Source organism: Enterococcus sp. AZ071 (genome assembly GCF_050499065.1).
Classification (GTDB): Bacteria; Bacillota; Bacilli; order Lactobacillales; family Enterococcaceae; genus Enterococcus_A; species Enterococcus_A ferrettii.
Genome location: NZ_JBIPAS010000002.1, coordinates 865,071 through 922,741 on the forward strand (window position 1 = coordinate 865,071; position 57,671 = coordinate 922,741).

Annotated in this window: 55 protein-coding genes and 1 other annotated feature (1 of these 56 only partly in view); of the genes, 47 read left to right on the plus strand and 8 right to left on the minus strand. The window is 39.4% G+C overall.

What is annotated here, in order from left to right:
• Positions 1-71: 71 nt before the first annotated feature.
• Positions 72-1,001, minus strand: a complete 930-nt coding sequence (locus tag IGI49_RS22640; RefSeq protein WP_429965354.1) for a sugar-binding transcriptional regulator — start codon at positions 999-1,001, stop codon at positions 72-74.
• Positions 1,002-1,143: 142 nt separating this feature from the next.
• Between IGI49_RS22640 and IGI49_RS22645 the strand changes: the two genes are divergently transcribed.
• Genes IGI49_RS22645 through IGI49_RS22655 form a run of 3 tightly spaced genes read left to right on the plus strand, consistent with a single transcriptional unit; the run spans position 1,144 to position 3,213 of the window.
• Positions 1,144-1,977, plus strand: coding sequence for a class II fructose-bisphosphate aldolase (locus IGI49_RS22645; RefSeq protein WP_429965353.1), 834 nt, complete (start codon positions 1,144-1,146; stop codon positions 1,975-1,977).
• 18 nt (positions 1,978-1,995) lie between these two features.
• Entirely contained in the window at positions 1,996-2,694 is a 699-nt protein-coding gene (locus IGI49_RS22650) for a triose-phosphate isomerase (RefSeq protein WP_429965352.1), read from the plus strand.
• Positions 2,695-3,213, plus strand: a complete 519-nt coding sequence (locus IGI49_RS22655; RefSeq protein ID WP_207703848.1) for a YjbQ family protein — start codon at positions 2,695-2,697, stop codon at positions 3,211-3,213.
• Positions 3,214-3,259: 46 nt separating this feature from the next.
• Here the strand turns inward: IGI49_RS22655 and ndk are convergent, their stop codons facing one another.
• Positions 3,260-3,664, minus strand: a complete 405-nt coding sequence (gene ndk, locus IGI49_RS22660) for a nucleoside-diphosphate kinase (protein ID WP_207703847.1) — start codon at positions 3,662-3,664, stop codon at positions 3,260-3,262.
• 64 nt (positions 3,665-3,728) lie between these two features.
• Positions 3,729-6,110 carry a phosphoketolase family protein gene (locus IGI49_RS22665; protein ID WP_429965351.1) on the minus strand — a complete coding sequence of 794 codons (2,382 nt, stop codon included), beginning with the start codon at positions 6,108-6,110 and terminating at the stop codon, positions 3,729-3,731.
• A gap of 573 nt (positions 6,111-6,683) precedes the next feature.
• Here IGI49_RS22665 and IGI49_RS22670 point away from each other — a divergent pair.
• From IGI49_RS22670 to IGI49_RS22705, 8 genes are all read left to right on the plus strand, one after another.
• A complete protein-coding gene (locus tag IGI49_RS22670; RefSeq protein WP_429965350.1) occupies positions 6,684-7,358 on the plus strand; it encodes a hypothetical protein in 675 nt (224 codons plus the stop codon).
• A 299-nt stretch (positions 7,359-7,657) separates the two neighbouring features.
• Positions 7,658-8,902: an NAD(P)H-dependent oxidoreductase gene (locus IGI49_RS22675; RefSeq protein WP_429965349.1), complete on the plus strand. Its 1,245-nt coding sequence runs from the start codon at positions 7,658-7,660 to the stop codon at positions 8,900-8,902.
• Positions 8,903-8,957: 55 nt separating this feature from the next.
• On the plus strand, positions 8,958-9,362 hold the full coding sequence (locus IGI49_RS22680; RefSeq protein WP_429965348.1) for a transcriptional regulator GutM: 405 nt from the start codon (positions 8,958-8,960) through the stop codon (positions 9,360-9,362).
• A 2-nt stretch (positions 9,363-9,364) separates the two neighbouring features.
• Positions 9,365-9,898 (plus strand): PTS glucitol/sorbitol transporter subunit IIC, encoded by a 534-nt coding sequence (gene srlA / locus IGI49_RS22685; protein WP_207703842.1) that lies wholly within the window; start codon positions 9,365-9,367, stop codon positions 9,896-9,898.
• A 34-nt stretch (positions 9,899-9,932) separates the two neighbouring features.
• On the plus strand, positions 9,933-10,937 hold the full coding sequence (gene srlE, locus IGI49_RS22690; protein WP_207703841.1) for a PTS glucitol/sorbitol transporter subunit IIB: 1,005 nt from the start codon (positions 9,933-9,935) through the stop codon (positions 10,935-10,937).
• A 23-nt stretch (positions 10,938-10,960) separates the two neighbouring features.
• Positions 10,961-11,314 carry a PTS glucitol/sorbitol transporter subunit IIA gene (locus tag IGI49_RS22695; protein ID WP_207703840.1) on the plus strand — a complete coding sequence of 118 codons (354 nt, stop codon included), beginning with the start codon at positions 10,961-10,963 and terminating at the stop codon, positions 11,312-11,314.
• Between the two features lie 57 nt (positions 11,315-11,371).
• On the plus strand, positions 11,372-12,337 hold the full coding sequence (locus IGI49_RS22700) for a sugar-binding transcriptional regulator (RefSeq protein WP_207703839.1): 966 nt from the start codon (positions 11,372-11,374) through the stop codon (positions 12,335-12,337).
• A 26-nt stretch (positions 12,338-12,363) separates the two neighbouring features.
• Positions 12,364-13,311 carry a sugar-binding transcriptional regulator gene (locus IGI49_RS22705; protein ID WP_429965347.1) on the plus strand — a complete coding sequence of 316 codons (948 nt, stop codon included), beginning with the start codon at positions 12,364-12,366 and terminating at the stop codon, positions 13,309-13,311.
• A gap of 176 nt (positions 13,312-13,487) precedes the next feature.
• On the opposite strand, the gene IGI49_RS22710 is transcribed toward IGI49_RS22705, so the two are convergent.
• The gene (locus tag IGI49_RS22710) at positions 13,488-15,149 is read right to left on the minus strand and encodes a MutS-related protein (RefSeq protein ID WP_207703837.1); all 1,662 of its coding nucleotides are present in this window, start codon (positions 15,147-15,149) and stop codon (positions 13,488-13,490) included.
• A gap of 153 nt (positions 15,150-15,302) precedes the next feature.
• On the opposite strand from IGI49_RS22710, the gene IGI49_RS22715 reads away from it, so the two are divergent.
• The 15 genes from IGI49_RS22715 to IGI49_RS22785 all read left to right on the plus strand — a co-directional run bounded on the left by IGI49_RS22715 (position 15,303) and on the right by IGI49_RS22785 (position 30,910).
• The gene (locus tag IGI49_RS22715) at positions 15,303-16,004 is read left to right on the plus strand and encodes a gamma-glutamyl-gamma-aminobutyrate hydrolase family protein (protein WP_207703836.1); all 702 of its coding nucleotides are present in this window, start codon (positions 15,303-15,305) and stop codon (positions 16,002-16,004) included.
• Positions 16,005-16,396: 392 nt separating this feature from the next.
• The gene (locus IGI49_RS22720; RefSeq protein WP_429965346.1) at positions 16,397-17,641 is read left to right on the plus strand and encodes an MFS transporter; all 1,245 of its coding nucleotides are present in this window, start codon (positions 16,397-16,399) and stop codon (positions 17,639-17,641) included.
• Positions 17,642-17,901: 260 nt separating this feature from the next.
• Entirely contained in the window at positions 17,902-18,735 is an 834-nt protein-coding gene (gene licT, locus IGI49_RS22725; protein ID WP_429965345.1) for a BglG family transcription antiterminator LicT, read from the plus strand.
• 126 nt (positions 18,736-18,861) lie between these two features.
• Positions 18,862-20,706: a beta-glucoside-specific PTS transporter subunit IIABC gene (locus IGI49_RS22730; RefSeq protein WP_429965344.1), complete on the plus strand. Its 1,845-nt coding sequence runs from the start codon at positions 18,862-18,864 to the stop codon at positions 20,704-20,706.
• 28 nt (positions 20,707-20,734) lie between these two features.
• Entirely contained in the window at positions 20,735-22,144 is a 1,410-nt protein-coding gene (locus IGI49_RS22735) for a glycoside hydrolase family 1 protein (RefSeq protein ID WP_429965343.1), read from the plus strand.
• Positions 22,145-22,265: 121 nt separating this feature from the next.
• Positions 22,266-23,267, plus strand: a complete 1,002-nt coding sequence (gene rbsR, locus IGI49_RS22740) for a ribose utilization transcriptional repressor RbsR (RefSeq protein ID WP_207703831.1) — start codon at positions 22,266-22,268, stop codon at positions 23,265-23,267.
• Positions 23,268-23,377: 110 nt separating this feature from the next.
• Positions 23,378-24,283: a ribokinase gene (gene rbsK, locus IGI49_RS22745; protein WP_429965342.1), complete on the plus strand. Its 906-nt coding sequence runs from the start codon at positions 23,378-23,380 to the stop codon at positions 24,281-24,283.
• An 18-nt stretch (positions 24,284-24,301) separates the two neighbouring features.
• Positions 24,302-24,697: a D-ribose pyranase gene (gene rbsD / locus IGI49_RS22750; RefSeq protein WP_429965341.1), complete on the plus strand. Its 396-nt coding sequence runs from the start codon at positions 24,302-24,304 to the stop codon at positions 24,695-24,697.
• 104 nt (positions 24,698-24,801) lie between these two features.
• On the plus strand, positions 24,802-25,689 hold the full coding sequence (gene rbsU, locus IGI49_RS22755) for a ribose/proton symporter RbsU (RefSeq protein WP_207703828.1): 888 nt from the start codon (positions 24,802-24,804) through the stop codon (positions 25,687-25,689).
• A gap of 64 nt (positions 25,690-25,753) precedes the next feature.
• Entirely contained in the window at positions 25,754-26,176 is a 423-nt protein-coding gene (locus IGI49_RS22760; RefSeq protein ID WP_429965340.1) for a hypothetical protein, read from the plus strand.
• Positions 26,177-26,272: 96 nt separating this feature from the next.
• Positions 26,273-26,516: a binding site (T-box leader), on the plus strand.
• Between the two features lie 74 nt (positions 26,517-26,590).
• Positions 26,591-27,406 (plus strand): MetQ/NlpA family ABC transporter substrate-binding protein, encoded by an 816-nt coding sequence (locus IGI49_RS22765; protein WP_207703826.1) that lies wholly within the window; start codon positions 26,591-26,593, stop codon positions 27,404-27,406.
• A 41-nt stretch (positions 27,407-27,447) separates the two neighbouring features.
• Positions 27,448-27,963 carry a peptide-methionine (S)-S-oxide reductase MsrA gene (gene msrA / locus IGI49_RS22770; protein ID WP_429965339.1) on the plus strand — a complete coding sequence of 172 codons (516 nt, stop codon included), beginning with the start codon at positions 27,448-27,450 and terminating at the stop codon, positions 27,961-27,963.
• A 71-nt stretch (positions 27,964-28,034) separates the two neighbouring features.
• The gene (locus tag IGI49_RS22775; RefSeq protein ID WP_207703824.1) at positions 28,035-28,553 is read left to right on the plus strand and encodes a GNAT family N-acetyltransferase; all 519 of its coding nucleotides are present in this window, start codon (positions 28,035-28,037) and stop codon (positions 28,551-28,553) included.
• Between the two features lie 15 nt (positions 28,554-28,568).
• Positions 28,569-29,111, plus strand: a complete 543-nt coding sequence (locus IGI49_RS22780) for an N-acetyltransferase family protein (protein WP_429965338.1) — start codon at positions 28,569-28,571, stop codon at positions 29,109-29,111.
• Between the two features lie 50 nt (positions 29,112-29,161).
• Positions 29,162-30,910: a hypothetical protein gene (locus tag IGI49_RS22785; protein ID WP_429965337.1), complete on the plus strand. Its 1,749-nt coding sequence runs from the start codon at positions 29,162-29,164 to the stop codon at positions 30,908-30,910.
• Positions 30,911-30,936: 26 nt separating this feature from the next.
• Here the strand turns inward: IGI49_RS22785 and IGI49_RS22790 are convergent, their stop codons facing one another.
• Positions 30,937-31,653 (minus strand): DUF1361 domain-containing protein, encoded by a 717-nt coding sequence (locus IGI49_RS22790; RefSeq protein ID WP_429965336.1) that lies wholly within the window; start codon positions 31,651-31,653, stop codon positions 30,937-30,939.
• Between the two features lie 60 nt (positions 31,654-31,713).
• On the minus strand, positions 31,714-32,895 hold the full coding sequence (locus IGI49_RS22795) for an amino acid permease (protein ID WP_429966072.1): 1,182 nt from the start codon (positions 32,893-32,895) through the stop codon (positions 31,714-31,716).
• A 65-nt stretch (positions 32,896-32,960) separates the two neighbouring features.
• On the opposite strand from IGI49_RS22795, the gene IGI49_RS22800 reads away from it, so the two are divergent.
• Positions 32,961-33,086: a hypothetical protein gene (locus IGI49_RS22800; protein ID WP_429965335.1), complete on the plus strand. Its 126-nt coding sequence runs from the start codon at positions 32,961-32,963 to the stop codon at positions 33,084-33,086.
• Positions 33,087-33,210: 124 nt separating this feature from the next.
• Here IGI49_RS22800 and IGI49_RS22805 read toward each other — a convergent pair whose 3' ends face one another.
• A complete protein-coding gene (locus IGI49_RS22805; RefSeq protein ID WP_429965334.1) occupies positions 33,211-34,305 on the minus strand; it encodes an iron-containing alcohol dehydrogenase family protein in 1,095 nt (364 codons plus the stop codon).
• 203 nt (positions 34,306-34,508) lie between these two features.
• Here IGI49_RS22805 and IGI49_RS22810 point away from each other — a divergent pair, with 203 nt between their 5' ends.
• The 15 genes from IGI49_RS22810 to IGI49_RS22880 all read left to right on the plus strand — a co-directional run bounded on the left by IGI49_RS22810 (position 34,509) and on the right by IGI49_RS22880 (position 51,391).
• Positions 34,509-35,108 (plus strand): hypothetical protein, encoded by a 600-nt coding sequence (locus IGI49_RS22810; protein ID WP_429965333.1) that lies wholly within the window; start codon positions 34,509-34,511, stop codon positions 35,106-35,108.
• A gap of 201 nt (positions 35,109-35,309) precedes the next feature.
• Positions 35,310-36,764, plus strand: a complete 1,455-nt coding sequence (locus IGI49_RS22815) for an ABC transporter substrate-binding protein/permease (protein WP_429965332.1) — start codon at positions 35,310-35,312, stop codon at positions 36,762-36,764.
• Positions 36,757-37,479, plus strand: coding sequence for an amino acid ABC transporter ATP-binding protein (locus IGI49_RS22820; protein ID WP_207704945.1), 723 nt, complete (start codon positions 36,757-36,759; stop codon positions 37,477-37,479). Before IGI49_RS22815 ends, IGI49_RS22820 begins: the two co-directional genes overlap by 8 nt.
• Positions 37,480-37,496: 17 nt before the next feature.
• A complete protein-coding gene (locus tag IGI49_RS22825; RefSeq protein WP_429965331.1) occupies positions 37,497-38,648 on the plus strand; it encodes a pyridoxal phosphate-dependent aminotransferase in 1,152 nt (383 codons plus the stop codon).
• A gap of 86 nt (positions 38,649-38,734) precedes the next feature.
• Positions 38,735-39,592 carry an AraC family transcriptional regulator gene (locus IGI49_RS22830; protein WP_429965330.1) on the plus strand — a complete coding sequence of 286 codons (858 nt, stop codon included), beginning with the start codon at positions 38,735-38,737 and terminating at the stop codon, positions 39,590-39,592.
• A 254-nt stretch (positions 39,593-39,846) separates the two neighbouring features.
• Positions 39,847-40,425 carry a TetR/AcrR family transcriptional regulator gene (locus IGI49_RS22835; protein ID WP_207704942.1) on the plus strand — a complete coding sequence of 193 codons (579 nt, stop codon included), beginning with the start codon at positions 39,847-39,849 and terminating at the stop codon, positions 40,423-40,425.
• 145 nt (positions 40,426-40,570) lie between these two features.
• Positions 40,571-41,911 (plus strand): aldehyde dehydrogenase family protein, encoded by a 1,341-nt coding sequence (locus tag IGI49_RS22840; RefSeq protein WP_429965329.1) that lies wholly within the window; start codon positions 40,571-40,573, stop codon positions 41,909-41,911.
• Between the two features lie 10 nt (positions 41,912-41,921).
• Positions 41,922-42,812 carry a phosphate acyltransferase gene (locus IGI49_RS22845; protein WP_429965328.1) on the plus strand — a complete coding sequence of 297 codons (891 nt, stop codon included), beginning with the start codon at positions 41,922-41,924 and terminating at the stop codon, positions 42,810-42,812.
• A gap of 4 nt (positions 42,813-42,816) precedes the next feature.
• Positions 42,817-43,881 (plus strand): butyrate kinase, encoded by a 1,065-nt coding sequence (gene buk, locus IGI49_RS22850; RefSeq protein ID WP_429965327.1) that lies wholly within the window; start codon positions 42,817-42,819, stop codon positions 43,879-43,881.
• Between the two features lie 18 nt (positions 43,882-43,899).
• Positions 43,900-45,018, plus strand: a complete 1,119-nt coding sequence (locus IGI49_RS22855; protein ID WP_429965326.1) for an NAD(P)-dependent alcohol dehydrogenase — start codon at positions 43,900-43,902, stop codon at positions 45,016-45,018.
• A gap of 12 nt (positions 45,019-45,030) precedes the next feature.
• Positions 45,031-45,708: a hypothetical protein gene (locus tag IGI49_RS22860; RefSeq protein ID WP_429965325.1), complete on the plus strand. Its 678-nt coding sequence runs from the start codon at positions 45,031-45,033 to the stop codon at positions 45,706-45,708.
• Positions 45,709-45,906: 198 nt separating this feature from the next.
• The gene (locus IGI49_RS22865; protein WP_429965324.1) at positions 45,907-47,649 is read left to right on the plus strand and encodes a carbon starvation CstA family protein; all 1,743 of its coding nucleotides are present in this window, start codon (positions 45,907-45,909) and stop codon (positions 47,647-47,649) included.
• A 127-nt stretch (positions 47,650-47,776) separates the two neighbouring features.
• Positions 47,777-48,514: an ABC transporter ATP-binding protein gene (locus IGI49_RS22870; RefSeq protein ID WP_207704935.1), complete on the plus strand. Its 738-nt coding sequence runs from the start codon at positions 47,777-47,779 to the stop codon at positions 48,512-48,514.
• Positions 48,511-50,106, plus strand: a complete 1,596-nt coding sequence (locus tag IGI49_RS22875; protein ID WP_429965323.1) for an ABC transporter — start codon at positions 48,511-48,513, stop codon at positions 50,104-50,106. Before IGI49_RS22870 ends, IGI49_RS22875 begins: the two co-directional genes overlap by 4 nt.
• A 367-nt stretch (positions 50,107-50,473) precedes the next feature.
• Positions 50,474-51,391, plus strand: a complete 918-nt coding sequence (locus IGI49_RS22880) for a tyrosine-type recombinase/integrase (protein ID WP_429965322.1) — start codon at positions 50,474-50,476, stop codon at positions 51,389-51,391.
• Positions 51,392-51,549: 158 nt separating this feature from the next.
• Here the strand turns inward: IGI49_RS22880 and IGI49_RS22885 are convergent, their stop codons facing one another.
• Positions 51,550-51,765, minus strand: coding sequence for a hypothetical protein (locus IGI49_RS22885; RefSeq protein WP_207704932.1), 216 nt, complete (start codon positions 51,763-51,765; stop codon positions 51,550-51,552).
• A gap of 180 nt (positions 51,766-51,945) precedes the next feature.
• Here IGI49_RS22885 and IGI49_RS22890 point away from each other — a divergent pair, with 180 nt between their 5' ends.
• From IGI49_RS22890 to yjeM, 5 genes are all read left to right on the plus strand, one after another.
• Positions 51,946-52,620, plus strand: coding sequence for a response regulator transcription factor (locus tag IGI49_RS22890; protein WP_429965321.1), 675 nt, complete (start codon positions 51,946-51,948; stop codon positions 52,618-52,620).
• Positions 52,621-52,623: 3 nt separating this feature from the next.
• The gene (locus tag IGI49_RS22895) at positions 52,624-53,616 is read left to right on the plus strand and encodes a sensor histidine kinase (protein WP_207704930.1); all 993 of its coding nucleotides are present in this window, start codon (positions 52,624-52,626) and stop codon (positions 53,614-53,616) included.
• A gap of 91 nt (positions 53,617-53,707) precedes the next feature.
• Positions 53,708-54,469, plus strand: coding sequence for an ABC transporter ATP-binding protein (locus tag IGI49_RS22900; RefSeq protein ID WP_207704929.1), 762 nt, complete (start codon positions 53,708-53,710; stop codon positions 54,467-54,469).
• Position 54,470: 1 nt separating this feature from the next.
• Positions 54,471-56,456 (plus strand): ABC transporter permease, encoded by a 1,986-nt coding sequence (locus tag IGI49_RS22905; RefSeq protein WP_429965320.1) that lies wholly within the window; start codon positions 54,471-54,473, stop codon positions 56,454-56,456.
• Positions 56,457-57,167: 711 nt separating this feature from the next.
• On the plus strand, positions 57,168-57,671 hold the beginning of the coding sequence (gene yjeM, locus IGI49_RS22910; RefSeq protein WP_207704927.1) for a glutamate/gamma-aminobutyrate family transporter YjeM. 978 nt of this gene lie beyond the right edge of the window; the window shows 504 of its 1,482 coding nt (coding positions 1-504); the start codon lies at positions 57,168-57,170; its stop codon lies off the right edge, out of view.

Sequence of the window (57,671 nt, forward strand, 5' to 3'; positions counted from 1 at the left end):
ATTCATAATAAAAAATCCGAACCAGTTTTTCCTTCAATGTGAAGGAAGAGACTGATTCGGTTTTTTGATTTTTATAGTAATTGTGCAAGTTCCTCATCAACAATTAAATCGGTGATGACCGCCATATTCAGCAATGTCTGAATGCTTTTCGCTTTTTCTTTTCCAGTAGCTACAACGACTACTCGATTAATTTTTTTGATATCGGCTAGTTTAATTCCAAGCATCCGCTGAGCAATTCCTTTTTCCAGCACTGCCCCATTTGCCTTAAAAAAGGTACCTCCAATATCACCAATGATTCCTTCATTTATCAGCAAGGCAGTGTCCTCATCAGAAATATAGTCCAGTTTTTCGTAAGTAGAAGAATGAACGGGATCTCCGACACCTAAGACAGCCATATCCACTTGGCGGCCTTCCTCCATGACCTCTCTAATCAGATTTGTTTCCACCAACGTATCCCTCACTGCCTGTGTGTCAGCAATGGCTGGGGCATAAAAATAAGAAACCTCGCAATGATACTTCTGTGATAAAACAAAAGCCAAATGATTAGAATGAAAGCGGACAGTGGCCAGACCATTACCACCAATCAAGGGAATGATTTTTAGCGGCTCCAGGTGGAGATAGTTGGCTTGTTGGACGTATTCAAAAAGTGTGGTTCCCCAGCCAATTCCCAGTCTTTGGATGGACGGCAATAACGGTTCAATCAGCTCCATACATAATTTTCCCGCGGCCGCTTTCAGACTGCTTTCTGTCTCTTTAGTGGCTGAAGCAATTTTTACATTTGCCAGCTGATATTTTTTCACTAGTTTTTCCTGCAGCTTTAAGGAGCGTAAATGACTGTGTTGAATGGTAATTTTCACGATGCCTTTGTCTTTGGCCTCTTGCAGTAGCGCTGCAACGGTTGGTCGGGAGACTTTTAGTAACTGAGCGATCTCGCTCTGGGTAATCTCTTCTTCATAATAATATAAAGCTGCTTTTAGCATCATTTCTTCGCGTTCAATCATACATGTCCTCCTCGACAAATGTTACGTAGTTCGCTGATATATACCAAATGATAACGCTGGATTCAATTGACATTTCTCTATTATCATACTACACTTTTTACAAAAGTAAACATCATTTTACAAATGTAAAGGACGGGATAATATGTTAGTTAATTCGGAAGCAATGCTAAGTAAAGCAAAAATGGAGAACTATGCCATACCAGCAACGAATTTTATTGATTTAGATTCGGCACGAACCTTTGTAACTGTAGCTGAAAAGCTTAATAAGCCACTAATATTACCTTTTGCACAAGCACACAAAGACTTGATTTCTCTGGAAGAAGCAGCCTTGATTGGCAAATACTTAGCAAAGAAAGTGACTGTTCCAGTGGTCTTGCATTTGGATCATGGAGAGGATTTTGCCTTTATCAAGGAAGCGATTGATTTAGGTTTTACTTCAGTTATGATTGATGCCTCAAAAGAAAGCTTGGAGAACAATATCAAGTTAACCAAGGAAGTTGTCGCGTATGCTCATCAAAAAAAAGTATCAGTAGAAGCTGAACTGGGTCACGTTGGGGCTGGTACGAATTATGAGAATCATGAAACCACCGATTCTATCTACACCGAAGTAAAGGACGTTGAAATTTTCCTTAAAGAAACCCGAGTTGATTCACTAGCTGTTTCAATTGGAACGGCTCATGGTGCTTATAAAGGAACCCCCGTCTTGAACTTTGAACGACTGCAGGAAATCAGTAAAATTTGTGAGGTTCCTTTAGTCTTGCATGGAGGCTCTTCCTCGGGAACTGACAATTTGAATCGCTGTGCTACTAATGGCATTTCCAAGATTAATATTTTTACTGACTTTTTACAGGCAGCTTATCGTAAGAACAAAGATGGCAAGCCTAAGGATTATTTAGAAATGAAGCAGCTGGCCAATCAAGCGATGGCTGATGTATTGGAGAATTGCTATAAAGTATTTGCTACTAAAGACGTATAGAAGAGAGGTCTTTTGAAGATGACAGTAGAAATTAAGCAACCATTTTTTGTCTTTAACCCTAAATCTTACCTTTACGGTGAAGAGCTGTTAAAACTGGCACAGCGAGCAGATGAATTAGCCGCAAAATATCCGGAGTGCACCGTGTTAGTAACCGTACCTTTTGCGGACATTAGTGCAGTGAAACAAGCAACTAAGAAAATCGTAATCACTGCTCAGCACATGGATGGCATCATACCTGGCCGGGGAATTGGTCATGTCTTGCCTGAGTCGGTTTACTATGCTGGGGCAAGAGCGGTTTTCTTAAACCATGCTGAACGACCTTTGACTTTAGCAGGAATGACCCAAGCGATGAAGCGAGCTAAGGAATTAGGAATGAAAACAATTGTTTGTGCTGATTCTATTGATGAGGCAAGAGCAGTGGCAATTTTAGGAGCGGATATTATTTTGTGCGAACCGACTGAACTAATCGGTACCGGTCAAACTAGCGGAAGTGACTATATTGAACAAACCAATCAAGCCATTAAAGAAATTAATCCGAATATCTTAGTTATGCAGGCAGCTGGTATTAGCAGTGGCGAAGATGTTTATCGTACTATTAAGCTGGGAGCGGATGGAACAGGCTGCACTAGCGGCATTACTAACGCAGCTTCACCAACGGATATGTTAACCCAGATGGTTGAAGCAGTGGTGCAAGCATACAAAGAAAGAGGTAAATAAATGAAGGTCATCCACAAACAATTATCCATTAAAACACAAGCTGGTAAAGTCAGCTATATTGATATTACTGCTGATCTACGCAAACTGATTGAAGCAGCTGAAATAAAGGATGGCTTTTGTGCCATTACTACTCCACATACAACTTGTTCAGTCATTTTTGAAGAATATGTCCATGACAAAGACTGGAAGGGAGATGAATATCTGCAGGTAGATCAAAATCGGATTTTGGATAAATTAATTCCCCGTCAATTTACTGAATCAGATTATTTGTATCCTGGACCAGAGCATGTGGCGTTTTTAAAAGAGTTAGCAGCCGCTGATCCGAATTATTTACCGGATCCGGTATCTATTTTAAATGCAGATGCTCATATTAAAGGTTCTCTCTTTGGAGCAAGTGAAACAGTCATCATTAAAGACGAACAGCCTTTAATTGGTTCCGTGGGTTATCTATACTTTGTCGATTGGGATCAAAATCGCGAACGGACAAGAACCTGCAACCTAATGCTGATGGGAGAATAAAAAGACCAATCATTGCTTTTTCACAAGCGGTGATTGGTCTTTTATGTTACAAATGGCTGAAGAACCGCCGGATTTCAATTGCGGCATTTTCTGGTGAATCAGAAGCGTGAACAATATTTTCCGTAGTACTGCAGGCGAAATCGCCACGGATAGTTCCAGGTACCGCTTTCAATATATTGGTTGCTCCAAGCATCTGACGCACCAATGCAATGACATCATTTCCTTCTAATAGTAAACATACGACTGGGCCTGAAGTCATGTAAGCAATCAGTTCAGGGAAAAAGGACTTGTCCTTTAAATGAGCATAGTGACTTTCTGCAACGTCTTTAGAAATTACACCTTGATACATTTCCTTAATGGTTAAATTTTTGTCCTCAAAGCGTTGGATAATGCGACCAATCAGCTTGCGCTCTACTCCATCCGGTTTAATAATGACCAATGTTTGTTCCATATCTGTTCATCTCCTTTTTTTAATTAATAAAGGAGGTTTAGTCGAAACTAAACCTCCTGAGAACCTAACGTTTGGTAACTGCTACTTTCAGTGTTTCCCATTTCCAATTGGCAACTTCCGGAATATCCGTTCCTTCTGTGCGAATGTAGTCATGGTGAAATTGGAGTGTTTCATCCATTTTAGCAGAAAATTCGGCCGCTTGGGAACCATAAACTGCATTTGCTGCATCTTGTGCTAAGTGGAAGCGATCCATTTCACTAAAGACCCGCATATCAAATGGGGTAGTGATGTCCCCATTTTCTCGGTAACCATGAATATGAAGGTTGTGGTTGTTGCGATCAAAGAAAATATCTCTAACCATGCCCTCATAACCATGGAATGCAAAGACGATCGGTTTATCCGCTGTAAATAGCATATCAAACTCTTCGTTGCTTAAGCCGCGAGGATCAACATCAGGGTGACGTAATTTCAAAATGTCTACCACGTTGATGAAGCGGATTTTTAATTCTGGGAACTGCTTGTTTAAAATTGAAACTGCCGCTAATGCTTCTAAGTTTGGTTCCGTTCCGGCTGCTGCAATCACTAAGTCAGGTTCTTCATCATTTGCTGTACTTGCCCAGTCGATAATTTTCAAGCCATTTTCAACTAGTTCTTCGGCCTCAGCTGCTGAATAGAACTGTGGACGTGGGTGTTTGCTGGAAACGATCAAGTTAATCACTTGTTTGTCTTGCATTGCTTTGTCCATTACAGCCATTAAGCTATTGGCATCTGCTGGTAAATATTCTCGAATAAATTCCGGTTTCTTTTCCGCTAAATGAGTCAACACCCCTGGATCTTGATGAGTGTAGCCATTATGATCTTGCTGGAATACAGTGGAAGTTGCAATTACATTCAAGGCCGGGTACTGTTTCCGCCATGTATGAGCACTGGCTTTGCGCATCCACTTGAAGTGCTGAGTCAACATTGAGTCCACTACTCTTAAGAAAGATTCATAGCTGGCAAAGAAGCCATGACGACCGGTTAAAACATAGCCTTCTAAGAAACCTTCTGCTTGATGCTCTGATAACTGACCATCGATTACGCGGCCAGCTGAAGACTGCCATTCATCCGTACTGTCTTTTGGTTCCAACCATTGACGGTCAGTTACTTCGAAGACTTTGTTCAGGCGATTCGATTTTGTTTCATCTGGTCCAAAGATACGGAAATTGGTAGGATTTTCTGTAATCATGTCTCGAGCCTGTTGACCAAAAATGATCATGTCTTGGGCCATTACCGCACCTGGTCTAGTTGTATCGATGGCATACTGTTTCCAATCGGGCATTTTCATTGGTTTCGGATCGATACCGCCGTTAGTGATTGGGTTAGTGGACATACGGCTATCGCCTTTAGGTGAAATTGCCTTCAGTTCTTCAACAATTTTGCCATTTTCATCAAATAATTCTTCTGGACGATAAGACTTCAACCAGTCCACTAATTTATCAATATGGTCCATATGTTCAGAGTCCACTGGAATCGGCACTTGGTGAGCTCGGAAAGTGCCGGCAATTTGTTCACCATCCCAAGTTTCTGGTCCAGTCCAGCCTTTAGGTGTACGGAAAACAATTACTGGCCATTGCGGCATTTCAGCAGCTTTAGCCTTGCCTTTGCGGGCTTTAGTTTGAATTGCCTTTATTTCTTCTACAACTGCATCTAAAGTTTCAGCCATTAATGGATGAACTTGCTTTGGATCAGTTCCCTCAACGAAGTAAGGCTTCCAGCCCATGCCTTCAAAATACTTAGCTAAATCGGCATTACTCTTGCGAGAAAGAATAGTCGGGTTAGAAATTTTACCACCGTTTAAGTAAAGAATCGGTAAAACGGCTCCATCGTTAACAGGATTAATGAAGACGTTAGAGAACCAGCCGCTGGCTAATGGACCAGTTTCAGCTTCACCGTCGCCAACTACAGTGGCTGCAATGACTTCAGGATTATCCAAAATGGCTCCCGTAGCGTGAGATAAAGCATAACCTAACTCGCCGCCCTCATGAATGGAGCCAGGTGTTTCTGGTGCGGCATGAGAGGCGATACCGCCAGGGAAAGAAAAGACCTTGCACAGATGCTTTAATCCAGCTTCATCTTCGGTAATCTCAGGGTAAATTTCGCTATAGCTGCCGTCGATATAAGAGTTTGACACCATAACCTGACCACCGTGACCAGGACCTTCAACGTAAAACATATTCAGGTCATACTTGTTAATCGCTCGATTTAAGTGAGCATATAAAAAATTTTGGCCAGAAATGGTACCCCAATGACCTATTGGATGAGTCTTAACATCTTCTTTTTGGATTGGACGTCGCAATAGGGGATTGTCCTTCAGATACATTTGTGCTACAGAAATATAGTTTGCTGCCCGCCACCAGGCATCAACCTTTCCTAAATATTCTTGAGAATCAAAATTGACTGTCATGATAAAACTCCTTTGTAGTAAAATTTACTTTTATTATTTGAGTACAATATACCTTTAACTTGTGAATAAGTAAACTACTTTTTTATAAAAGAACAAATTAAGTAGTTTCAGATCAATGAGAAGACCTTAAAACTATCTGCAGTTGGAATAAATTTTTATCGCAAGGAAAGTATTTCTTGATAGAGAGAAAAGTTTAGAAAATTTAAAGAAAATAACAAAGGAAATTTTCAATGATATTCGTATAACCAGACAATAGGCTCTTGTTCTACAAAAAACATAATCCGGAAATAGTAAGAAAATCATCGTGGATTTTCATACAAAGACAAGGAGGTTCGAAAAAAATTGAGTATGTAATTTTCTAAATCAATTTATAGTAGATATAAAATTACCAGCAAAATATTGATCAATTATTCACAAACAAACAGTTGACCAGCCATTTTTCTTGTGCAATAATACAGAACTATCAGTAGGATACCTAAGGAAATCGTAGTTTGCCATTGAAAAGCACCTTAATTTTTTATCACTATTTGTGATTTAATTCACTAATAGAGAGGTCAGAAAGGAAGATAATCAATGCAGAAAAAACATTTAACGCTCCCATTTTATTGTGTCAATTCTCAAGTACTTTGGAAAGGAGAGGCAGCCGTTGAAAATGCTGTTCAAATGGATCAAAAGAGCATTGAATTAGGGTTAGATACCATTTTTACTGCAAGTGTTGATGACGTTGCTCAACTTAATGCAGCGACAAAGCGTCTCTGGATAGGAATCGTGTTTGAAGGTCAATCGTCTGAGAAACTTGAAGAGTTTCGAGAAGCAGGCGCTGCTGTTTTAATTTTTGATGAGGTGAAACAGCTAGACCAAGTAACCGCCATTTTGCAGGCGGCGAAAAAGATCGGCTATTTAATTCTGGTTCGTACGGAGGCTCCGTTTGAATTACCAGAGGAGGTACTAGCGTATTTGGATATTCTAAAATGGAAGTTTGACAGCAAACAGTCAGCTGATGCAGTCTTTAAAGAACAATGCAATGAGCAAAAGAGGTTAGTGGCTGGGCTAAAAGAAGAGTATCCACAGTTGGCGATTATTTACGGTGCGAATACAATTTCATCAAATAGGGTATTAAATAGTTTAATGATGGGGCTGGACGGAGTAGGCGAAGTTAGCTGTAACGAGAGTACTCAACAAAAGAGACAGGAAATGTTAAATGTCGTCAACGATTACAAAAAAGTTCAAACCTTTTTAAACGCATAAAAATAAATAAACTACACAGTCTGTTGCTGGTGAATCTTTCGCTAGCAGCAGATTTTTTTGTCTTTTTTTCAGGCTTAAACTAAATATGGAAGTAAATTCATTTGGATAATCGTTATTTTATATTCAATAAAATCCGTTTTCTTACATTAACAAATGTTCAACCGAACGTGACATAATTCATGTATTTTGAGAAAAAGTTGACAGAAAGCGTTGACAAACTAACTTTAGATGCTATACTAATCCTTGTAAGACATATGCCAACGATATTAGCATATGACAAAAAGCTTGGAGGGTTTCAAATGACGTTATATGGAAAATTATTAGAACGGGAAAAAAATGGTGCTCCAATCAAGGTTGGGGTAATCGGTGCTGGTCAAATGGGCTTTGGAATGATCTCTCAGATTTCGACAATTCCTGGGATGATCGTAGCCGGAATCAGTGATATCAACTTAGATGCAGCAACTCGTGCGGCAAAGGCCTACAATGCTAGCGCGGATAAGAAAGTGGATATTTTAATTAGCCAAAACTTTAAGGATATTATTCATTCAGACAAGGTGGAAATTATTGTAGATGCAACGGGTGTTCCAGAAGCAGGGGCTCAAATTTCTTTAGAATCCTTGATGGCTAAGAAACACTTAGTTTTACTAAATGTTGAAATTGATATTACGATTGGGCCATTAATGAAAAAATTATATGACTCAACAGATTTAATTTACACTGGTTCAGATGGTGATGAGCCAGCTGCAACGATGCAAATGTATGAATTTGCGAAAAGCATGGGAATGGAAGTGCTAGTTGCTGGTAAAGGAAAGAATAACAAATTAATGGTTCATGCCAATCCTGATACAGCTGCTGAAAAGGCGAAAGCACAAGTAATGAGTCCTAAGATTCTGGCTTCTTTCCAAGATGGAACCAAAACGATGGGTGAAATGAATCTATTGTCTAATGCGATGGGCTTTGTTCCTGACGTAGTGGGGATGCATGGGATTTCAGCTGATTTAGATGGTACTGTGAAGAACTTAGATTTGAAGGAAAATGGTGGCGTACTAAGTAAATTCGGCGTTGTAGAATATGTTGACGGTATCGCGCCAGGGATTTTCTGTATTGTTAAAGGTCAAAATGAAGGCGTAGCGCATGAGATGAACTACTTAATGAAGAAAGGAGATCGAGATCACCACATCTTATATCGTCCATTCCATTTATGTTCATTAGAAACACCAATTACCATTGCTCGTGCGGTGTTAGAGCAAGATACAGCGATTGTTCCAATGGGGGCACCAGTATCTGAAACGGTTTGTGTCGCGAAAAAGGATATTAAGGCTGGTGAGAAGATTGACGGAATCGGCGGCTTCTGTGTCCGTGGTGTGCTGGAAACGCATGAAGACATGAAGAATAATGCCAATATTCCAATTGGTTTAATTGCCGGAGCAGTCGCGAAAAAGGATATTACAGACGGAGCATTCTTAACGATGGATGATGTTGAATTAGATGAATCAACCACTGTTTACAAACTACGTAAATTGCAAGACGAAACATTTGCTTAAACAAAAATCCGCTGCAGGCAGAAAATACTGCCTGCAGTAGAAAAGAGGAAATTTAATGCATCAATTGCTGATTGTTCTGTTCGTTTTGATGATGATCCAAAGCTTAGGCAGCATTTTTCAAGTGAAGTATTATCAAGGTTTTATTAAGAAGATCACGGTTGCTTATCAGAATCATGCTTCTCATGAGCTGTATACCGATGTCTCAAAGGGTTCATTGTTTAAGACAATTGTTGCAGTAGTTGCAGATCAAAATAACGAAATTATCAGCTGTTATGTCTGTAAAGGCTTTACTATCTTTGCTCGCTTTAAACAGGAACCGTCTTACCAAGGAATCAATTTAGCAGAAATACACGACAAAAAAATGAAGCAGACACGCTTATCTCAAGTAGAGAGTGTACTTGAGAAGATTTACTTACGGAAGTTGGAAGCGGTTGCTCATATAATAGAAGGAGTTAATTAACTATGAAATATATTGAATGGTTTGGTAAAAACTTTATTGGCTTATTTGAAGCTGGCGGCGAACAGTTCATGGGATTTATGACCGGAATTATACCTTTGCTGATTGTCCTTTTGACTTTCACTTACTCAGTTATTGCATTTATTGGAGAAGAACGTGTTGACCGAGCTATCCGCTATTGTTCAAAATATATGATTTTACGCTATTCTATTATGCCAATGCTGTCAGTTATGATGTTGACTAACCCGATGGCTTATACTTTTGGGAAGTTTGTTAAGGAAGATGAAAAACCTGCATTTTATGATTCAGTGGTTTCTTTCCTGCATCCTGTAACTGGATTATTCCCATATGCGAATGCAGGTGAATTGTTTGTTTACTTAGGAATTGCCAATGGGGTAATGGAAGCTGGTTATAATCAGTCCAGTTTGGCTGTGCGCTATTTTCTAGTAGGGATTGTGGTTATCTTAATGCGGGGAATTGTCACTGAACGTTTAACTAAGTTTTTGATAGCCAAAGAAGCGAAGAAAGTAAACGTGTAAAAGTAAATTTCTTATTATAGGGGGCAAATAAATTATGTACAAATCAGTTTTCGTATCACCTGGAAACGGTGGTTGGGGTGTTGGTTTAACGTTAACGCCAACGGCAACAAAAAATAAAGTTGTATCAGTAACTGGTGGCGGGATTCATCCAGTAGCTCAGCAAATTGCAGATCTAACGGGAGCAGAGGCTTGGGATGGCTTTAAAAATCAAGTGCCCGAGGAAGAAACACTGTGTGCGGTCATTGATTGCGGCGGAACCGCACGTATTGGGGTCTACCCCATGAAACGTATTTCAACAGTGGATGTTTTACCGTCTTCACCATCTGGACCTTTAGCAAAGCATATCACAGAAGATATCTTTGTTTCAGGTGTCAAACCAGAAAATGTGAAGATAACTGATGCTCAGGGAGCAGCACCAGCTGCAACAGAAACAGCGACACCGCAGCAAGAAGAAAAGTTTGAGGAAAAATACGCAAAAGCCAAAGAAGAGCACGCAAAAGAAAATGCTAAAAAAGATGGTTTCTTAGTTCGTTTCTCTCGCGGAATTGGCGGTGTAATGGGTGTATTCTATCAATCGGGTCGCGATGCAGTAGATATGCTGTTGAAAAATATCATTCCTTTTATGGCTTTTATTAGTATGATGATTGGGATTATCAATTACACTGGGATTGGCGATTTAATTGCGGAGGTATTGTCGCCCCTTGCTGGTTCACTTCCTGGCATGATTGTGTTAGCATTGATCTGTAGTATTCCTATCTTATCTCCAATTTTAGGACCAGGTGCGGTAATTTCGCAGGTAATTGGTGTGTTAATTGGGACCCAAATCGCTAATGGATCCATTCCTGTTCAATACGCACTGCCTGCTTTATTTGCTATCAATGCCCACGTAGGGTGTGACTTTATCCCGGTTGGGTTATCATTAGGAGAAGCCAAACCTGAAACAGTTCAGGTTGGAGTGCCAGCTTTGCTTTACAGTCGAATGCTGACAGGTTTTACCGCAGTTATCTTGGCTTACGTTGCCAGCTTTGGCATGTATTAAACGATAGATTAGGAGAATAAATGATGGTAAATACAAAAATTGTTGAAGTCGGATCAATGGTCCCTGCTTTTGAAGAAGAACAGTTAGTCATTTTATTTGGCCCCAGTGCTACCACAGAATTACGAGATATTAGTGTTATTCATGAGGTGCAGGAACAGCCGGTCAATTCAATTCAAGTAGGTGGACAATTAAAAATTGGCGAAAAGGTTTATAAGATAGAAGCCGTTGGTTCACAAGCAAACCCGAACTTTGATGAATTGGGGCATGTTTCGATTTACTTTAGAAATGAAATCGGTGAAATTTTGCCAGGAGCGATTATTGTCAGCCCGGGAGAATTTCCAACTTTTGAAGTTGGCGATAATATAGAATTTAGTTAGCGAAAAAACCTCCCTTATTTTCAGGGGGGATTTTTCGGTTTAGCAGGAGGGGTATCAATGGTTATTCAGGATGATCGGGATTTAGTTAGAGTTGCCACCATGTATTACAAAGAAGAAATGAAGCAATCGGATATTGCTCAACAGTTAGGTATTTCAAGACAGTTAGTGTCTAAGTATTTGAACGATGCTAAAAATAATGGCATCGTGGATATTTACATTAACAGTCAAAGTGCATATTCGGTGGAGTTGGAGTTAAGGCTGCAGAAGGCTTTTGGTATCAAGCGAGCGGCAGTTCTTGACACCAGTCATCTGCAACCGCAAGAAATTGAGAAGCTGATCATTCAGACGGCTATCTCGACTTTTCGTAAAGATATTGCCAAGGCGAAAAAAATTGGTGTATCATGGGGACGGGTTTTGCGGCGCCTAGTCGATGAATATCCTTATGTGAATCAGTCAGATGCGACGATTATTCCGTTGATTGGCGGGATGGGCTCTGGTCAGGTGGAGGTCCATTCCAATCAGATTGCCCACGATCTGTCTCGCAAGCTGCGAGCGGACTGTAAGTATTTGTACGTGCCAGCTTTAGTGGATAGTCCTGTTATTAAGCAAAATTTGGTTGAAAATGTAACAGTGAAAGATGTGCTGGAGGATGGAAAAAAAGTCGATTTTGCTTTAGTTGGATTGGCAACACCTTTTTCTAAACGCAATACTATGACTGAAATCGGGTATATTGATCAGCAAGATATTGAAGATTTAGCACAAGCGCAGGTTATCGGGGATGTGAATTCACGTTTTTTTGACGAAAATGGGGAAGAAGTATCCTGCCGCATTAATGAAAATGTCATCGGAATCAATCTGACGGATATCCGTAACATCGATAAGGTTTGCGCGATCTGTTATGAAGAAGACAAAAAAGAAGCCCTATATACCGCTATTGATACGAAAATTATCAATTGTTTAGCAGTTACTGATGAACTAGCCGAATATTTACTTGCTAGAAAAGAAACGAAAAGTGCTACATAAAAAGCGGCAACGTTGGAGGAATGAAGATGAGCTTAGCAGATGACAAGCGGTTGCTGGTGGAAATCGCGTCGTTGTATTATGAACAAGGCTTGAAGCAAGAAGAAATTGCGAAACGGGTAAAGATCAGCCGGTCACTGGTTTCAAAATATTTGGTTCGTACCCGAGAAGAGGGCATCGTCGAAATCATTATTCATGATGATCTTGCCAGTCCTTTTCATGCTTTGGAGGAGAAATTGGCGGGCATCTATAATTTGGAAGAAGTTATTTGTATTGAATCAGCTGGTCGAGGACTGCAAAATAAATTATTAGGTATTGCTGCAGCAAAATATCTGTCTCGTGTCATTAAACCATGGGATACCATTAGTGTTTCAGCCGGAACAACTGTTCATGAAGCAGCTGCTAATTTCCCCAAACAAAGTCAAATGACAAATGTCCGTTTTGTTCCTTTAGTAGGAGGCATGGGTATGGAGCATATTACTATTCAGTCTAACAAAGTATGCGAATTATTTGCTTCCCGCTGTGGCGGACATGCGGTAGAATTACATGCACCGATTACTGTGGATAATCCAGAAGCCAAAAAAGTTTTTATGCAGCAGTCTTTTATTAAAAATGTTTTTGATGAAGGGGAAGCAGCAACGATGGCATTGGTGGGTATCGGTGGTATTCCAATCTATTCTACATTGACAGATGCCTACTTGTCAGATCAGGTAAATATCAATTCGGAATATTCTCAGGAGCGAATGGCTGGTGATATTTGCTACAATTTTATCGACCATTCTGGACAACTGGCAGACTGCTCTTGGAACAAAAGAGTGCTGGCAATTGATCTGGAGCGCTTGAAAAAAATTCCTCGACGAATTGCAGTCTCTGGCGGCAAAGAAAAAGTTGATGGAATCCGGGCAGCTCTCAAAGGCAACCTAGTAAATGTACTGATTACTGATGAAAAAACAGCACGGCAATTAGCAGATAAATAACAAGAATGGAAAAAGATGAACATAAAAGGGAAGATTACAAACTTCTCTGTTAGTTCATCTTTTTTATTTTGGAGGACGTGTTGGCAAGTGCTAATTTCAACTCTTGACGAAAAAGTTTTTTAGAAAACTATAAAAAGACTCTGTATTTTCGTGTAGTTTTTTAAAAGACTTTATCATTAGTCGTTTGGCATCGCGAATACATTCCAACTTCGATTCTTTTCAAAAGCAGCTAGTTCTTTTCGTGCTTGGATAGTAATGGAAGTAGGATAATCCATGATTTCTAATAAACGCAAAGCGTTTCTAGTTGTAGTCGGCCCTTCCTTAACTAAATAATCAAAGGCAATCCCTTCTTCTGAAGTAATCCTTTCTGAGAAGTGCAAGTTGCGGCATTCATTTTTCAACATCTCCGTTAGTTCGATATCATGGGTAGCAATAAAGGCCAAACTATTGTAATCCTGCAACCAATGGACAATACTGGCTGAAGCAGCGATTCGTTCCACTGTGTTGGTTCCTCGCAAAATCTCATCAATAAAACAATAGCAGCGCTCTTGGCTTGCAACTTTGTTTAACAGGCGCTTGATTGATTTTATCTCGGCAATAAAATAACTGTCACCTTCAATCACATTGTCCTCAACAGCCATGGAAGTCAGGACATGACCTGGTTCCATAATGAAGCTCTCGGCCAAGGCGGTGTGGATCGTTTGAGCCAAAATACAATTGATCGCAATGCTTTTAACATAGGTTGATTTTCCAGAAGCATTTGAACCAGATATCAAGGTATTTTTTTGCCAAGTCACTGGATTTGGAACAGGATCGCCAACTAAAGGATGGTAGCACTCTTCGGCGGTGAGACCGCCAGCTTTAAATTTCGGTAAACAGGTAGAACCAATTGCCATACGAAAATTCAACACTGCTAAGGCAGACTCCAAATCCCCCATCGCTTCCCATAAATGAAGTGCCTCTTTCTTATGATTCCTTAATTTGCGCTGAACAAAATGGTAAGAAATGAAGGGAATCATCAGGCACATCATTAGACTTTCCACAATCACATCTGCTTCATTAACTCCCTGCCCTTTAAAGGCGAAACCAACTCGGGTAATACTTTTTAAAGCAGTCAATGGTGCCACCAGCTGGGATTGATTGGGCAGCGGGAATTTTTGCAGCTTCTTGGCTGTATAAACAGAATTAACTAAATAGCGCATACTGGTCAGTTCACGTTCCAAGCTGTTCTTTTTAATCATCGAAAGAATAGTATTGAAACAAAGGGAACCGACTAAAAGTAACAGACCAATTGAAGGCGCTATGGCTGTCCAAAGAAGTCCTAACAACGGCAGCAGTCCAATCACTAAATAAAACCAAAAGCTGGCATTTGAGCTGTAAGTCTGCTCCTTTAGCAAATAATTTTTGATCAAGTTATTGTCCAGCTTACCTAAACGGGCAAATTGATACTGGATTTTTTCTCGCAGCTCCGGTTGATTCTCAAAAAAAGCGATCAATTCCTCTAACTCATCTTGAGCAAACTGAAAACTGCGCAGCCGCTGATACAAGCTTTCTGAGCCAATGCTGGAATAAGTCAGATTAATTTGCTGAAAAATTTCCTGCATATCCAAGTCATGCCAGGTAGCATCATCAATTTCGCTGTCCCAATCCTGCAGCTGCTTGGTAATTTCCCAGGCAGTAATCAAGCTTTCTTCACGGTCGTTTCGAGCAAACTCGGGTATTTTTCCCCAGGCATAGTGAATACGTTGCTTCAATTTGTGTTTCGACCAGAGATCGATGCAGAATAAAGCAAAAAATATAAGCAGAGCAAAACCAATAATAATTGTGATTTCCTTCATTGGGTAAGACTCCCATTTTTTATTGTTCTTTTAATAATAGAGCAACTTATCTTAATTGAAAAGTGCTGACACGGGAAACTGAAGGAAGGTTCTATACAAACTTTTGGGGATGAATTACAATGGGAGCTAGAGAAAAAAAGCTGGAGGTGCACCATGAAACCTGTTATTGGAATTATGCCATTATATGATCGACAAAAAGAGAGTCTTTGGATGCTGCCGGGATATGTGGAATTGATTGAGGAGAATGGCGGAATTCCAGTCATTTTACCTCTGACTGATAATTTTGAAACCTTGGATTATTTTTTAGAAACTTGTCAAGGCTTCCTATTCACTGGAGGGCAAGATGTTTCTCCTGAATTATACGATGCAGAAAAATTAGTCGTTTGCGGTGAGACGCATCAAGTTCGTGACACGATGGAAATTTATTGTATGGAAAAAGCGCTAGAGGAAGACATTCCTGTATTTGGTATTTGCCGCGGAGCGCAATTACTGAATGTAGTTGCTGGCGGAACCCTGTACCAGGATTTGCCGACGGAATATTCGTCAGAAATAGCGCATCAAATGAAGCGGCCTTATAATCGCGGCCAGCACAAGGTTCAGCTGCCAAAGGGAACTATGCTGGCTGATATTCTTGAGCGGGACAGCTTAATGGTCAATAGCTACCACCATCAAGGAATTAAGGATGTAGGAGAAAAGCTGACAATTACGGCAATTGCTGAGGATGGCTTAGTAGAAGGAATCTATTTGGATGAAAATCAATTTGCACTAGGTGTTCAATGGCACCCTGAATTTTTTGCAGCAGCTACTCAAGAAAATCAGCGGATGATCCAAATGTTTTTGGCGCACTGTTTTTAAACAAATGAAGCGATCGGCCCAGATGTTTGGGTTTGGTCGTTTTTTTTCTTTGCATCAAAAAATACGCACCGTTTTTCTGTTATAACGAGAATTATAGTATTCGACTCCATAAACCAGCTTTGTCACTAATGAGCGGAAATTTCTAGAAATATGGAAAGCACTGAATCAGTACCAATAAGCGTCGGCTCTTACTGACATTGTGATTCTTGGTAACTTATCAAAAAAAGTCTGATTGCTCTGTGAGCATCGAATCTTGTATAAGGCACGCCCTAACCGATAGCACAAAACGGAGTTCTCCACCAAAAGTTGGAAAAAGAATGCGACCTGAGGCGGATGGAGCTGTAGGTGTTATCCTTTACACTTGGGATAGAAAAGAAAAGGTGGGAGAAATTGTGAAGGGTAATCGAAAGAACATTGTGTACTTAATGTTGGGACAAATCATTTCTGTTTTTGGAGGAGCAATTCTGCGTTTTGCTTTGTCACTATTTGTATTGGATGCAACCGGCAGGGCGGATATTTTTGCAACGATGCTGGCAGTATCCAGCATCCCGGTGCTGTTTGCACCAATCGGAGGAGCAATCGCTGACCGGTTTGACCGAAAAATGTTAATGGTATTAATGGATATTTCCAATGCTGTTTTGGCCTTATTCTTGTTCTTGGTTATCGGCATGACAGAATCTGTCTTTGCAATCGGGCTATTATTATTTATTTTATCGATTGTCGGTAGCTTTGATACACCAGTAGTGGGAGCAAGTATTCCTTTAATGGTAGAGGAGAATGAATTAGAAAAAATTAATGGCCTATCTAATGGCATCTTACAACTATCTAATGTTGTAGCACCGATTATTGGTGGTGTATTATACGGATTGGTAGGTGCACAAGTACTTGTTGGCAGCAGTATTGTCTTCTTCATAATTGCAGCCATCATTGAAAGCTTCTTGAAGATCCCTTTCCAAAAACGCGAGCAGAATGGGACACTCTTAGAAATTTTGACTGGAGATTTGAAGGCGGGATTTAAAGAAGTAAAAAATAATCCAGTGATTTCCAAGGCGATTGTGATTGCAGCCTTGATCAATTTTGGTTTAACGTCATTCTTTATTGTCGGTCTGCCAATCGTTTTACGAATGGTCTTGCAGGTAAATGAGATCATGTATGGCGTAGGGATGTCGATGTTCAGCTTAGCTAATATTATTGGCGCAGTTTTTGCAGCGGTTTTAACGAAAAATCTGCGCTTTAATAATTTCTATCTGACCTTTGCTTTTTCCGGTATTTTATTGCTGGTGATGAATGTACTGCTTAGCTTTACCGGTGCGGGCGTCGGTTTTATCGCAGTGATGGTCGTTGGTGTAGTCATTGGAATTATGATGAGTGCCATTTCGATCTACTTAATTTCTTTGGTTCAGAGAATTACGCCGAAAGAAAACCTAGGAAAAGTGATGGCGACAATTATTGCTGTTGCTCAATGTGCAGTTCCTTTAGGTCAATTGGTGATGGGCATTCTATTTAAAGGAACGACTTCATCTGTTTTCTTCCCAATTTTAATCGTGGGCAGCTTTATTCTGCTGATTTCCTTTTTATGCTTTACTTGGTTCAAGGAAACAAAAGAAAGCGACATTTATGTAGTGAAAGAAAATTAGGCTTAAAAGCATACTGGTGATTTCATCAGTATGCTTTTTATGTAGGTGGAAGACCTTTCTTGAAAAACTTTGTTGACAATTCAGTTTTGGCGTGATAACCTTTTCATTAAGTTGTTGGTGTTATTACTTCGGGTAAGCAGGCAGCAGCTAAAAATGAAAACTGAAAATGTTGGATGTTATCACAATGTGAGCAGGACCTATTTACCACACAAGTGTAGTGTATGTAAATGGGCTTTTTTTGTGGCTAGCGAGGGAATTTTATGATCATAAAACGGGTTTTAAACAACAACACGGTAATTTCTGCCAACAGCAAAGGCATTGATGTTTTGCTGATGGGGAAGGGAATTGCCTTTGGTAAGAAAAAGGGCAATGCAGTTGATATTGAGCAGGTAGAAAAAAGTTTTCTGCTGCGGGATAAGGATACGCAAAACAAGTTCACTGAGCTGTTAATCAATGTGCCGATGGAACATATTATGGTTTCGGAGAAAATTATTAATTTTGGCAAGATTAAGCTTGGCAAAAATTTGAATGAAATTATTTATGTCAATTTGACCGACCATATTCATTCAGCAATTGAGCGTTATCAAGAAGGAATTATTTTAAAAAATCCGTTGCGCTGGGATATTGCCCGTTTTTACGCCGATGAATATGCGGTGGGGGAAAAAGCACTGGAAATAATTCGCAAAGATTTGGGTGTCACCTTTGAAATTGACGAGGCAGCCTTCATTGCCACTCATTTCGTGAATGCGGAATTGGATCGCAAAGATGATGTTGCATATGAAATTGCTGAAATTACGAAAGCCATTGAGGAAATTATCAAGAATCATTACCATACTGAATTTGATGAAGATTCTTTGGATTACTATCGCTTTATCACTCATGTGAAGTTTTTTGCCCAACGTTTGTTGACGGGAGAGCACTATGATGATGAAGATGCGGAGCTTTTGGAAACGTTAAAGCGAAAATATGTGACAGAATATGATTGTGCCTTAAAAATTCGCGATTACGTTCTGCGGCAATTTGAATATGAACTAAGCTCGACTGAATTACTTTATCTGACGGCACATATTCGTCGGATTACAAAAAACTTATAAACAAATAGGATTGTTATCCAACTCTGGAGCATGACCTAAAGCTGAACGTTTATGACGGCAGCTTTGGGTCATTTTTACTTTCGGCTATTGGAAAAAGCTTCCTACACTAAAAAAGGAGTGACAAAAATGGATTATAAAACGACGGCAAAACAAATTTTTGAACAGGTAGGTGGACAGGATAATATCCGTTCGGCCACACACTGTATGACACGGTTGCGTTTGATTTTAAAAGATGAGGGCCGTGTAAACGACGAGCAGGTTAAAAAAATTCCTGGCGTAATGGGAGTAATGAAAAAGGGTGGACAGTACCAAATCATCATGGGAAATGATGTAGCTAATTATTACCGGGAGTTGAGTAAATTAGGGAATTTCTCCTCAGCATCTGAAGAGAGTTCTGAAGAGAAAGGCAATTTGTTTGAACGTTTCGTTGATGTCATTTCCAGCTGTATGTCACCGTTGATTCCAGCTATGCTAGGCGGCGGAATGATCAAGGTTTTACTTATTGTTTTACCCTTAATCAGCGTTTTGAGTGCTGATTCACAAACATTTGCAGTTTTGTCATTTTTTGGGGATGCTCCGTTTTACTTTATGCCAATCATGTTAGCTTATACAGCGGCTCAGAAGTTTAAAGTTACTCCTATGCTTGCTGTTACGATTGCCGGCATCATGCTGCATCCGAACTTTACAGCGTTAGTTGCAGAAGGAAGTCCGTTAAGTGTGTTCGGTTTACCAATTACTTTAGCCTCTTACGGTTCGTCGGTTATTCCGATTTTGATTATGGTTTGGTTGATGAAATACATTGAAGGTGCCTTCAACAAGGTCATTCCGGCAGTGATGAAGAGCTTTACTCAGCCTTTATTGGTAATTTTGGTTTCAGGCGTGATCGCTTTAGTAGTGGTTGGTCCATTAGGAACCTTCGCTGGACAAGGCTTGTCAGCAGCAATTGTTTGGGTTCAAGGAAAAGCTGGTTGGTTGGCTCTAGGCTTAATGGCTGCCTTCATGCCATTGATTGTTATGACAGGAATGCACTGGGCCTTTGCACCGATTTTCTTAATTGCTTCACCAGCAACACCAGATATTTTAATTTTACCTGCAATGTTGGCGGCAAACTTAGCTCAAGGTGCGGCTGCTTTAGCTGTTTCAGTGAAAGCCAAAGACAAAAACTTAAAGCAAGTCGCTTTAGCATCAGGAATTTCCGCTTTGTTGGCAGGAGTTACTGAGCCAGCCTTGTATGGTGTGACGCTGAAATACAAACGGCCTTTATATGCAGCGATGATTTCTGGTGCAATCTGTGGCGTATACATGGGCTTTACGGGGCTGGAATCTTATGCCTTTGCAGTTCCATCATTGGTGGCTTTACCACAATTCATTGGCGAAAATTCTGGCAACATTATCAATGCCTGTATTGTTGCTGCAGCTTCAATTATTCTAACGTTTGTACTAACCTGGATTTTTGGTATCGAAGAAGAAGTGCCAGCTGACGAAGCAATTTTAGAAGTACCAACTGGCAGCAGCGATCCCAAAAAAGTATTTGCACCAGTTAAAGGGGAAGTGATTCCTTTAGAGCAAGTGAATGATTCGGCGTTCTCGAAAAAAATGATGGGTGAAGGCATTGCAATTATTCCTTCAGATGATACGATTCGTGCTCCTTTTGATGGTACTGTCACAGCAATCTTCCCGACAAAACATGCGATTGGCTTAACCAGTGATGCGGGCTTAGAGCTATTGATCCATGTAGGGATTGATACCGTTGAATTAGCAGGCCAATATTTTGAAGCATTAGTCTCAGTCGATGATCGAATCACAGTAGGTCAGCCGTTGTTGAAAGTGGATTTTGCAGCAATAAAAAAAGCTGGCTATGATACAGTCACACCAATTGTTGTAACTAACTCCGACCATTTTATTGATGTGGTAGCCAAAGATGAAATGAAGACAGCTAATTACGACGAGGCAGTCTTGTACGTTGTGTAAAATTTGAATGAAAATAAAGGAGTAGAACATGAGTAAATTTCCTAAAGATTTTTTATGGGGCGGCGCAACAGCTGCCAATCAATGTGAAGGTGGCTACAATGAGGATGGCAAAGGCTTAACAGGGCAAGATTTAACCCGCAAAGGCTGGCGGGAGGCTCCTACAGCCGAACCGACTGAGGACAATTTGAAATTAGTAGGAATCGATTTTTATCATCGCTACAAAGAAGATATCCGTTTGTTTGCTGAAATGGGCTTCAAAGTTTTCCGGTTGTCAATTGCGTGGGCTCGCATCTTTCCTAATGGTGATGACCAGGAGCCTAATGAAGCTGGCTTGGCTTTTTATGATGAGGTATTTGATGAATGCTTAAAATATGGGATTGAACCTTTAGTTACCTTATCGCATTATGAAATGCCTTTGCACTTAACGCGAACCTATGATGGTTGGCGCAGCCGCAAGGTCATTGACTTCTTTGAACGCTATGTGCAAACAGTTTTCAAACGCTACAAAGGAAAAGTCAAATACTGGCTTACTTTCAACGAAATCAATTCAATTAGTCATGTGCCATTCTTAAGTGGTGGAATCAATACACCTAAGGAACAACTGACAAAGCAGGATATCTATCAGGCGATTCATCATGAACTGGTTGCTAGTGCTCGAGCAGTTAACGCTTGCCATACGATTGATCCAGAAGCAAAAATCGGCTGTATGATTTTGGGGGTACCTGTCTATCCATTGACTCCTGAGCCTAAGGATGTGTTAAAGTCTTTAGCAACTGAGCGGGAAAACTTTTTCTTCTCTGATGTGCAGGTTCGCGGCTATTATCCTAGCTACAGCAAACGATTATTCAAGGAAAACAATATCGAGCTGGATATTACGCAGCAGGACTTAGCAGACTTGAAGCATACGGTCGATTTTATTTCTTTTAGTTACTATATGAGTGTGTGCGAATCGGCTGATCCAACTAAAAAAGCGGGCGAAGGCAATATTATTGGCGGTATTCCCAATCCGTATTTGAAAGCCAGTGACTGGGGCTGGCAAATCGATCCAGAAGGCCTACGCTATTACTTAAATTGCTTGTATGATCGTTATCAAAAACCTGTGTTTATTGTAGAAAATGGTTTAGGTGCTGTGGACGAGTTGATTACTCTACCTGATGGCACGAGAACGGTTAACGACGATTACCGAATTAATTACATGAACGACCACTTGGTTCAAGTAGAGGAAGCCTTAGAAGACGGAGTGGAAATCATGGGATACACCTCCTGGGGGTGTATTGATCTGATTAGTTTTACAACTGCCGAAATCAAAAAACGCTATGGTATGATCTATGTTGACCGTAATCAGGATGGATCAGGGTCGTTGGAACGCTATAAGAAAAAAAGCTTTCACTGGTACAAAGAAGTCATTGAATCAAATGGCGCAAGTTTAGTGCGCTAAAGCTGAAATCTGCTGTTTTCTTCGGAGAATAGCAGATTTTTAATTTAAAAGGCTTTGCATTTGGCTAAGATACATGTACACTTTGAGTGAATAATCTATGACAGATAGCGAGGACTTAATAATGGTAAATAAAAAGATCACCATCAAAGATGTAGCAAGGCAAGCAGGGGTTTCGATTGCCACCGTTTCACAAATTTTAAATGGCAACGCTGAGAAGTTCACCAGAAAAACGGTGGACAAAGTAATTGAAGCAAAAACTGCCCTCAACTATGAACCTGATTATTTTGCCCGGCGGATGATTGTGAAAAAAAGCAAGACCATCGGAGTGCTCGTACCAGATATTACCAATCCCTTTTTCGGTCAGTTGCTGCGTGGGGTGGAGAAGGTACTGTATCGGGAAAATTTTATCGCAATGTTTTGTAACGCTGATTTGGATGAAGACAAGGAAAGCGATTATTTGGAAGAGTTAAGTCGGCGAGGAGTAGATGGGTTTATTATCGCAAGTTCCGCTATTTCCAATCAAGTGATCATGGAAACTTTACGCAAAAAAGATTTACCTTTTATTGTATTGGATCAGAAAAAGGCTGACGGTTTTAGTGATGCGGTATTAACGGATGATTTTCAAGGTGGTAAGCTGGCTGCCCAGCATTTAGCTGAGTTAGGCCATCAAGAGGTAGCAGTAGTAATGCCGAAAGAAGCTCCTGACAATATTCAGAAACGTTTAGCTGGTTTTCGTGAAGTTTTTCCCGCTGCTAAAGTGATCAACAGTGTGCTTTCTAAAATTGGCGGTCGAGCTGCTGCAGCACAGATTCTTGTGGAAGATGTTACCGGTATTTTTGCGATAAATGATGAGATTGCCTTTGGCCTGTATTTAGGTTTAGATGAGGCAGGTAAGCACATTCCTGATGATTACAGCATTGTGGGGTATGATAATATCGACATGTGTGAATATGTAACTCCTCAGCTGACTACGGTTGCCCAACCAGTTTTTGAGTTGGGGCAAACAACAGCAGAGCTTTTACTAGAACGAATTAAACAACCAGAAAAAGAATGGGAAGAAAAAATGTTGACGGTCCATTTAGTCGAAAGACAATCCACCAAAGATGTAAAACAGCACACTTGAAATTGCTTTCAAGATGTGCTATATTTTTGCCATAGATATTTAAAACGTTTTAGTAAAACGTTTTTAAAAAGATGAAACGTACCTGTAAAAAAAGGAATGGAGTGAATGAAATGAATACGATTACAATTATTGGCAGTATTAACTTGGACCGAACGATTCGTGTAAAGAAAATGCCGAAACCAGGGGAAACAATGCACACTAAAGAAATTTTTTCAGCCGGTGGCGGGAAAGGTGCCAATCAGGCGGTAGCAGCCAGACGTTCCGAAGCAAAAACCAACTTTATTGGTGCTGTCGGGAATGATGAAGCTGGTCAAATGATGACGGATCTTTTAAGCCAAGAAGAAATTGATTTGACTGCAGTAGCAACTCTGGACAACCAAGCAACTGGTCAAGCATACATTATCGTTGATGATCAAGGGGAGAACAGTATTATGATTCATGCTGGTGCTAATAATGTTTTTACCCCAGACCATGTAAAGAAACATATGGAAATTATTCAAAAAAGTGATTTTCTAATTACTCAGTTTGAAAGTGCTATGGACAGTACGATTACTGCCTTTACTATTGCTCGCGAGGCTGGGGTAAAAACGATTTTGAATCCGGCACCAGCTTTGGAGGAAGTTCCCAAAGAATTACTAGAAGTTACCGATATGATTATTCCAAATGAAACAGAAACCGAGATTTTGACTGGAATTGCCATTACAGATGAAGCCAGCATGAAGCAAGCTGCTGAGCATTTACATCAGTTAGGAATTGAGGCAGTAATTATTACTATTGGCAGCAAAGGAGCCTTCTATGATGTTGATGGGCGCAGCGGGATTGTGCCAGCCTTCAAAGTTAAGGCAGTTGATACAACTGCTGCCGGTGATACGTTCATTGGTGCAATGAGCAGTATTTTAACTAAAAATTTCAGTAATTTAGAAGAAGCAATCAAGTATGGAAACAAGGCATCATCTTTAACTGTGCAGCGCTTTGGCGCTCAACCATCAATACCATACAAGAACGAATTGAATTAATGAAAGGAAGTTTTATTGATGAAAAAAACTAAAGTTATCAACTCCGATATTTCGCGAGTAATCGCTCAAATGGGCCACTTTGATAAATTAAGCATAGGAGATGCTGGCATGCCAGTTCCTCCTATGACTGAAAAAATTGATTTGTCCATCGACAATGGTATCCCCAGCTTTATGCAAGTATTGAACAATGTGCTGGAAGAATTAGAAGTGCAACGGATCTATTTAGCCGAAGAAATTAAAACAGAAAATCCAGCCATGCTGGAGGCGATTCAAAAGCGTTTACCGGATATACCAGTAACTTTCATTCCTCATACCGAAATGAAGCAGGAATTAAACAATGTTCATGCGTTTATACGTACGGGTGAAATGACTCCCTATGCCAATATCTTACTGGAAAGCGGCGTTGTTTTTTAGAGAAGAATCTTATGAAAATGAGACGATTGTTCGGCTTCGCAAATAGTGTTGATAATCAGCAGGTAAGGTTTGCGAAGCTTTATTATTTTTAAGGAGGAATTATTATGAATGCTACGGCATTATTAATCGGCCTAGGGCCATTGCTTGGTTGGGGGCTTTATCCCACTATTGCATCTAAAATCGGGGGACGTCCCGTTAATCAAATATTAGGCTCTACCATTGGTACGCTAATTTTCGCTTTTGTTTTTGCACTCGTTAACGGCTTGAGTTTTCCAACAGGTATGGATTTAGTCTTTTCTATTTTATCTGGTGTTGGCTGGGCGATCGCCCAAATTATCACCTTTAAATCCTTTACTCTAATCGGTTCCTCAAGGGCAATGCCGATCACAACAGCCTTTCAGCTGTTAGGTGCATCACTTTGGGGTGTGTTGGCACTGGGCAATTGGCCGGGAACAACCGCTAAGTTATTAGGTGGATTGGCGTTGATCCTAATCATTATTGGTGCTTGGATGACGGTATGGACGGAAGAAAAAACCAAAGAAAACAGTAGTCTCTTGAAGTCAGCAGTTATCTTGTTGGCGGTCGGTGAAATTGGTTATTGGGCTTATTCCGCTGCACCACAAGCAACTAGTATAGACGGCATGCACGCTTTCTTACCACAAGCAATTGGGATGGTGATCGTAGCGGTGGTTTACTCAGCAATTCTGACATCGAAGGATTCTGAGCCTTCTGCTTTTAAAGAAGCTGTTTCTTATAAACATATTTTCTCAGGCTTCTTCTTTGCTTTTGCTGCGTTGACGTATTTGATTTCTGCCCAACCAAATATGAATGGGTTAGCAACCGGCTTTATTTTGTCACAGACTTCAGTAGTTTTGGCAACCTTAACTGGCATCTGGTTCTTAGGACAAAAGAAAACAAAAAAAGAAATGACTGTTACTATTATCGGCTTGATTCTTATCTTGGCCGCGGCTGCCATGACTGTAATGCTTTAGACTAAAAAAAGTCGCTCTTGGCGGCTTTTTTTGGTACCCTTAGAAAAAAAGGGAGGTGCTGTTTTTGCCGCAAAAAAAAATAAGCTTTCTAGTTATTGTTTTAGGAATCGTATGTATGTTTGCTATTTGGACAATATCTGATCGCTCCAAATCGAACGAAAATGAACGTTTTCTGTCGTACTTTGCTGGTCGGTGGGAAACAGAAGATCAGCAGATGAGCTTAATATTTCAAGAAAATGCGGGAGAGATTCAGCTTATTTCTCAGAACATAGACGAGCAAGAACCGGCGAATCCACAGATAATGGTAGTGGATGAGTATGAAGCGAGCCGTGAACGCTGGATCCTTCGTCTCAAGGAGGATAAAACTTTTTGCTATAGCATTATACAAACTGACGAGAAAGAGATAACTGCTCAATCTTTTATCAACAAACCTGGTGTGGAAGGAACTGCTAAGCCCTTTAATTACAGATGGACTTCAACTGAGTAAGCATTTGATTTATCTTCGAGAAACAAAAAAATTGAAAAAAACAACAAGTTTTATTTGTATTTTACTCCATTTTATATTATCATCAATCCAACATCATATTTCGTGTAGAAGAGAAGAGTAATCGTAACGTGAACATTGGCAGAGACTCCGGTTGGTGAAAAAGGAGAATGGGAAGTTAAGGTGAAGATGAACTCGGAGCATTTAAGCTGTTCACGCAGTTTAAACGGTCGCAACCGTTATTTTGCCGCGTATCTATTTAGTCAAGGCTAAGTATGTACGGGTGAGGTATTAGAGAACTAATACGAATAAGGGTGGTACCGCGAAAGCATTCGTCCCTTGGGCTGTTAAGCATTTAACAGGTCAAGGGATGAATGCTTTTTTTGCATTTCATTGATAAAAAGGAGGAAAATAAGAATGAAAAAAATAGTCGGATTTTTAGCTTTAACGGGACTTTTATTATTAGCTGGTTGCAGTAACAAAGCGACGGGCAGTGATACAGATACATTAAAGGTCGGAGCTTCTCCAACACCTCATGCTGAAATTTTAGAGCATATCAAGCCGCTGCTGAAAAAAGAAGGGGTTAATTTGGAGATTGTGAAGTTTGATGATTACATTCTACCTAACAAATCATTGGCGGAAGGAGAAATTGATGCCAACTACTTCTCGACAGTTCCCTACTTCAATTTACAGAAAGCCGAAAATAATTACGATTTTGCTAATGTGGCCGGTATTCATTTAGAACCGATGGGCATTTATTCCCACGATATAAAAAATGTAGCCGATATTCCAGAAGGTGCGACAGTGATTGTGTCCAATGTAGCCTCAGAATGGGGAAGAGTACTACGAATTTTTGAAGAGAATGGTTTGATTAAGGTTAAGGAAGGTGTTGCAATTGATAAGGCAACCTTTGATGATATTACCGATAATCCAAAAAAATTAGTCTTTAAGCATGATGTAGAGCCTACCCTATTGGCGACAGCTTATGAAAACAAAGAGGGCGATTTAGTTGCAATCAATTCTAACTTTGCTTATGAAAAAGGGTTGAATCCGGTGAAGGACTCCTTAATGTTAGAAGACCAAGACTCACCCTATGTAAATATTATTGCTACTAGAACCGAAGACAAAGACGATCCCCGAGTGAAAAAGCTGGTGGCAGCTTTGCAAGACAAAGAAGTACAAGCTTGGATCGAAGAAAAGTGGGGCGGCTCGGTAATTCCGGTTAGCAAATAAATGATACACAAATTGAAAAAAACGAAGTGGAGGAATGAATAATGGAACGTGCGATTTTTGCTGGAGGGTGTTTTTGGTGCATGATTAAACCTTTTGATGCTTTGCCAGGCATTCATTCAGTATTTTCTGGCTATACAGGAGGACATTTAGAAAACCCTACTTATCAACAAGTAAAAAGTCATCAAACCGGACATACCGAGGCAGTAGAGATTATTTTTGATCCTGAACAAATCTCGTATGAAGAGTTAGTCGAGCTTTATTGGCAGCAAACCGATCCCACAGATGCTTTTGGTCAATTCGAAGATCGCGGCGACAACTATCGTCCTATGATTTTCTACTTTAATGAAGAACAAAAACAGATTGCTGAAAAAAGTAAGCAAGCTTTATCTGATAGCGGTAAATTTAGAGAACCAATTGTTACTAGTATCGAACCAGCAGCTGCTTTTTACTTAGCAGAAGAAGAACATCAGGAGTATTACAAGAAGCATCCCGAAAATTATGCACGCAATGCGCAACGTAGAAAAACGTTCATTGAAAATGTTTGGGTGGAAAGATAGAAATTTGCTCACAGCTCTTGAATCCCTCGACTTGTTTCGGTAAGATTAGCAGAAAAAAGGGGGAATCGGGTGTGGCAATACAAATAAAAGTAATCAACGATTTAGAAGTAAAAAAATTACAGAAACTGAGTCTTCAAACGTTTAATGATACTTTCAGTGCACAAAATACACCAGAGAATATGGAAGCTTACGTCTCTGAGGCTTTTCAATTAACGAAATTAGCAGCAGAGCTGCAACGACCAGATTCCACTTTCTTTTTCATTTACACAGAGGATCAGCTGGCGGGCTACTTAAAAGTAAATATCGATCAAGCTCAAACAGAAGACATTGCCGAGAATGCCTTAGAGATTGAACGAATCTATGTTGATAAAGCCTTTAAAGGTCAAGGATTAGGAAAAAGACTCATCGCAAAAGCTATCACCATTGCACAAGAAAAGAACAAGTCATCTGTTTGGTTAGGGGTTTGGGAGAAAAATGAACCAGCTCTAGGCTTTTATAAAAAGTTGGGCTTTCAACAAGTAACCTCACATTCCTTTTGGATGGGTGATGACGAACAAACGGATCTAATCATGGTAAAAACTCTGAAATAGAGAAAGGAAGAGAAAATGGACATTCGCTTAGCAAATCCAGCTGATGCGCCAGCTTTGTTGGCTATTTATGCGCCTTATGTAACGGATACAGCGATAACTTTTGAATATGAGGTTCCCAGTGTGAAGGAGTTTACTCAACGTATCACCTCTACCTTAAAAGATTACCCTTATCTAGTGGCTGAAAACGATCAAGGTGAAATCCTAGGTTATGCGTATGCTCATGCATATAAAGAACGGGATGCTTACAATTGGAGTGTGGAAGTGACTGTTTATTTGTCAGAGAAGGCCAAAGGACAAGGAATTGGCAAACAATTGTATCAAGCGTTAGAAACAGAACTGAGCAAGCAAAATATCTTGATACTGACTGCTTGCATTACTGGCGGCAATACCCACAGCATTCAATTTCATGAAAAATTAGGCTATCAGCAAGTAGGTGTGTTTAAAAAAATTGGTTACAAGTTTGAGCGCTGGCATGACGTCTACTGGCTGCAAAAAACGATTGGTCAGCCAGCAATTCCTATGAAAAAAATGATTCCTTATCGAAAAACTAACATTTAGTTTGTTTTTTGTTGTATACTAAATGGATTGTAACAATCTCGGAGGAATTTATGAAAAATAACAAAGTGAGACTTTTTTTTCTTGTACTCATTGCCGCCACTCTCTTTAGAATTATCTTAGCGTACCTCATTCCTGTAAAGGTATATATGCAAGCAGAATATGACGACGCATTATCAATTAATCAGGCGCTGTTCATTTTAGACGGTAAATGGTTAGGGCCTTATGACATCGAAACCTTGTCAAAAGGCTTTTCCTATACCTTCTTTTTGTTGGTCAATCATTTTAGCCGAATTCCGTATCCAATTTTTCTAGTGTTGTTTAATATTTTAGCGAGTGCCGGAATAATTATAGCGCTTAAGCCCCTTATCAAGAAGAAAACTATTCTGGGTATCAGTTATTTATTTTTGATCTATTCACCGATTACCTTGTCTTCGGATTTTTCTTTGCGAATTTATCGCAATAGTTTAGTTTTCGGAACGGTTTTGCTATTATTGGCGGGAATTATCGGTATGTATCTAAGAAGAAGGGCTCCAATGAAAAATCAACTGCCGTGGCTGCTGCTGCAAGTCATGGTTCTGCCTTTTTTCTGGTATTTGCGTGAAGATTCAATTTGGATTGTTCCGCTTTATGCAACGGTTATCCTTATGCTGCTTTTCGATCGACTGCATTATTTAAGAAAAGCAAACAAACCTATGATTGTCGGTTTATTAACGCGAACATTATTATTGGCAATGCCGCTGTTTTCTTTGCTGCTGGTTACTCTAGGAATTTCACAGATAAATTTTAAGCATTATCAAATTTTTACTGTGAATGATCGAACCAAAACTTCTTTTGCTGAGATAACCAAGTATTTGATTCAAATTGATAACAGCAAATGGGACAGTCCTGAAATTGTGAACAATGAGGCTGTTTGGGTATCCAAAAATACGTTTGAGAAGGCCATGGAAGCTTCTCCAACCTTAGCCGAATATCATGATGAGATTCACTGGATGCAGGAAGAATCTTTTTGGCCGGATACTTGGCCGTTGGAAATTGACGAAGTTCCCGGCGATATGACTATTTGGGGACTGAGAGATGCATTTAAGCGAGGCGGCTTGTACAAATCAGGTGCCGAAAATGAACGGGTCTTTAAAAAAATTTCCCAAGAATTACGGACTGCTTTTGATGAAGGAAAGTTCGAAAAAAAGAAAACCATCTTTATTTCGAAACAAAGCAATGGGAAACGTGCAGCAGATATTCCTAAGGTGTTGACCTACGCAGTAGCTGGAATCCGTGAAACTGCTATTTATACAAGTTATAACACTAGCTATGGAGGATCCATTTTCATCCCTGGCTCACCAGCTATTGATATTCTGGACCTGCTAAATGTTCAGCCGTTAGCAATGGCTTCTGTGCAAACCAGCTTTGAATACGAAAGAACCAAATCCTATGTTTTAGTTGGCAATGCTATTATCAAAGTCTACAAAATACTATCACTATTTTTAGTAGTAGTATCACTGATCATCTATCTATTTTCAATCAAGTCATTTATCAAAACAACTAATAAAGGTGAACGGAGTCGGTTGTTTCCATTTTTACTTATCATTACTGGTTTAGGCCTAACTTATTTGTTGTATCTTTTCGGAGTATCCTGGTTTGCAACCTGGGCACCTGGCGGAAAAGGAATTTTTATGTCTTTTTATACTGGTGCAGGTGTTCCTTTAATGCAGCTGATCGAAATATTGTGTATAACTCTATTGATCCAAAACTGGCAAGAGGGTAAAAACAAGCAATTAAATAAGAAAAACGTCAATCAATAGCCATCAGGCAAATGATTGACGTTTTTTTAGCGCAGCATCTGCCACAAAGGATTTAAGAAAGTTACAGCATAAAACAGAGCAAAGAATAATCCGTACAACAGGGTGAACAAAAAGGCATCCCGGCGATGCTCTTTCTCACGAAAGTGTTTCAACAACTTTTGAAGAAACTGGATTGGATGAAACAAATCCCAAGTATAAAAGCGAATATAACGACCTAAATAAATGCCAAAGCTTAGTACAGGGAAAACCAGCCAGGTCAATAACCAGAATAGAGGAGTATTAATACTGGTAATGTTAACAGGATCGAGATAAATAATAAAAGTGAATTGCAGCAAAACAATATTTAAAGCCGTATTCAATACACCAGAAATAGCCAAGCTCAGCACAGCAATAATGTCGTACCAAATCGGCACCTCGATTTTATCCATTTCACGATGGGTTAGGTTTAATTCTGTGACTAAATATCCAGCATTAGGCAGGAAAATCAACCAAATAATTAAGCCAATAATTAAGATGAAGCTACTAATTATTCCTAGCAATTCAAACGAAGTCACAGCTGATAACCAGCCAAAAAATAATTGCAGTGCTAAAGTTCCCAGTAAAATGAACAAAGGAATCACAGATAGCTTAAAATTGTAAATCATTGGTTTGAACAGTTTTGTTTGGAAAATTTTCGGCCGAATGACAATCAGCAGTAAAGCAAATAAGTTAAAGATAATGGTGATAAAGAGCATAAGCGTCATAAAGATCATCCTCCTATTGTCAGAATAACTTAGAAAGACGAGCTGGGGCAAGTTCAATGCTTAAGCATTGAGTTGTATCAGCAGCACAATTAGGCTCAGAATACCCAATGCTGTAATAGCAGCAAATAAATATTTTTCTTTGTTCTTCTGAAATAAAGGCCGTTGATAAGTATGGCTGTTCCACAACCAAAAGCTGAAGCCCAAAGCATAAATCCCGACACAATAGAGCAAGTTCATGAAGCCGGATGAGTAAAGCATGTAGACTCCGTAAAGTATAGCACCAAGAGCCAGAAGTCGATGATTATGAACTTTTTTGTTGTTAGAAAGTCGCCATAAAAAGCCTGCCGATAAAACATAAGGAATTAAAACCATCGTAGTGGCTGTATCAGTGACCGCCTGGAAGGCATCCAGGGCTAGACGCGAGAAAATGAAGACAACCTGCATAATCAAGCCGTTTAGGATCAGAGCATTGACGGGTGCCTGGTGTCGATTCTCCTTACCTAAAAAGGCTGGAAACATCTGGTCGTTAGCGGCATCATAAGAAATTTCAGCCGCTAGGATGGTCCAGGAAATCCAAGCACCTAGTACAGAGATAATCACGCCGACATCGATCATGCGAGCTCCCCAAGGTCCAACAGCAGCATTTAGCACACCGCTTAGAGAAGGATTAGGAAGCTGCATTAATGTTTCCTGAGATAAAATGCCAAAGCTCAGCATTACAATTAACACATAAATGGCCAAGGTGGTTCCGTACCCAATCAAAGTAGCTCTACCTACATCTTTTGCTCGTTTAGCTCGACCAGAAAGGACAACAGCCCCTTCAATTCCCACGAAAACCCACATAGTTTGCAGCATAGCATGTTTTACTTGAGTAGAAAGACTACCCAAACCACCACTGTTCGTTTGAATATTTTTAGCAAACAAATCCACCGAAAAGGTTGAATAGCGGAAATGAGCGATCAAAATAAAAATTCCGATAAAAATCGGCACCACTTTTGCAAAGGTCGCTAGGACATTTAAGACATTAGCAGCTCGAATCCCGCGAGAGACCAGAAGGACAACTAGCCAAATCATCAAACTCCCCAAATAGAATCCCATGGTTCCTTTAGCTCCACCGATCTGTGGGAAAAATTTGCTTAAGGCATCCAAAAAAAGAATGACAAAGGAAACATTTCCAATAATATTGCTCAGCCAGTATCCCCAGGCTGAATTAAAGCCGACATATGATCCAAACCCATCTATTCTTTACCTAGACCAATCGAAAATGTTAAGGTGTGAGGGAGAGAAATGAGGAGGCAAAATAGTGTATGAAGAGAGAAAAGAATGGTCCTAGGAACCAGGTGAAATCAAGTGATGTTTTACTGGAAATGCTAGCGTTATTCATTCTGATTTCGTTAACGATTTATGCCGTAAAAACTGGAAAGTTATTTTGAAGGAGGCATCTGAAAAGGTGCGTTCTTCTTTTTTTATTAATAGACCAATTCAAATAACCACTATAGCGTGCTGAAGTATATAACGATGGGGTCTAATTAACTTTTCATAACAAAAACGCATGGATTAAGACCATGCGTCAGTTGTTAAAGTTTCCAAATCTCTCATAGCTTGAATGATTACTTCCGGTGTAATGGTTTCTTTCATAAAATGGATCATTTCATCCGGAGCAGCAGCCCGCTCAGCCACTTGTTGGTAATCTTTCTCAGTCAACGCAAGTGACATGTCTTGTAAATTAGTCGGCAGTCCTAATTGATGATAGAAGGGCAGCAGCTGTCGAATTTCTGAAACCTTCTGTTCAATCATCAATTGAACTAAGATACCATAAGCTACTTTATTTCCATGAAGCTGCTTATGAGAATCAGGTAAAACCGTTAAAGCGTCGTGGATAGAATGAGCACCAGAGGTTCGACCATATTCATCACCAAAACCGCCTACCATACCGGCTAATAAAATATTCGTTTCGATAATGTCGATAAACGCTTGATTCAATTGCTTTTCTTTCATAGCCTGCAATGCAGCACTGCTTTCAGCAAGCAGTATATCCCGCCTTTTTTTGGCAGCAAATTCCGCTACTTGAATTTCAATCGGCTTAACTGCTAATTGTGAGATGATAGCATCAGATTCATACCATTTTGCTAAGGTATCACCAATCCCAGCCACCATCAGTTCATAGGGCGATTCCAATAAAACCTGTGGGTCAATCAAAACTAAATCCGTTGCCTTAGGGAAAATATCATACCGCAACATCACCCCTTCATGATTATAAACAACACTTAAGGGAGTGTAGGCAGCGCAGGTAGCAGCTAAAGTTGGTAAAATAACGACAGGTAAATTCAAACGATAAGCTGTAAGCTTGGTCAGATCAGCGACTTTTCCGCCACCAACTGCAATTAGTGCCTCAGCCTGATCCTCTTTCGCAAGTTTTGCAAAATGGTCAGCGGCTTCATCAGTGCAGTCCTTTCCATAATAATAGAAGGAAGTTTCGTAAGCTGACAAGTCCGGGAAATAGCCCTTTACTGCCTGCCAGGAAGTCTCTCCATGAATAATCATAACTTTTCTTAAATTTCTTCGTTCTAAATGTTTGGGCAAATCCTGCCAAGCTGCTGTTTTCAATTCATATTCTTGTGGGGCTCCACGTACAATCAAGTTTGTTGCCATAATATCCGCTTCTTTCGTCAAATTTTCATCTTTTTAGTATAAGCCTTTGTTCGTTTGAAGTCTATACTGCAATAATTCTAAGGTGCCGGTCAATTTTTATACATAATGAATATAAAAAAGGCTAAAAATATTAAAATATAGTTAAATATTCCTAGCTTTTTTCACTTCGTGGTATAATAATTTGTAGAAAAGGAGGCGTCAAAATGAAAAAAATGGTATTAAGCTTTTTGATGGTTGCTGGTTTTACTGTTTGTGTTGCTGGGTCTGTGCAAGCGGAAGAGATGCAATCACCTGCAGGTCCAGTTCCTATTGAAGAACCCTTTGTTGAACCAACTGAGGAACCCAGCGAAACTCCGGGGGAAGATCCAACTACTCCAGTAGAGGTTCCAGCTGGTAATCCTGTCTACAGAATGTACAATCCTAACTCTGGAGAACACCTTTACACTCCAAGCATGTTTGAATCAAGAACGTTATTTACTTTAGGCTGGCAAGACGAAGGAACGGCTTGGGTTTCACCTAATGAGTATGAAGATTTTTCAATTTACCGTGTATATAATCCTAATGCAGGAGATCACCACTATACAGTAGATGTAAACGAAAAAAATCATCTGATAAAAGCTGGCTGGCAAGATGATATGTTGTCATTCCCATCCGCAAATGATGATGGAATTCCAATTTATCGGTTGTATAATCCAAATGCAAAAGCCGGCGCCCACCATTTTACAGTAAATGGTGCCGAAAGAGATATGCTGGTAAGTGTTGGCTGGAAATATGAAGGAATCGGTTTCTATGCTCTACGCTGAATCGATTAAGTAAAAATTGATAGTTCACAATGAGAGCCTTATTGTATAAAAAGGCTCTCATTTTTTTATGCGTAGAAGTAAAAAAGAAACCCATTGTCTTACTCTCTAACTTGTGGTAGGATAAATCCATTAAAGGATGCATATTTATTCTTAAATCATAGCATATCATTATTATTATTCATTAATTAGGGAGCGGATAGAATGAAACAAAAAGCAACAGCCTTCTTAGCGATACTTATGTTACTGGCAAGTATTTTTCCATTTGTATCAGCACAAGCAGAAGAAACAGATCCGATTTATGAACGGATTCAACAAAGCGGGGAGCTAGTCGTTGGGTTGTCAGCAGACTACGGTCCTTATGAATTTCATGCAGAGGTTGACGGCAAGGATAAAATTGTCGGTTTTGATATCTCGATTGCAGAAAAAATCGCCAAGGACATGGGTGTAAAATTAAAAGTTGAAGAATTAGGTTTTGATGCTCTTTTAGGAGCCTTGAAAACTGGTAAAATCGATATGGTTATTTCAGGGATGTCGATTACGGAAGAACGTCTGAAGGAAGTAGATTTTTCTGACCCGTATTACATCGTAAAACAAAAGGTTTTAGTACGAAAAGATGATGCCAATAAGTTCAAATCAACAGCTGATTTTAATGGTGTACCTGTCGGTGCTCAAAAGCAAACAACACAAGAAGATCTGGCTAAGAATGAAATGACTGGATCAGAGGTTACTTCTTTACAAAAAGTACCCGATTTGATTAACAACCTGATTAACCAGAAAATTGATGCAGTAGTTTTAGAAGAACCGATTGCAGAGGCCTATGTGCAGCAAAGTGATAATGTAGCTATTGCTCCAGTTGAGTTTGAGCAAGGAGAAAAGGTTACGGCCATTGCGCTTTCGAAGAATACTCCTGTGTTGAAGCAGCACGTCAATGAATCTATTGCTGAGATTAATGACCAAAATTTGCTTGATGGCTATTTAAAAGACGCCAATAAATTAATGTTCCAGGAGGACCAAACCTTTTTCCAGAAGTACTTACCTTACTATCTAACGGGTGCTAAATACACTATTTTATTAGCTTTCGTGGGAGTATTATTTGGGATGATTGTCGGCAGCTTGTTGGCATTGATGAAATTAAGTAAAAACAAGATTCTACGCTTTTTAGCCATTGCCTATATTGAATATGTTCGTGGCACGCCACTGTTAGTTCAAATTTTTATTGTGTACTTTGGAACTGGCGTATTAGGCTTAGATTTATCCAAACTAGTTGCAGGTTGTATCGCTGTTTCATTAAATAGTGGAGCTTATGTTGCAGAAATTGTTCGGGCCGGAATTAATGCAGTGAATAAGGGGCAAACCGAAGCAGCACGCTCATTGGGAATGAATCAAAAAGAAGCAATGCGCTATATCGTCTTCCCTCAAGCGATTAAAAATATTTTACCAGCTTTAGGAAATGAATTTGTGACTATCATTAAGGAATCCTCGGTAGTATCTGTGATTGGGGTATCGGAATTGATTTTCCAAACTGGTGTGGTTCAAGGTGCCAGCTTTAAGCCATTCTTGCCTTATGTGATCGTCTCACTGATTTACTTTGTGATGACCTTCTGTATTTCACGTCTATTAGGACTGGCAGAAAGGAGACTAGGGGTTAATGATTAATGTAAAGAACTTAACTAAAACTTTTGGTGAGAATGAAGTATTGAAATCAATTAATTTAACTGTCAATACGGGAGAAGTAGTCGTAATTATCGGTCCTTCCGGCAGTGGGAAAAGCACTATTTTACGTTGTTTAAATTTATTAGAAACACCGACCTCTGGTGAAATTACGTTTGAAGGACAAAATATTACATCAGCGGATGTAAACATTGATCAATTACGACAGAAAATGGGGATGGTTTTCCAAAACTTCAACCTTTTTCCACATATGAGTGTTTTGGATAATTTAACAATCACACCGATTAAAGTTAAAAAGGAAGACCCGGAGCAGGCTAAGCAAAAAGCTCTATCACTGTTGGAGCAAGTTGGATTAAACGACAAAGCGAAGGCATACCCTTCTAGTTTATCCGGGGGACAGCAGCAGCGAGTGGCAATCGCTAGAGCGTTAGCCATGAATCCAGATGTCATGCTGTTTGACGAACCAACCTCAGCTCTTGACCCGGAGATGGTTGGAGAAGTGCTGAGTGTCATGCAGGATTTAGCTGAAAAAGGGATGACCATGGTAGTAGTGACCCACGAAATGGGTTTTGCGAAAGAGGTAGCTGATCGAGTAATTTTTATGGCGGATGGTGTGATCCAGGAAGAAGGTACACCAGAAGAAATTTTTGACCACCCGCAAAATATACGGACACAGGATTTCCTGAATAAAGTTTTATAGAAATAGGGGGAAGTAGGATGGATCAAACAAAATTAGCGCAACGTTTTCAACAACCGGCCGAAAATTTGTTGATGCAAATTGCTGTATTAGCTAAAGAAACAGAAGATATTATTGATTTATCAATTGGTGATCCGGATATCATTACCCATCAAACGATTATTGATGCAGCGTATCAGGATTTAAAGAATGGTGCGACTAAATATACTTCACCAGCTGGGAAAAAAGAATTTTTAGAAGCAATTGCTTCCTATTATAAGAAGAAATACGATCTATCATTTGAGACAAGTCAAATACGAGCAACAGTCGGGGCATTGCATGCCATGTACTTAGTGATGCAAGCCATTTTAGATCCAGGAGATGAAGTGGTTATTCATGAGCCTTTCTTCTCTCCTTATAAAGAGCAAGTGCTTTTAGCTGGAGGAACCCCAGTTTTAGTCCCTACCTATGAAGAAAATCAGTTTCAATTAGATGTGACGGATTTAAAAAAGGCAATTACAGAAAAAACTAAGGCGATCGTTATCAACTCTCCCAACAATCCAACGGGTGCCGTCTTCTCACCGGAAACTTTAAAAGAAATTGCAGAAGTGGCAATCACAAATGATTTATTCATTATCTCTGATGAAATTTATGAAGATTTCGCTTACAAAGAAATTTTTGTTCCTATGGCAAAGTTTGCACCAGACAATACTATTACTATTAGCGGATTGTCTAAAGGCTTTGCTATGACTGGTTGGCGGATTGGGTACATGATTGCTCCAGGTTTTGTTAACGACATTGCTGGATTAATTAATGAAAGTGTCACTTATTCGGCACCAACGGTTTCTCAACACGCAGGGATGTATGCTTTGGAGCATTATCAAGAAATTGTACCAGAAAATGTCGCTATTTTCCGTGAACGTTTAGAATACATTGAAAAACGTGTGACTCAAATTCCTTACTTGTCCTTATCACCAGTTGCGGGCAGTATGTATGCCTTCATTAATATCAGTCATAGTGGCTTGGGATCTGTGGAATTTGTAGAAACCGTGTTGGAAAAAAGTGGTGTACTATTTGTACCCGGAAAAGCCTTTGGGGAAACTGTGGGAGACCAATATATTCGTTTAGCTGCAACTCAACCAAAAGAATTATTGAAAGAAGCCTTTGACCGATTAGAAAAACTGACTTTTTGATGCAATCCTCGTAAAAGTGTGCAAGAATAAAGAGGAAGCACTTGGATATTCCCTTTAAACTAAAAGTGTCGGAGGAAACTATAAAAATGGAATGGTTAGATTGGTTTAACGACAGCATTGGTTATGTGGAGGAACAGTTAACCGAAACGATTGACTTAGACGAAGCAGCCCGCCTGGCAAAGTGCTCTACCTATCATTATCAGCGGATGTTTTCATACATCGCTGGTGTGACTTTAGGAGAATACATTCGTCGCAGAAAAATGAGCTTAGCTGGTGTGGATTTGCAGCAGGGGAAAAAGGTGATCGATGTAGCCATTAAATACGGCTATGAATCACCTACTTCATTTAATCGTGTTTTTAAGACTGTGCATGGAATTACTCCACAAGAAGCTAAGAAAGATGGGGCTAAGCTGACCAGTTATCCCATGTTGACCTTCGCAATTACAGTAAAAGGGGTGCACGCAGTGGAATATCAATTGGTTGAAAAAGAAGCGTTTTATGTTACTGGGGTAGGGCTGGAGCTTGGAAAAAGTATGGAAGAGAATCAACAAAAAATTCCAGCATTTTGGAATAAATTCTCGGCTTCAGGCAAGCTAGAGGAATTATTTCCAATAATGGATCCTACCAGTCCTGGAATATTGGGGATTAGTATGATGACTGATGCAGTGCAAGAGAAGTGGGAATATGTGATTGCTGTTGCTTCAAATGCGGTGCCGTCGGGGTTTAAGCAATATCAAGTTCCCGCAGCAAAATGGGCAATTTTCTCAGGAAGAGGTGCGATGCCGCATGCTATTCAAGAATTGGGCAAGCAGGTGTTCACCGAATGGTTGCCAACTTCAGGCTTTGAATACGCGGAACTACCAGATATGGAAGTCTATCTGGACAATAATCCGGCCGATGCCGAGTTTCAAATTTGGTTACCAGTAAGACTGAAAAGAAGTTAATGCAGAATCCAATGGCTGAATAAAGCTATTGGATTTTTCTCTTTTCTTAAAGCGTTTTCTCTTTCGCTTTGTCCCATGGTATAATAAAATGAATAAATAGCTGGTTTTTCATGAAATACGAAGTACTTTTATTAACAGCAAAAGAGATGTATTTCACAAACTTTTGGAAATTCGATTTTTTAAACATTTTTTTTGAAAAATGTAAAACAAATTGAATTATATCTCTTTTGTTATTTTTAATGAGGAGGACAGGCATGGCACGAAAGAAAGACAGTCAGATTACCAAGCAAGATCTTATGGATGCCGCATTCAAGAACTTTTATGAGGTAGGCTTCGAAAATACATCACTGGAAAAGATCTCAAGGGACGCTCATGTAAGCCGTGGCGCAGCCTACTGGCACTTCGCCAATAAGACAGAGCTTTTTTATCAGCTGGTTTTAGAAATTTTAAATGAAGTTCAGGCTGAAAAACAACTAATTATGGAAGATGAAGAATTAACCTTTAGAGAAAAGGTCGTTGAGGTGATTTTTGTTCCTTACAATAACAGTATGAACTTTAAATTTCTACAGCAGTCGCTAAAAACAATCGAACTTCATTCGGAATTTGAAGAGCTGCTGCAGGAAATTCGTGAATCCAAACATCGTTTATATCAATTTTTCTTAGAAGGATTAACTGAGGAGGGACTAAATCAAGCTGATTCTCAAGCGCTGGCTAGTCTATTTTATAACTACTTCGAAGGTATGTATGGTTCAGCTACTCCACAGGAAGTTAAAGATAATTACACTCTTTCAACCATCAGCCAAAATATTTCATTTATATTTAAAATGATTTAACTGCTAAAGTAACTTGTCCATCGTTAAATAATGGACAAGTTACTTTTTTCACGATGTTGACAGCGCTTCCAAACCTGAATATGATGAGGTTGTAAGAAACATACAACGATGTATGTTTAAATGAAAGAAGGGAGTTTTAAGGGCTATGACAATTGAAGAAATGGTAAAAAATGCACGTGCGGCAATGGAGGAAATCAGCGATTACGATCAAGCTCAAACAGACAAAATGCTTTCGGCAATCTCTAAGGCAGTTTTCGATCAAGCAGAACCTTTAGCAAAGTTCGCCATCGAAGAAACCCGTCTCGGACGTTTGGATCACAAAATCGGTAAAAACCAAGGCATGGCGACGAACATTTTTGGAGCTTTGAAGAATAAACCATCCGTCGGTGTTTTACGTGAAATCCCAGAAGAAGGATTAATTGAGGTTGGCCACCCAGTTGGGGTAATTGGGTCAGTGACACCAACGACTAATCCTACCATCACACCATTAGGAAACGGATTGATGGCACTTAAAGGGAAAAATGCCATGATTGTCTCACCACACTCTCGCTCGAAGAAAACCACTAAAGAAACGATCGAATTAATGCGTGAAGCTTTAGTTAGTGTTGGGGCTCCAAGAGACTTGCTGCAAGTAATTGAAGAACCTAGCATTGAAAAATCTCAGGAGTTAATGAAGTCCGTTGATTTAATTGTTGCGACTGGAGGCCCAGGCTTGGTTAAATCAGCTTATTCAAGCGGCAAACCAGCTTACGGTGTTGGTCCTGGTAACGTACAAGCTATTCTGGATCGAGATTTTGATGTGGATGCAGCAGCGGAATTAACAGTGATTGGGCGTTCCTTTGATAATGGAATTGTATGTGCTTGTCAGCAGAGCTTAATTTATCCAATGGAAAAAGAAGCAGAAGTTTTCAAAGCATTAGAGAGCAAACAAGCAGCGGTTATTACCGATGAGGGTGACTTGGCTAAATTGAGAGAAACAATCTTCCCAGAAGGCCGCGCAAACCCAGATATGATTGGTCAAGACCCAGACGTAATCGCAAAAGCAGCTGGTATTTCCATTCCAGATGGTTCGCAAATTATTGCTGTTCGAGTAGATAAAGTTGGTGAAGCAGAACTCTTCTGTAAAGAAAAAATGTTGCCCGTTTTAGCATTGAAAGGCTACGACACATTTGAAGAAGCAGTGGCTTATGCGAAAGAAAACCTTCTATTAGAAGGAGCTGGTCACTCAGCAGGAGTATTCACTCATACAAAAGAGCATATGGTTTATGCAGGTGAAAAGTTACCAGTCAGCAGGGTTGTAATTAATCAGCCAACTATTGACGCGGGTGGTTCACCAGCCAATGGCTTAAACCCAACAGTTTCCTTAGGCTGCGGTTCTTGGGGCAACAATATTATTTCCGAAAATTTAAATTATAAGCACTTGATTAATGTTTCTCGCGTTGCCATGCCTGTTGAACCGACAGATACCGGTTCCCCATGGGATTAAGGTGAGTTAAATGAAGAAATTTGATGAATTGTTAGCCAATTTCTCTAGTGATCAAAAGATTCGCATTGGTGTTGTAAATGCTAGTGATGAAGTAACCATTCAATCGGTCTTCAATCCAAAGGTTCAGAAATATCTTGATCCTGTTTTAATCGGGCCCAAAGCTACGATTGCAGATATCCTAGAAAAACTAGGATATTCTGCTACAGTTATCGATGCTGACGGAGAAGATGCCTGTGCCGAAAAAGGCGTTGAGCTTGTTAAAGAAGGGAAAATCGACTTTCTAATGAAGGGGCACATTCAAACACGTCCATTCTTAAAAGCGATTGTGAATAAGGAAAAAGGGATTGCCAAAAGTGGGTTATTAAGTCACATTGCTTTAAATGAAATTCCTGCTTACCATAAGCTGCTTCTTACAACTGATGGTGGTATGGTATTGGCACCGAGCAAAGAAGAAAAAAAGGTACTGATTAGGCATGGAATTGAAGTCATGAATAAAATCGGAGTTGAAAAACCAAAAGTTGGTTTGTTGGCAGCAGCAGAAGTTGTCAATCCAAAAGTGCCAGCCACGATTGAAGCACAAGAGATCATGGAAGAGTTTCAAAAAGAGGAACCAGATTCCTGCTTTATTGATGGACCCATTTCTTTAGACCTTTCGTTAAGCAAAGAAGTTGCTGAAATTAAGCACTATGACAGTCCAGTTGCTGGAGATGCCGATATTGTTGTAGGTCCAGACATTACCACAATGAATGTATTAGGGAAAAGCTTGACGATTTTAGCAGGTGCCAAAATGGCAGGAATTATTATGGGAGCTCAAGTTCCTATCGTGATGACTTCCCGCGGCTCCACTGAAGAAGAAAAAGCGTATTCCATATTAGTTGCAATGTATTGCAGTAAAGGGTGAGTAGATGAAAATCTTAGCAATTAATCCGGGTTCAACCTCCACCAAAGTTTCTTACTATGTAGATGGAGAAATCATTGAAGAACAAAGTATTTCTCATACTACCGAGGAACTCCAGCATTTCCAGCGGCCAATTGATCAAATTGATTTTCGCCGGGACATTCTTTTAAGCTTCATGGAAGAGAGAAAGATTGATCCGAAAGAACTGGATGCCGTGGTGGGACGAGGGGGTATTTTACCGCCTGTGTCAGCTGGAGCCTTTGAAGTAAATGAAGATATGATGCATTACTTGAAACACGTAACGACTGTAGAACATCCATCCAATTTAGGTGCCATTTTAGCGAACGAAATCAAGCTGAAGGGCAATGAGAAAACGATTGCATTGATTTATGATCCAGTTTCTGTCGACCAATTCGAGGATATTGCCAGAATTTCTGGACTAGAAGGAATTGAACGCAAAAGTATTGGCCATGCATTGAATATGCGTGCGGTTGCCATGAAGGTTGCACGGGAAGAGGGATTAGATTATAACGAAGCCACCCTGATTGTTGCCCATTTAGGTGGAGGTAATTCCATCAGTATTCATCATAAGGGACGCATGATTGACTCTATTTCTGATGATGAAGGGCCCTTCTCAACTGAACGGACCGGCGGCGTACCATTGAAGCATATCATTTCCTTATGCTATGAGAAAACCGAAAAAGAAATGATGCGGTTGTACAAGCGCGAGGGTGGACTAAAGTCTTATGCTGGAACAAGTGATGCTAGGGAGATTGAAGCACGAATAGCTGATGGGGACGAGGCACTAAAGGTTGTGTATGATGCTTTCATTTATCAGATAGCTAAAGGCATTGGCGGATTAGCGACAGTGACTAATGGCCAAGTGGATCGGATTATACTAACTGGCGGAGTTGCACATTCCAAGCTGGTAGTTAGTGAAGTAGAAAAAAGGGTAGGTTTTATTGCACCACTGGTGGAAGTTGCCGGTGAACATGAAATGATTGCCTTATCTAAAGGCGCAGAACGGGTCGCATTAGGTCAAGAAACAGCGCAACAATTCCGATATAATTAATGAGAGGAGCTCAACTCAATGAAAATCAAAGCAGCGTTAGTAAAAGAAAAAGGTGCACCATATGAAATTACTGAGGTGGAATTAGCCGATGTGGGTGCCAAAGATGTTTTAGTCAAAATAGTCGCTTCTGGGTTATGTCGCTCAGATTATGGTGAAAGAAATGGCAATAGTTTGGAATTTCCTAATATTTTAGGACACGAAGGCTCAGGAATTGTAGAACAAGTAGGTGACGCAGTGACTTCAGTTGAGGTTGGCGACCACGTTATTTTATCCTACGCTTATTGTGGAGAATGTAAACATTGTGCAGAAGGTCACCCATCTTCTTGTGATCGCTGGTTTGCAGTGAATAATATTGGTAAAAATCCACGAGGAGAATATGTGCTTCATACAGAAGACGGTCAGGAAGTGAATAACTTCTTTAACCAATCCTCATTTTCTACCTACAGTTTAACGGATGAATCAAATATCGTAAAAGTGTCGAAAGACGTTGACCTGCGTTTAGTGGGACCATTAGGTTGCGGATTAGGAACGGGAAGTGGTGCGATTCTTAGTGTTTTAAAACCAAAAGTAGGTGAAAGTGTAGCAATTTTCGGAACTGGTGCAGTAGGGTTTGCGGCAGTTATGGCGGCAAAAATTGCAGGTTGCTACCCAATTATTGCGATGGACATTAATGATGCTCGTTTGGATAAAGCGAAAGAATTAGGGGCTAGTCATACGTTCAACAGTAAGGACTCCAGTGCTCAAGATTACATTATGGAAGTAACTGGTGGATCCGGAGTGGACTATTCGATTGACACAACCGGTGTACCTCCAATTATGACGCAAGCGATGCATTCATTAACGAATTCAGGGACCTTTGTTCCGTTAGCTGTAACCAAAAATAATTTTGAAGTGAATACTTTCTTTGATTTAGTTTTTGGTAATAAAAAAATACGTGGTGTCCTAATTGGTGATACGATTGCTAAATTCCACTTGCCAAACTTGATTGAATTCTATAAACGTGGTGAGTTTCCATTTGATCAGTTTGTAAAATACTATGATTTTGAGGACATTAACCAAGCAGAAGCTGACTCATTAGGCGGAGATGTTATTAAAGCAGTTGTGGTGATGGATAAATCATATCAACCGCCAAGCTAGGAGGGTATTACATTGAAAAAGGGAGATATTATTTGGGCCCTGCTGTTTTTAATTGCACTGACATTGTTCCTTGTACCAAGTACGCGGGAAATGATTTTGAGTGCGAGTAATGCTCACCATTACATTAGCGGGTTTATCAAATTTGCGATCTTGGCTACGATGGGCGATGTTTTAGGAAAGCGAATTGTTTCAGGGGAGTATTTACTATCTTCAAAAACTGCATGGAGTGCATTGGTTTGGGGAATCATTGGCTGTATGGTTACTCTAGTGTTTCCTGTTTTTATGGGTGGTGCGGGTCAAGCCCAAGCAGGACATCTATTACCATTCTTTGAGGTACCTGTTGCACAGGCCATTTTTGGAAGTAGTATTATGAATTTGACGTTTGCTCCAGCAATGAATACATTTCATCGATTGGCGGATTTATGGATTGAGAGCAAGTATAATCGTGAAAATGTAACGTTCAAAGGGTTAATCAATAGGATTGATTGGGGAACCTTTGTCACCTTTAACTGGTTGAAAGTTGGTATTTTCTTTTGGATTCCAGTTCATTCGATTGTGTTCTTGTTGCCGGAAGATATTCGTGTAGCAGTGGCGGCATTTAGCTCCATCGCTTTAGGAATAATCTTGTCATTTGCCGCGAAAAAAGGCAGTGAGCCAGCAAAAATTACAGAAGAAGAAGAGCTTGCGTAAATAAAATACTCTCTGGGGAGAGAAAGGATAGACGGATCGTTAACAGCGAGCCGCCTATTTTTTTGTGAATTCAATTGACTGGTTGTTTTATGAAAAACAGACAGAGTTATCAGAAAATTTCAGCAATTCTCTTTACATTCTAATTTAAATGTGGGAACATATGGCATAAATTAAAATAAAATTAGAGTGGGTGAGCGAATGAGCGGTGTCATGATTTTGTTAGTTGCAATTATTTGTTTTATCGTCGCATATGTCGGCTATTCCAAATGGCTTGAGAAAAAATGGGGTATTGACCCTAAAGCAGTTACTCCAGCAATCAGATTGGAAGATGGTGAGGACTATGTTCCAGAACCGGCGTTTGTTGTATTCAGTCATCAATTTTCCTCGATTACTGGAGCAGGACCGGTTACTGGACCGATTATCGCCGCGATGTTTGGCTGGGTGCCAGCCTTCTTGTGGATTTTGTTTGGCGGTATTTTCTTTGGAGCTGTCCATGATTTTGGTGCGTTGTACGCTTCAGTAAAAAATGATGGCAAGTCAATTGGACTGATCATTGAAAAATACATTGGTAAGGTCGGAAAGAAACTATTCTTGTTGTTTTGCTGGCTGTTTGCTTTATTAGTCATTGCAGCCTTTGGTGATATTGTGGCGACTACTTTTAATGGCTTTACCCCTGAAGTTGCCGAAAGTGTAAACACTGCGAATGCTTCAGCAGCATCAATTTCTATGTTGTTTATTATCGCTGCGATTTTAGTGGGCTTTGTAATGAAGAAGGTTCACATGAAGGGTGCAGTGATGCATATATTCGGAATCGTTGTATTGTTAGGCACCTTAGCCTTAGGAATTGCTTTTCCAATTTTTGCGAGTAAGCAAACATGGTTGTTAATTGTATTTGCTTATTTATTCTTGGCGTCGGTTATGCCTATGTGGCTGTTGATGGCACCACGAGATTTTTTGAGTACCTATATGCTGTTAGGTATGATTATAGCGGCAGTATTGGGCTTGCTGGTAGAACATCCAGCGATGGATTTGAATGCTTTTAATGGTTTTGCGGTTGTAGATGCAACTGGTAATGTGAAATATTTGTTTCCAATGTTGTTTATTACTGTAGCCTGCGGAGCGGTTTCTGGGTTCCATAGTCTGGTTTCTTCAGGGACTTCTTCTAAGCAAGTTCGCAATGAAAAAGACATGCGTCCTATTAGTTTTGGGGCGATGATGTGTGAGTGTGTGTTAGCAGTTGTTGCTCTAGTTGTAGCAGGAGCAGTGGCACAGAATGGGCAATTACCACAAGGAACACCATTTCAAATTTTTTCTAGCTCAGTAGCGGGCTTTTTAACTAGGTTTGGTTTACCTGTTCAGGTCGCTCAGTGCTTTATGACTATGTGTGTTTCTGCCTTAGCTTTGACTTCATTAGACTCAGTGGCTCGAATTGGCCGCATGTCTTTACAGGAATTTTTCTCTGAAGAGGGCAAAGAAAAAGGACTTGCTAAGCTATTGACTAATAAATATATGGCAACAGTTGTAACTTTAGCTGCTGGATTTGTTTTAGCTTTAGGAGGATACAACAGTGTTTGGCCACTATTTGGCTCAGCCAATCAGTTATTGGCCGCAATGGTAATGATTGCAGTAGCTGTTTACATGAAAACCTCGAAAAAATCGGGTGTCATGTTCTATATTCCGATGGGGATTATGTTGGCTGTTACCTTCACGGCTTTAGGCATGTCGATTTATGGACTAGTAACTAAACTGGTAAATGCTACTCACTTCTTAGTTACTATTCCAGCAACCCCTGCGGCAGGTCAGTTTGTTTTCTTGTCAGATGGTTTGCAGCTGATTTTTGCTTTCTTATTGCTTGGATTAGGAATTATGGTGGCAACTAAATGTTTGCAGGCACTTTTCCAAACAGGTGAAAAGACGAAGAAAAAAGTCGTTACCGAATAAAAATGAAAGATCGTCTTAAAAGCCTGGCAACCAAGCAGGGAATTAAGACGATTTTTCTATTGTAAATCAGAAGAGACATTGTCAGACAAATGGTTTTCACGTATAGTAGAAAAAAAGGAGTGACAGGATGATTGAATTAATCGATGTAACCAAAATGTATGGAAAAAAAGCAGCTTTAAATAATTTGACGTTGTCAATTAAAAATGGTGAAATTTTTGGCTTTTTAGGCCACAATGGTGCTGGAAAATCTACGACTATTAAAAGTTTAGTTAGTATCATCGAACCCACTACTGGAACGATTCGTTTTGACGGTATGGATTTAAAAGAAAACCGGTTAGATATCAAGAAAAAAATTGCTTATGTTCCAGATACTCCGGATTTGTTTTTGCAGCTAACCGCTAACGAATACTGGGATTTGATTCGGGCAGCTTACGAATTGAGTGGTGAAGAAGCACGTTTACAAGAATTAATTGGACTGTTTGATATGCAAAGTCATGTGGATGAGACGTTAGAAAGCTTTTCCCATGGAATGCGGCAAAAAGCGATTATTATTGGTGCATTGCTACCAGATCCAGACATTTGGATCTTGGATGAACCATTGCAAGGATTGGATCCTCAGGCTGCATTTGATTTGAAGGAAATGATGAAACAGCATGCAGCTAAAGGGAAAACGGTCATTTTTTCTACTCACGTTTTAGATACTGCGCAGCAGCTTTGTGACGAATTAGCAATTCTTAAGAAAGGTGAATTGATCTATAATGGCTCGGTTGATGCGTTATTACAGGATTATCCAAATGAATCTTTAGAAAGTGTTTACTTGAAAATGGCCGGACGACAAGCCCAAGAGCAGGAGGCAGAGGTATGAAGCTTCAGCAATTAAAAGCGTTGATGCGAACGAATATCTTATATGTGAATCCTTCAGCAACCAATCAATCACGTAAAAAAGGGAAGACTGGGAAAAAACTGATTCGTGGAGTCTTAAGTTCTTATATTTTTTCAGGAATCATTTTTCTCGTTGTTTACGTAGGCATTATGTTCATGATTGATTTTTCTAAGTTTCCAGGTTATTTCACTTATTACATGGCACTATTCGGTTTGATTGGTTTTTCTCAAGCAATGTCAGCAATTTTCAATGTTTTTTTTGAGAGTCGTGATTTAGAAAATTATCTCTCGATGCCTTTTCGACAGGGAGAGGTTTTCTTATCGAAATTTTTAGTGGTGGGATTAACCATCGTACCTTTCTTGCTTCCTTTAGCGGTAGTGTTCTTTCTAGCTGCTTGGCGCAGTGGACAAATGATTCTAGTGGCAATTCTTTCCAGCTTGCTATTGTTTGTGGCGTTTGTCTTATTGCTGTTTGGCTTATGTAGCTTGTTTATTTTCGGCTTAACTCAAACGAAACTGTTCGCATGTCACAAAAAGACCTTTACCACTGGAATGCTGGTGCTGTCAATGGTCGTATCAATTGGTGGGATTTTACTAATTAATTTTTCTCAAACCAACACGAGCTACAGTGGCGAATTTGTTGATAAAACAGCCCTAGCACCTTTTATGCCGTTCTTTTATGCGGTTACTGCACCATTTTCAGCTGCAGGTTTGTTAAGTGTGCTGGGTCTCGTTGTTTGTTTAGTGATCATTTTCTTCATTTTAAGAAAATCTATTGTACCAAAATTGTATCAATCGGTTAATGATACCCCACAAGAGGGTAGAAATAAAAAACGGAAACGTAAAGAGAATCAGAATCTAGTTCAATTGATGCGAGGCTACAACATCCAGTTGATCAAAAACCCAAACTTAGTGATGCAGATGCTTTCATCTTCGTTAATCATGCCCATCGTGTTTTTTATCACGTTTATGACGACTGGCGATTTTTCTTTTAAAGGTCTGTCTTTACAATTTTTTGGTGTATTTTTTGTAGTCGGAATTTTTGTAGCAGGCATGACAATCAACCAGACCTCTTTTGTTAGCTCGATTATTTCTTTAGATCGGGAAAACTTTTTGTTTATCCGTTCATTGCCGTTATCTTTTAAAAGCTATATGCGGATTAAATTTTGGTTTGCCTGTACAGTACAAATCATCATCACAGGAGTAGTTGGATTATTGGCAGGACTGGTTTTTCGTTTGCCGTTTTTACTATTGTTATCCATGATGGCAGGGGTCATTCTAGGTACGATTTTAATTTCGCTGCATTTCTTTATTCGTGATTATCAGTTGTTGAATTTAACTTGGAACAATATCAGCGAGCTGTTCACTCGCGGAAGTGGAAATTTTGCCTTAGTTTTTTGGATTTTTGGTGTGATGATCTTGGGTGGTATTGTTATTGCTGCTTACGTGGCGGCAGTGATGTTCCAAATCAATCCATGGCTGTTAAACGGGGGCGTTTTCTTACTGATAGCAGTGATTAGCAGTTTGTATTTGAAAAATAAACAGACTTATTTTTGGAATAAGCTGTCAGATTAAGAAAAGGTGTAAGATAGCGGATAGTCTGTAGAGATATCTGCTATCTTTTTTATTGAGTTGAAGAATATTCTTGAAAAATATAGCTAGCTTTCTATTGAATTACCTTATTCGGTGGACCGCTTAAAAAGGGAAAACTGGATCAATTGGCAGAAGGCATCAGATTATAAAAAAAATTTAATGATAGTCATTACTCATTTGTGTAAACCTAATTTTTATTTTACATCTCCCTATGATATCAATATTTTGGTCACAATCAATTCTTCAAAGATTATTTATCTAAACATTTTAGGTGAAATATAGTAAAATAAGCAAATCAAGATGTTTTTAGTTATCTGAACGAATTTATTGATATGGAGGAGAAGAAAAAATGCCACGTGTAGGAGATAATATCTACTTAAGAAAGGATGGTCGTTGGGAAGCTCGTTTTGCGATTGCCAAAGACATAAACGGCGAAAAGAAATATCGCTCTGTTTATGGTGAGACAAGGGAGGAGGCGCTTGAGAATCGTTTAGTATCTATGTTGAAGCTTGAAGAAGATTTTAAACGAACCCATCGCTTTGTGGGAGACTTACCCAATCAGCCGTCACCATTAACGAAGGTTTATAGTTGTGAGAAATGGTTTATTCTTTTCCTAGTTGCTGAACGTCAAACGAAGAGTGAACGTACACTTGAAAAATATAGAATGCTTTTGGCCAGCTTTATTCTTCCTGCCTTTGGTGAAATGCCTATTAGTATGATTACACATGAGACAATCAAAGAAATGACTGAAGATATGTTTGCTGACAATCGAGGAAAGAAGCTTGCCCACGAGGCAGCCTGGTTAGTAAACAGAGGAATGGCGAAAGCAGTTCGAGAAGGGTTGCTACGGTATAACCCTTACACTTACATTGCTCGGCCGAACCAAAAGGAATTTTTTACTTATTTCTTAAAAGAGGGTGTGCTGACAGGGGTGCCAGAAAGCGATAGCTATCAACTAAAGGCTGCTTTATGCCTCATGCAGGAAACTAGACTCCAGTTAAGTAAAATTTTGTCTCTGCAGTGGAAAGACATAGATTTTGACCAGCGACTGATTTTGCTAAATAAAAATACATATCAAGATGTCGCTATTGAACCGGTAACGAAGCCTGATCTTAGTGAGCTTCCTTTAACGGAGTTCACTTATCAAATACTGAAGGAACTGAAGACAGCAGCAACTGGCAAGTTTGTTTTTAAAAAGGACAATAATCTGTGGACGGAGAGAAACATTAGTCATACTTACTTTGAAATGGACAGCCGGAATAGATAACTAGTACAGTTAAGCATGGTTGTAGAGATATTTTTTATAAGTCAGCAAAAATCCTCCGAATTGCTTTGGTAAATTTATCAGAAATACGTTTGAAACAATACTCCAAAAAAAGTGCCTAAAGCCTGTTAAGTCGACAAGCTTTAGGTACTTTCTTCTGTTTATCCTTCAGGATGTTCAAAATATTTGATTGCGTGCTTGAATACACTGATTACTCGTTTGTCGGACAATTCAACATCCATTCGTTTAGGATGAACAGCAATCAAAGTTCCTTCAATGACTTCACCATCTAATAAAGTAACGATGACGGGTTTTGGTAGACCTAGTTTCTTTGGATCGTGTGCATTTTCCATGTTTCCAATTGGTTGTTCTGACATAATTGAATCATTCCTTCCGAATTTACTTACCTCTATATACAGTAATAATACGAAAGAGAAAAAGTTACAAGAAATCTGCTTATTCAAAAAAATAGTTTCGTGAAAAATGGCTTCATTTTACGAAAAAACTCCTAACCACTCAGCTATTTTAGTATAATAGTAAAAATAAGGAGTGAGTGAATGACGAAACTATTTTTAGTAGAAGATGATCCTACGATCGTGAAGGTTGTACAGGAGCATTTACAGCAATGGGGTTACGAATGTAAAGCTCCTGAGAATTTTCAACAGGTAAGTCAGGAAGTGAAGCAGGCTAAACCGGATTTAATCGTTATGGATATTTCGTTGCCGTATTTTAACGGCTTTCACTGGTGTCAGGAAATTCGTAAGTTTTCCGAAGTTCCAATCATTTTCTTGTCTTCAGCGGAGGAAAAAATGAATCAGATTATGGCAATGTCAATGGGTGCTGATGATTTCATAGCGAAACCTTTTGATCTATCCTTGCTTGTAGCAAAAATTCAAGCGCTTTTAAGGCGAAGCTATGAGTACGGACATCAAGAAACAATTTATCAGCTGCAAGGTTTTCAATTTCATCCTACTGAAAATTTATTGAAAAATGAATTAACCACAGTTCCGGTTTCTCCAAATGAATCGCGAATTTTGCAACTATTGTGTCAGCATCGCGGACAAATCGTGCCCAGGGAGCAAATTATTGAGCTGTTGTGGCAAAATGATGAATTTATTGATAATAATACATTAGCGGTGAATATTACGCGTCTACGCAAAAAACTTGCAGCAGCTGGGTTAACTGATGTGATCCAAACAGTCAAAAATAAAGGCTATCTAATTGAGGAATAATGAATGAAAAAATTAATCGTTCCTTTCTTTTATGAAAGGCGGGTATTGTACTTACTTTATTTGTTAATTATTGGCTTGGCAGTATTTACCTTCTATCTATATAGTTTGCCTTTGCAAGCCTTTTGGGATAGCTTTCTGTTTACCGTCTTTCTGTTAGGCGTGTATAGTCTAGTATCCTTTTATCGATATGCGCGAAGACAAGCCCAATTAAAAATTCTAACCGAAAATCTAGTGCAATCAGAGGCAAAGGCACTTTTTCCGCGAGCAGATACTCAAGCTGAAGTGTACTATCAAGAAATCATTCGTCAGCTTTTGGCAGAAACCAATATAGAAAGATCAAAAGGTCAAAAAGCCAAGCAGGAAATATTCGATGACTTCGGTCTGTGGATGCATCAGATAAAGACACCGGTTGCTGCTTTAGACTTATTAATACAATCAGGTAACAGCAATCCTCAGCAAATGAAGGCGGAATTGTTCAAAGTAAACGAATATCTGCAGATGATGTTAAATTATTTGCGACAAAACCTGGATAATCAGGATTTGATGATTGAAGAATTGTCGATTGATACAGTCGTTAAGGAGGTTTTGCGGAAGTATGCCTTTTTCTTCTCCCAGAAAAATCTTCAGTTGGAATTGAAACAACTGGAAGGTGGAACCGTGCTATCCGACAAGAAGTGGTTGATTTTTATTTTGGAACAGCTTTTGTTTAATGCTATCAAATATACCATCGATGGAAAAATTACAATCAGTTTTATCGACAATCAGTTAATTATTCAGGATACTGGCATAGGGATTCGCTCAGAAGATCTACCACGTGTTTTCGAGAAGGGATATACTGGCTACAATGGCCGTGAACAGCAACGAGCAAGTGGGTTAGGACTGTATTTAAGTCGACAGATTGCTCAAAAAATTGGTTGTCGACTTGCCATTGAGTCTACAATTGGTCAAGGAACCACGGTTTCTATTTTCTTTCCTAAGAGAAGGCCTATGAACTAACCCAAACTTTCAGAACTGTAAGTTTGGGTTTCTTTTTGTAAGTGGTTCTGGAGGGCTATGAGCCATATGATAGAGGAGAGGAGGAGAGATTATGAATGAATTATTATATGTGAAAGATGTACGAAAGGTTTATCAAAGCCAAATGAATGGACTATCCGTTGAAGCACTCCGTTCCATCAATTTTAGTGTTGATTCAGGTGAATATGTAGCAATCATGGGAGAATCTGGTTCTGGTAAAAGTACGCTATTGAATCTAGTGGCAACACTGGACAAACCAACAGCAGGGACAATGACATTAAACGCGATGGATTTAACGAAAATTAAAGAAAAAAATGCTGCAGCTTTTCGTCGAGATCACTTAGGGTTTGTCTTTCAAGATTTCAATTTGTTAGATACTTTTTCAGCTCGAGACAACATCTTACTACCACTTGTATTATCACAAGTAAAGGTTGGAGAAATGGAAAAACGCTTAGCGCCAATAGCTAAATCATTAGGAATCTATCAGCTGTTAGAAAAATATCCTTATGAGCTTTCTGGCGGGCAAAAGCAGCGAGTCGCCGTCGCACGAGCAATTATTACCGAGCCAGAATTGTTGCTAGCTGATGAGCCAACAGGTGCGTTAGATTCAAAAACCTCGGATCAGCTGCTGCAAATTTTTCAACAAATCAATCAGAATGGGCAAACAATTTTGATGGTTACTCATAGTTCAATCGCTGCTAGCCATGCTGATCGTGTGCTCTTTATTAAAGATGGGCAGGTTTTTCATCAGTTGTATCGTGGACAACGGAAAAACTTTCAATTTTTAGAAACGATCAACGAAACTATGACAGCTCTGTTGTCAAAGGAGGGGTAACATGTTTTATATAAAGTTAGCCCTTAATAATTTGAGAAAAAACCATCGAGCCTACTTACCATTTCTGATCTCAATGATCTTTTTGGTGGCTGTGACTACCATGACACAAGTAATTGTAAACAATCCTGGGATGAGAAAGCTGCCGGACAGCTATAGTGCGATGATTATGTTCCGTTTGGGCAACATAATTCTGATGATTTTCTCGGTGATTTTCTCGATTTACACCAACAGCTTTTTATTAAAACAGCGCAAGAAAGAAATTGGCCTTTACAATGTTTTAGGTCTCGGAAAACGCGAATTATATTGTTTAATGTTTTGGGAAAATCTGTTGAGCTTTGTGATTGTTTTAATTTCCGGTATTATTAGTGGGATAATTTTTGGCAAACTAGGGTTTTTGATTTTAAAGAAAATGTTGGGTGTAGGCGAGGCTTTTGTTTTCCAGCTAACCTTTGATGGCTTAACAATAACTGTCGGTTTATTTGTACTCATTTTTCTATTTTTATTTCTAATCAACTGTTTGCAAATTCGACGGACCAACCCGATTGATTTATTACACAGCAGCAAATCGGGTGAAAAGGAACCTAAGAGTCGTTGGTTTCTTTCAATTCTAGGATTGATTTGTTTATTTACAGGTTACGCAATTGCTTTATTGATTGAATCACCAGTCGATGCGCTAATCTATTTTTTTATTGCAGTTATCTTAGTTATTGTAGGAACCTATAGTCTATTTATTTCCGGCAGTATCACTTTGCTTAAGAGTTTGAAGAAGCGAAAAAATTATTATTATAAACCGAATCATTTTATTTCGGTATCCAATATGATTTATCGTATGAAGCAAAATGCAGCAGGTTTAGCAAGTATTTGTATTTTATCCACTATGGTTTTGGTTACGATGGCAACAACGGGGAGTCTTTTTTTTGGTGGAAAAGATATGGTCGAGTCGCGGTACACGCATGATATCAGTGTGAGTGCCTCGGTTCCTACAGATCAGATGGAGCAGACGGCAAAGGATTTAGCTAAAGAACAAGGACTTACCTTGAAAAATTTTCAAGTCCTTCAAATTTCAGATTCAGTGGCCTTCATGCGTGAGGGAAAAGGAAATCAATTTGACTTAAAAATGAATTTGACGGTGGATGATATGACCAAAGCGGCAATTATTTCCTTTGTCACCTTACAGGAGTACAATCGTCTATCAAATGAGAATGTGCAGCTTGCGGAAAATGAGTTAGTTGTTTTCGCTGAAAGCGGCGACATCATCGGCAATCGACTCTCATTAGAGGGAGAAGACTTTAAGATAAAAAAAGTGATTGATGAATTTATTGGTATACGTAAGCAGAACAATCTAAGTGATGTTTTTCTAATTGTATTAAAGGACCAAGCAAAAATGGATCAGCTGATTGATCGTTTAGCCGTTGCTTCTGGCGATGAGCACTTAAGAATTCCAACATATTCTCTATCATTCGATATTGCTGCTTCAGAAAGCAAACGTTTAGACTTCGCTGCAACCTTGGCAAAGAAGTATTCCCAGCAATTTGATACGGAATCCTACCAACTTTCTTCCAAGGATGAGTATGCGCTTTCGAACAAAACGTTTTCTAGCGGATTCTTCTTTTTAGGAATGATTTTCGGGGTAACTTTTACTTTGGCTACTGCGTTAATTATCTACTATAAGCAAATATCAGAAGGTATGGATGACCAGTTAAGATTTGAAATCCTGCAAAAGGTAGGTATGAGTCATACAGATGTGAAGAAGGTCATTCAAAGCCAAGTGTTAGCAGTCTTTTTATTCCCCTTGGTTGTTGCGGTGATTCATTTAGCTTTTGCTTTTCCAATTATTCAGAAGCTGCTGATTCTGTTCGGTTTAATGAACTGGCATATTTTCCTAATTGTCACTATAGCAGTGGTACTCATTTTCGCCATTCTTTACTTCATTGTGTACCAATTAACTGCCCGCAGTTACTATCAAATCGTTGAACGAGAAACCTAAAGATAAAAAAGGAGAGCCCAGAGCTATTATAGCGATGGCGCTTCTTTTTTTTATTCCTTTTGATCGATCGACTCTATTGTTCACGTTCACTATGTCCTCACAACCATACCAATTTAATTGAAACATTTTTCAAAAAGATTAGTCAATGGAAGTATTTTGATGATGAAAGAATGTGAAAAAAATAAAATAAAAAGGGCAATTGTCTAAAATTATTCACTTTGATTACTCATTGAAAACCTTATCAAAAAGTTGCTCAGAAGATATTAGGATGAATCCGAAATTTTCCCATGTTTTTTCTGGCATTTAGATGGTTTTTTTTAAGGAACTATTCTATAAATTCTCATAATACAAGTTAAGATTTTGCACAAAAAAGTGAGATAATCATTTGCTATAACGTGGTTTCTTGTATTTCAAAGTCTTTGTGCAGAATTTAATAAAATATATCAATTATTATCTTATATATATATTTGTTATTTTATAATTTTCTATTTTCTGATTTAATTGATTCAAAACAATGAGAAAACGGCTTTTTTGTCTAAGAAAGCAATGAGCGCTATTCTTGCCGGACGTCTTTTTTCAGAGTAAAGTCTTATTTGGGAGCTCTTATTTTATTGTATTGTACTTGTTCAATCAATAACGAACTGGAACTTATTTTTCTACACAATATAATTAGCCGCCCAACTAAAAAACATTCGAAATGGAGTGATTGAAATGTCCAAAGCAGAAAAGGGCATGACACTGGGAGCACTGGTCCTGATGATCTTTACCTCAGTTTTCGGCTTTGCCAATGGACCAGTCGCCTTTTACTTGATGGGCTATGGATCAATCGTCTTCTATGTCGTTGCAGCGATTTTATTCTTTATTCCGTTTGCATTGATGATGGCAGAGTTTGGTTCAACTATTAAAGGCGAGAACAGTGGAATGTACAAATGGTTGGAAGTCAGCGTAGGACCACGGTTCGCTTTCATTGGAACATTTATGTGGTTTGCCTCTTACGTTGTTTGGATGGTATCGACTTCTTCCAAAGTATGGATTCCATTTACTACAGCATTTGCTGGCAGTGATCAGACCCAAAAATTAGGAATGTTCGGATTAAACTCTACCCAAATGGTGGGTTTACTCGCATGTCTATGGATGGTTATTGTAACTGTGGTATCCATTAAAGGGGTCAAAGGTATTGTAAAAATCACCAGTCTTGGTGGAATTGCCGTAACA

What these genes read in the sequence shown, in the direction of transcription:
- IGI49_RS22640 (WP_429965354.1), bottom strand. Translation starts at nt 1,001, where the DNA reads ATGATTGAACGCGAAGAAATGATGCTAAAAGCAGCTTTATATTATTAT.
- IGI49_RS22645 (WP_429965353.1), top strand. Translation starts at nt 1,144, where the DNA reads ATGTTAGTTAATTCGGAAGCAATGCTAAGTAAAGCAAAAATGGAGAAC.
- IGI49_RS22650 (WP_429965352.1), top strand. Translation starts at nt 1,996, where the DNA reads ATGACAGTAGAAATTAAGCAACCATTTTTTGTCTTTAACCCTAAATCT.
- IGI49_RS22655 (WP_207703848.1), top strand. Translation starts at nt 2,695, where the DNA reads ATGAAGGTCATCCACAAACAATTATCCATTAAAACACAAGCTGGTAAA.
- ndk (WP_207703847.1), bottom strand. Translation starts at nt 3,664, where the DNA reads ATGGAACAAACATTGGTCATTATTAAACCGGATGGAGTAGAGCGCAAG.
- IGI49_RS22665 (WP_429965351.1), bottom strand. Translation starts at nt 6,110, where the DNA reads ATGACAGTCAATTTTGATTCTCAAGAATATTTAGGAAAGGTTGATGCC.
- IGI49_RS22670 (WP_429965350.1), top strand. Translation starts at nt 6,684, where the DNA reads ATGCAGAAAAAACATTTAACGCTCCCATTTTATTGTGTCAATTCTCAA.
- IGI49_RS22675 (WP_429965349.1), top strand. Translation starts at nt 7,658, where the DNA reads ATGACGTTATATGGAAAATTATTAGAACGGGAAAAAAATGGTGCTCCA.
- IGI49_RS22680 (WP_429965348.1), top strand. Translation starts at nt 8,958, where the DNA reads ATGCATCAATTGCTGATTGTTCTGTTCGTTTTGATGATGATCCAAAGC.
- srlA (WP_207703842.1), top strand. Translation starts at nt 9,365, where the DNA reads ATGAAATATATTGAATGGTTTGGTAAAAACTTTATTGGCTTATTTGAA.
- srlE (WP_207703841.1), top strand. Translation starts at nt 9,933, where the DNA reads ATGTACAAATCAGTTTTCGTATCACCTGGAAACGGTGGTTGGGGTGTT.
- IGI49_RS22695 (WP_207703840.1), top strand. Translation starts at nt 10,961, where the DNA reads ATGGTAAATACAAAAATTGTTGAAGTCGGATCAATGGTCCCTGCTTTT.
- IGI49_RS22700 (WP_207703839.1), top strand. Translation starts at nt 11,372, where the DNA reads ATGGTTATTCAGGATGATCGGGATTTAGTTAGAGTTGCCACCATGTAT.
- IGI49_RS22705 (WP_429965347.1), top strand. Translation starts at nt 12,364, where the DNA reads ATGAGCTTAGCAGATGACAAGCGGTTGCTGGTGGAAATCGCGTCGTTG.
- IGI49_RS22710 (WP_207703837.1), bottom strand. Translation starts at nt 15,149, where the DNA reads ATGAAGGAAATCACAATTATTATTGGTTTTGCTCTGCTTATATTTTTT.
- IGI49_RS22715 (WP_207703836.1), top strand. Translation starts at nt 15,303, where the DNA reads ATGAAACCTGTTATTGGAATTATGCCATTATATGATCGACAAAAAGAG.
- licT (WP_429965345.1), top strand. Translation starts at nt 17,902, where the DNA reads ATGATCATAAAACGGGTTTTAAACAACAACACGGTAATTTCTGCCAAC.
- IGI49_RS22730 (WP_429965344.1), top strand. Translation starts at nt 18,862, where the DNA reads ATGGATTATAAAACGACGGCAAAACAAATTTTTGAACAGGTAGGTGGA.
- IGI49_RS22735 (WP_429965343.1), top strand. Translation starts at nt 20,735, where the DNA reads ATGAGTAAATTTCCTAAAGATTTTTTATGGGGCGGCGCAACAGCTGCC.
- rbsR (WP_207703831.1), top strand. Translation starts at nt 22,266, where the DNA reads ATGGTAAATAAAAAGATCACCATCAAAGATGTAGCAAGGCAAGCAGGG.
- rbsK (WP_429965342.1), top strand. Translation starts at nt 23,378, where the DNA reads ATGAATACGATTACAATTATTGGCAGTATTAACTTGGACCGAACGATT.
- rbsD (WP_429965341.1), top strand. Translation starts at nt 24,302, where the DNA reads ATGAAAAAAACTAAAGTTATCAACTCCGATATTTCGCGAGTAATCGCT.
- rbsU (WP_207703828.1), top strand. Translation starts at nt 24,802, where the DNA reads ATGAATGCTACGGCATTATTAATCGGCCTAGGGCCATTGCTTGGTTGG.
- IGI49_RS22765 (WP_207703826.1), top strand. Translation starts at nt 26,591, where the DNA reads ATGAAAAAAATAGTCGGATTTTTAGCTTTAACGGGACTTTTATTATTA.
- msrA (WP_429965339.1), top strand. Translation starts at nt 27,448, where the DNA reads ATGGAACGTGCGATTTTTGCTGGAGGGTGTTTTTGGTGCATGATTAAA.
- IGI49_RS22780 (WP_429965338.1), top strand. Translation starts at nt 28,569, where the DNA reads ATGGACATTCGCTTAGCAAATCCAGCTGATGCGCCAGCTTTGTTGGCT.
- IGI49_RS22785 (WP_429965337.1), top strand. Translation starts at nt 29,162, where the DNA reads ATGAAAAATAACAAAGTGAGACTTTTTTTTCTTGTACTCATTGCCGCC.
- IGI49_RS22790 (WP_429965336.1), bottom strand. Translation starts at nt 31,653, where the DNA reads ATGACGCTTATGCTCTTTATCACCATTATCTTTAACTTATTTGCTTTA.
- IGI49_RS22800 (WP_429965335.1), top strand. Translation starts at nt 32,961, where the DNA reads ATGAAGAGAGAAAAGAATGGTCCTAGGAACCAGGTGAAATCAAGTGAT.
- IGI49_RS22805 (WP_429965334.1), bottom strand. Translation starts at nt 34,305, where the DNA reads ATGGCAACAAACTTGATTGTACGTGGAGCCCCACAAGAATATGAATTG.
- IGI49_RS22810 (WP_429965333.1), top strand. Translation starts at nt 34,509, where the DNA reads ATGAAAAAAATGGTATTAAGCTTTTTGATGGTTGCTGGTTTTACTGTT.
- IGI49_RS22815 (WP_429965332.1), top strand. Translation starts at nt 35,310, where the DNA reads ATGAAACAAAAAGCAACAGCCTTCTTAGCGATACTTATGTTACTGGCA.
- IGI49_RS22820 (WP_207704945.1), top strand. Translation starts at nt 36,757, where the DNA reads ATGATTAATGTAAAGAACTTAACTAAAACTTTTGGTGAGAATGAAGTA.
- IGI49_RS22825 (WP_429965331.1), top strand. Translation starts at nt 37,497, where the DNA reads ATGGATCAAACAAAATTAGCGCAACGTTTTCAACAACCGGCCGAAAAT.
- IGI49_RS22830 (WP_429965330.1), top strand. Translation starts at nt 38,735, where the DNA reads ATGGAATGGTTAGATTGGTTTAACGACAGCATTGGTTATGTGGAGGAA.
- IGI49_RS22835 (WP_207704942.1), top strand. Translation starts at nt 39,847, where the DNA reads ATGGCACGAAAGAAAGACAGTCAGATTACCAAGCAAGATCTTATGGAT.
- IGI49_RS22840 (WP_429965329.1), top strand. Translation starts at nt 40,571, where the DNA reads ATGACAATTGAAGAAATGGTAAAAAATGCACGTGCGGCAATGGAGGAA.
- IGI49_RS22845 (WP_429965328.1), top strand. Translation starts at nt 41,922, where the DNA reads ATGAAGAAATTTGATGAATTGTTAGCCAATTTCTCTAGTGATCAAAAG.
- buk (WP_429965327.1), top strand. Translation starts at nt 42,817, where the DNA reads ATGAAAATCTTAGCAATTAATCCGGGTTCAACCTCCACCAAAGTTTCT.
- IGI49_RS22855 (WP_429965326.1), top strand. Translation starts at nt 43,900, where the DNA reads ATGAAAATCAAAGCAGCGTTAGTAAAAGAAAAAGGTGCACCATATGAA.
- IGI49_RS22865 (WP_429965324.1), top strand. Translation starts at nt 45,907, where the DNA reads ATGAGCGGTGTCATGATTTTGTTAGTTGCAATTATTTGTTTTATCGTC.
- IGI49_RS22870 (WP_207704935.1), top strand. Translation starts at nt 47,777, where the DNA reads ATGATTGAATTAATCGATGTAACCAAAATGTATGGAAAAAAAGCAGCT.
- IGI49_RS22875 (WP_429965323.1), top strand. Translation starts at nt 48,511, where the DNA reads ATGAAGCTTCAGCAATTAAAAGCGTTGATGCGAACGAATATCTTATAT.
- IGI49_RS22880 (WP_429965322.1), top strand. Translation starts at nt 50,474, where the DNA reads ATGCCACGTGTAGGAGATAATATCTACTTAAGAAAGGATGGTCGTTGG.
- IGI49_RS22885 (WP_207704932.1), bottom strand. Translation starts at nt 51,765, where the DNA reads ATGTCAGAACAACCAATTGGAAACATGGAAAATGCACACGATCCAAAG.
- IGI49_RS22890 (WP_429965321.1), top strand. Translation starts at nt 51,946, where the DNA reads ATGACGAAACTATTTTTAGTAGAAGATGATCCTACGATCGTGAAGGTT.
- IGI49_RS22895 (WP_207704930.1), top strand. Translation starts at nt 52,624, where the DNA reads ATGAAAAAATTAATCGTTCCTTTCTTTTATGAAAGGCGGGTATTGTAC.
- IGI49_RS22900 (WP_207704929.1), top strand. Translation starts at nt 53,708, where the DNA reads ATGAATGAATTATTATATGTGAAAGATGTACGAAAGGTTTATCAAAGC.
- IGI49_RS22905 (WP_429965320.1), top strand. Translation starts at nt 54,471, where the DNA reads ATGTTTTATATAAAGTTAGCCCTTAATAATTTGAGAAAAAACCATCGA.